Source organism: Roseibium sp. M-1 (assembly GCF_054515675.1).
In genome coordinates, this window is the sequence record NZ_CM137257.1 from 2584525 (window position 1) to 2641764 (window position 57240).

48 protein-coding genes (1 of these 48 only partly in view) are annotated in these 57240 nt (G+C 61.9%); 22 read left to right on the plus strand and 26 right to left on the minus strand.

What is annotated here, in order from left to right; translation table 11 throughout:
• The 3 genes in view from hisS to hisG are tightly spaced (at most 2 nt apart) and all read left to right on the plus strand, a layout consistent with a single transcriptional unit that may run on beyond the window.
• A protein-coding gene (hisS, locus tag ACX3M4_RS11680; RefSeq protein ID WP_459358750.1) for a histidine--tRNA ligase crosses the window boundary here: on the plus strand, positions 1-195 show its 3' end. It extends 1272 nt beyond the left edge of the window; 195 of the gene's 1467 nt are visible here — the last part of the coding sequence; its start codon lies off the left edge, out of view; it ends in the stop codon at positions 193-195.
• A 2-nt stretch (positions 196-197) separates the two neighbouring features.
• Complete coding sequence (locus ACX3M4_RS11685) at positions 198-1346, plus strand: ATP phosphoribosyltransferase regulatory subunit (RefSeq protein ID WP_459358751.1); 1149 nt, start codon at positions 198-200, stop codon at positions 1344-1346.
• A gap of 2 nt (positions 1347-1348) precedes the next feature.
• Complete coding sequence (gene hisG, locus ACX3M4_RS11690) at positions 1349-2317, plus strand: ATP phosphoribosyltransferase (RefSeq protein ID WP_459358752.1); 969 nt, start codon at positions 1349-1351, stop codon at positions 2315-2317.
• Positions 2318-2756: 439 nt separating this feature from the next.
• On the opposite strand, the gene ACX3M4_RS11695 is transcribed toward hisG, so the two are convergent.
• Positions 2757-3437, minus strand: coding sequence for a DNA-3-methyladenine glycosylase I (locus ACX3M4_RS11695; RefSeq protein ID WP_459358753.1), 681 nt, complete (start codon positions 3435-3437; stop codon positions 2757-2759).
• Between the two features lie 243 nt (positions 3438-3680).
• Entirely contained in the window at positions 3681-4385 is a 705-nt protein-coding gene (locus tag ACX3M4_RS11700; protein ID WP_459358754.1) for a protein phosphatase CheZ, read from the minus strand.
• 300 nt (positions 4386-4685) lie between these two features.
• Here ACX3M4_RS11700 and ACX3M4_RS11705 point away from each other — a divergent pair, with 300 nt between their 5' ends.
• The 3 genes from ACX3M4_RS11705 (at position 4686) to clcA (ending at position 7929) form a co-directional block, all read left to right on the plus strand.
• Positions 4686-5411, plus strand: coding sequence for a DUF2927 domain-containing protein (locus tag ACX3M4_RS11705; protein WP_459358755.1), 726 nt, complete (start codon positions 4686-4688; stop codon positions 5409-5411).
• A 256-nt stretch (positions 5412-5667) separates the two neighbouring features.
• Positions 5668-6417, plus strand: a complete 750-nt coding sequence (locus ACX3M4_RS11710) for a L,D-transpeptidase (protein ID WP_459359417.1) — start codon at positions 5668-5670, stop codon at positions 6415-6417.
• A 156-nt stretch (positions 6418-6573) separates the two neighbouring features.
• Positions 6574-7929 (plus strand): H(+)/Cl(-) exchange transporter ClcA, encoded by a 1356-nt coding sequence (gene clcA, locus ACX3M4_RS11715; RefSeq protein WP_459358756.1) that lies wholly within the window; start codon positions 6574-6576, stop codon positions 7927-7929.
• Positions 7930-8127: 198 nt separating this feature from the next.
• On the opposite strand, the gene glcF is transcribed toward clcA, so the two are convergent.
• Entirely contained in the window at positions 8128-9465 is a 1338-nt protein-coding gene (gene glcF, locus ACX3M4_RS11720) for a glycolate oxidase subunit GlcF (RefSeq protein WP_459358757.1), read from the minus strand.
• Positions 9466-9723: 258 nt separating this feature from the next.
• On the opposite strand from glcF, the gene ACX3M4_RS11725 reads away from it, so the two are divergent.
• Complete coding sequence (locus ACX3M4_RS11725; protein WP_459358758.1) at positions 9724-10353, plus strand: hypothetical protein; 630 nt, start codon at positions 9724-9726, stop codon at positions 10351-10353.
• A gap of 87 nt (positions 10354-10440) precedes the next feature.
• Here ACX3M4_RS11725 and ACX3M4_RS11730 read toward each other — a convergent pair whose 3' ends face one another.
• The 3 genes from ACX3M4_RS11730 to ACX3M4_RS11740 form a co-directional block, all read right to left on the minus strand.
• Complete coding sequence (locus ACX3M4_RS11730; RefSeq protein ID WP_459358759.1) at positions 10441-10800, minus strand: DUF4870 family protein; 360 nt, start codon at positions 10798-10800, stop codon at positions 10441-10443.
• Positions 10801-10900: 100 nt separating this feature from the next.
• Positions 10901-12091, minus strand: coding sequence for a glycolate oxidase subunit GlcE (glcE, locus tag ACX3M4_RS11735; RefSeq protein ID WP_459358760.1), 1191 nt, complete (start codon positions 12089-12091; stop codon positions 10901-10903).
• Between the two features lie 10 nt (positions 12092-12101).
• Entirely contained in the window at positions 12102-13583 is a 1482-nt protein-coding gene (locus tag ACX3M4_RS11740) for an FAD-linked oxidase C-terminal domain-containing protein (RefSeq protein WP_459359418.1), read from the minus strand.
• A 169-nt stretch (positions 13584-13752) separates the two neighbouring features.
• Here ACX3M4_RS11740 and ACX3M4_RS11745 point away from each other — a divergent pair, with 169 nt between their 5' ends.
• From ACX3M4_RS11745 to ACX3M4_RS11755, 3 genes are all read left to right on the plus strand, one after another.
• Complete coding sequence (locus tag ACX3M4_RS11745; RefSeq protein WP_459358761.1) at positions 13753-14697, plus strand: LysR family transcriptional regulator; 945 nt, start codon at positions 13753-13755, stop codon at positions 14695-14697.
• 133 nt (positions 14698-14830) lie between these two features.
• Positions 14831-15226: a c-type cytochrome gene (locus ACX3M4_RS11750; RefSeq protein ID WP_459358762.1), complete on the plus strand. Its 396-nt coding sequence runs from the start codon at positions 14831-14833 to the stop codon at positions 15224-15226.
• Positions 15227-15740: 514 nt separating this feature from the next.
• The gene (locus ACX3M4_RS11755) at positions 15741-19604 is read left to right on the plus strand and encodes a hypothetical protein (protein WP_459358763.1); all 3864 of its coding nucleotides are present in this window, start codon (positions 15741-15743) and stop codon (positions 19602-19604) included.
• Positions 19605-19907: 303 nt separating this feature from the next.
• On the opposite strand, the gene ACX3M4_RS11760 is transcribed toward ACX3M4_RS11755, so the two are convergent.
• A complete protein-coding gene (locus ACX3M4_RS11760) occupies positions 19908-21206 on the minus strand; it encodes a DUF3422 family protein (protein ID WP_459358764.1) in 1299 nt (432 codons plus the stop codon).
• 188 nt (positions 21207-21394) lie between these two features.
• Here ACX3M4_RS11760 and ACX3M4_RS11765 point away from each other — a divergent pair, with 188 nt between their 5' ends.
• Both ACX3M4_RS11765 and ACX3M4_RS11770 read left to right on the plus strand, forming a co-directional pair.
• Positions 21395-22162 (plus strand): FadR/GntR family transcriptional regulator, encoded by a 768-nt coding sequence (locus tag ACX3M4_RS11765; protein ID WP_459358765.1) that lies wholly within the window; start codon positions 21395-21397, stop codon positions 22160-22162.
• A 16-nt stretch (positions 22163-22178) separates the two neighbouring features.
• Positions 22179-23315, plus strand: a complete 1137-nt coding sequence (locus tag ACX3M4_RS11770; RefSeq protein ID WP_459358766.1) for an alpha-hydroxy acid oxidase — start codon at positions 22179-22181, stop codon at positions 23313-23315.
• Between the two features lie 216 nt (positions 23316-23531).
• Here the strand turns inward: ACX3M4_RS11770 and ACX3M4_RS11775 are convergent, their stop codons facing one another.
• Positions 23532-24230, minus strand: coding sequence for a type 1 glutamine amidotransferase (locus ACX3M4_RS11775; protein ID WP_459358767.1), 699 nt, complete (start codon positions 24228-24230; stop codon positions 23532-23534).
• Between the two features lie 166 nt (positions 24231-24396).
• On the opposite strand from ACX3M4_RS11775, the gene ACX3M4_RS11780 reads away from it, so the two are divergent.
• A complete protein-coding gene (locus ACX3M4_RS11780; RefSeq protein WP_459358768.1) occupies positions 24397-25314 on the plus strand; it encodes a DMT family transporter in 918 nt (305 codons plus the stop codon).
• A 190-nt stretch (positions 25315-25504) separates the two neighbouring features.
• Here the strand turns inward: ACX3M4_RS11780 and ACX3M4_RS11785 are convergent, their stop codons facing one another.
• Together ACX3M4_RS11785 and ACX3M4_RS11790 are read right to left on the minus strand one after the other, a co-directional pair.
• Entirely contained in the window at positions 25505-26395 is an 891-nt protein-coding gene (locus tag ACX3M4_RS11785; RefSeq protein WP_459358769.1) for a LysR substrate-binding domain-containing protein, read from the minus strand.
• A gap of 169 nt (positions 26396-26564) precedes the next feature.
• On the minus strand, positions 26565-27440 hold the full coding sequence (locus ACX3M4_RS11790) for a LysR substrate-binding domain-containing protein (RefSeq protein WP_459358770.1): 876 nt from the start codon (positions 27438-27440) through the stop codon (positions 26565-26567).
• Positions 27441-27704: 264 nt separating this feature from the next.
• Here ACX3M4_RS11790 and ACX3M4_RS11795 point away from each other — a divergent pair, with 264 nt between their 5' ends.
• Positions 27705-28019: a DUF1127 domain-containing protein gene (locus ACX3M4_RS11795; RefSeq protein WP_459358771.1), complete on the plus strand. Its 315-nt coding sequence runs from the start codon at positions 27705-27707 to the stop codon at positions 28017-28019.
• A gap of 134 nt (positions 28020-28153) precedes the next feature.
• On the opposite strand, the gene ACX3M4_RS11800 is transcribed toward ACX3M4_RS11795, so the two are convergent.
• From ACX3M4_RS11800 to ACX3M4_RS11820, 5 genes are all read right to left on the minus strand, one after another.
• Positions 28154-28993, minus strand: coding sequence for a substrate-binding periplasmic protein (locus ACX3M4_RS11800; RefSeq protein WP_459358772.1), 840 nt, complete (start codon positions 28991-28993; stop codon positions 28154-28156).
• A 130-nt stretch (positions 28994-29123) separates the two neighbouring features.
• Positions 29124-29897, minus strand: coding sequence for a DUF937 domain-containing protein (locus ACX3M4_RS11805; RefSeq protein ID WP_459358773.1), 774 nt, complete (start codon positions 29895-29897; stop codon positions 29124-29126).
• A 146-nt stretch (positions 29898-30043) separates the two neighbouring features.
• Positions 30044-31417, minus strand: a complete 1374-nt coding sequence (locus tag ACX3M4_RS11810) for a glutamate--cysteine ligase (RefSeq protein ID WP_459358774.1) — start codon at positions 31415-31417, stop codon at positions 30044-30046.
• A 148-nt stretch (positions 31418-31565) separates the two neighbouring features.
• A complete protein-coding gene (locus tag ACX3M4_RS11815) occupies positions 31566-33329 on the minus strand; it encodes an adenylate/guanylate cyclase domain-containing protein (protein ID WP_459358775.1) in 1764 nt (587 codons plus the stop codon).
• 4 nt (positions 33330-33333) lie between these two features.
• Positions 33334-34092 (minus strand): 16S rRNA (uracil(1498)-N(3))-methyltransferase, encoded by a 759-nt coding sequence (locus tag ACX3M4_RS11820; protein ID WP_459358776.1) that lies wholly within the window; start codon positions 34090-34092, stop codon positions 33334-33336.
• A gap of 219 nt (positions 34093-34311) precedes the next feature.
• On the opposite strand from ACX3M4_RS11820, the gene xseA reads away from it, so the two are divergent.
• From xseA to ACX3M4_RS11835, 3 genes are all read left to right on the plus strand, one after another.
• Positions 34312-35874, plus strand: coding sequence for an exodeoxyribonuclease VII large subunit (gene xseA / locus ACX3M4_RS11825; protein ID WP_459358777.1), 1563 nt, complete (start codon positions 34312-34314; stop codon positions 35872-35874).
• A gap of 47 nt (positions 35875-35921) precedes the next feature.
• On the plus strand, positions 35922-36314 hold the full coding sequence (locus ACX3M4_RS11830) for a GFA family protein (protein WP_459358778.1): 393 nt from the start codon (positions 35922-35924) through the stop codon (positions 36312-36314).
• 336 nt (positions 36315-36650) lie between these two features.
• On the plus strand, positions 36651-37106 hold the full coding sequence (locus ACX3M4_RS11835) for a DUF805 domain-containing protein (RefSeq protein WP_459358779.1): 456 nt from the start codon (positions 36651-36653) through the stop codon (positions 37104-37106).
• Between the two features lie 99 nt (positions 37107-37205).
• Here the strand turns inward: ACX3M4_RS11835 and ACX3M4_RS11840 are convergent, their stop codons facing one another.
• The 5 genes from ACX3M4_RS11840 to ACX3M4_RS11860 form a co-directional block, all read right to left on the minus strand.
• Entirely contained in the window at positions 37206-38576 is a 1371-nt protein-coding gene (locus ACX3M4_RS11840) for a TRAP transporter large permease (RefSeq protein ID WP_459358780.1), read from the minus strand.
• Positions 38573-39217, minus strand: a complete 645-nt coding sequence (locus tag ACX3M4_RS11845) for a TRAP transporter small permease subunit (protein WP_459358781.1) — start codon at positions 39215-39217, stop codon at positions 38573-38575. Before ACX3M4_RS11845 ends, ACX3M4_RS11840 begins: the two co-directional genes overlap by 4 nt.
• Positions 39218-39293: 76 nt before the next feature.
• Positions 39294-40310 carry a C4-dicarboxylate TRAP transporter substrate-binding protein gene (locus tag ACX3M4_RS11850; RefSeq protein WP_459358782.1) on the minus strand — a complete coding sequence of 339 codons (1017 nt, stop codon included), beginning with the start codon at positions 40308-40310 and terminating at the stop codon, positions 39294-39296.
• 534 nt (positions 40311-40844) lie between these two features.
• A complete protein-coding gene (locus ACX3M4_RS11855) occupies positions 40845-42239 on the minus strand; it encodes a sigma-54-dependent transcriptional regulator (RefSeq protein WP_459358783.1) in 1395 nt (464 codons plus the stop codon).
• Positions 42236-44023, minus strand: a complete 1788-nt coding sequence (locus tag ACX3M4_RS11860; protein ID WP_459358784.1) for a sensor histidine kinase — start codon at positions 44021-44023, stop codon at positions 42236-42238. The genes ACX3M4_RS11855 and ACX3M4_RS11860 overlap by 4 nt, the downstream gene beginning before the upstream one ends.
• 152 nt (positions 44024-44175) lie before the next feature.
• On the opposite strand from ACX3M4_RS11860, the gene ACX3M4_RS11865 reads away from it, so the two are divergent.
• Positions 44176-45009, plus strand: a complete 834-nt coding sequence (locus ACX3M4_RS11865; protein ID WP_459358785.1) for a universal stress protein — start codon at positions 44176-44178, stop codon at positions 45007-45009.
• Positions 45010-45294: 285 nt separating this feature from the next.
• Entirely contained in the window at positions 45295-48024 is a 2730-nt protein-coding gene (locus ACX3M4_RS11870) for a bifunctional acetate--CoA ligase family protein/GNAT family N-acetyltransferase (protein WP_459358786.1), read from the plus strand.
• 176 nt (positions 48025-48200) lie between these two features.
• Here the strand turns inward: ACX3M4_RS11870 and ACX3M4_RS11875 are convergent, their stop codons facing one another.
• Both ACX3M4_RS11875 and ACX3M4_RS11880 read right to left on the minus strand, forming a co-directional pair.
• Positions 48201-49865, minus strand: a complete 1665-nt coding sequence (locus ACX3M4_RS11875; RefSeq protein ID WP_459358787.1) for a thiamine pyrophosphate-binding protein — start codon at positions 49863-49865, stop codon at positions 48201-48203.
• 290 nt (positions 49866-50155) lie between these two features.
• A complete protein-coding gene (locus ACX3M4_RS11880) occupies positions 50156-50536 on the minus strand; it encodes a hypothetical protein (protein ID WP_459358788.1) in 381 nt (126 codons plus the stop codon).
• A gap of 126 nt (positions 50537-50662) precedes the next feature.
• Here ACX3M4_RS11880 and ACX3M4_RS11885 point away from each other — a divergent pair, with 126 nt between their 5' ends.
• Positions 50663-52210: a bifunctional aminoglycoside phosphotransferase/ATP-binding protein gene (locus tag ACX3M4_RS11885; RefSeq protein ID WP_459358789.1), complete on the plus strand. Its 1548-nt coding sequence runs from the start codon at positions 50663-50665 to the stop codon at positions 52208-52210.
• A 287-nt stretch (positions 52211-52497) separates the two neighbouring features.
• Here the strand turns inward: ACX3M4_RS11885 and ACX3M4_RS11890 are convergent, their stop codons facing one another.
• The 3 genes from ACX3M4_RS11890 to ACX3M4_RS11900 all read right to left on the minus strand — a co-directional run bounded on the left by ACX3M4_RS11890 (position 52498) and on the right by ACX3M4_RS11900 (position 54474).
• The gene (locus ACX3M4_RS11890; RefSeq protein ID WP_459358790.1) at positions 52498-52818 is read right to left on the minus strand and encodes an AzlD family protein; all 321 of its coding nucleotides are present in this window, start codon (positions 52816-52818) and stop codon (positions 52498-52500) included.
• Complete coding sequence (locus tag ACX3M4_RS11895; RefSeq protein ID WP_459358791.1) at positions 52811-53512, minus strand: AzlC family ABC transporter permease; 702 nt, start codon at positions 53510-53512, stop codon at positions 52811-52813. The genes ACX3M4_RS11890 and ACX3M4_RS11895 overlap by 8 nt, the downstream gene beginning before the upstream one ends.
• 134 nt (positions 53513-53646) lie before the next feature.
• Entirely contained in the window at positions 53647-54474 is an 828-nt protein-coding gene (locus tag ACX3M4_RS11900) for a sulfite exporter TauE/SafE family protein (protein WP_459358792.1), read from the minus strand.
• 188 nt (positions 54475-54662) lie between these two features.
• Between ACX3M4_RS11900 and ACX3M4_RS11905 the strand changes: the two genes are divergently transcribed.
• On the plus strand, positions 54663-55229 hold the full coding sequence (locus ACX3M4_RS11905; RefSeq protein WP_459358793.1) for a DUF3291 domain-containing protein: 567 nt from the start codon (positions 54663-54665) through the stop codon (positions 55227-55229).
• A 127-nt stretch (positions 55230-55356) separates the two neighbouring features.
• Positions 55357-56061 (plus strand): pirin family protein, encoded by a 705-nt coding sequence (locus tag ACX3M4_RS11910; RefSeq protein ID WP_459358794.1) that lies wholly within the window; start codon positions 55357-55359, stop codon positions 56059-56061.
• A gap of 88 nt (positions 56062-56149) precedes the next feature.
• Here ACX3M4_RS11910 and ACX3M4_RS11915 read toward each other — a convergent pair whose 3' ends face one another.
• Complete coding sequence (locus tag ACX3M4_RS11915) at positions 56150-57097, minus strand: IS110 family RNA-guided transposase (RefSeq protein ID WP_459358795.1); 948 nt, start codon at positions 57095-57097, stop codon at positions 56150-56152.
• Positions 57098-57240: the final 143 nt, after the last annotated feature.

Consider the following 57240-nt stretch of genomic DNA (forward strand, 5'->3'; position numbering starts at 1 on the left):
GAGCGCGCCGCCGGCGAGATCCAGGTCAAGGACCTGATTGAGGGCAAGCGCCTGTCTGAAGAAATCACCGACAACATCACCTGGCGCGAAAGCCGCCCGGCGCAGATCACCGTCAAGGAGGCGGACCTGCTGGCAACCGTAAAAGGCATCCTGGAGAGCCAGGCGGACGACCGCCGGCGTCAGAACGAGGGCTGAGAATGACTGGGGCGGGTGAGACGACCGGCTTGGATCCGGCGAAGATCGATCAGGTGATGGCCCTCTTCCGCGAAGCGGGCCATGCGCTCGTCCATCCGCCGATCCTGCAGCCGGCCGATGTCTTTCTGGATCTTACCGGCGAGGATATCCGCCGGCGGCTGTTCCTGACGAGCGGTACCGACGGACAGGACCTGTGCCTGCGGCCCGACTTCACCATTCCCGTCTGCCGCCATCATTTGGCACAGGATGGCGCTTCTCTGCCCGCGGCCTATTGTTACAACGGCCCGGTCTTCCGCCAGCGAAAGGACGGTCTCGGCGAGATCCCGCAGCTCGGCGCCGAAAGCCTCGGCCGGGCTGATACCGCCGAAGCCGATGCCGATCTTCTAGCGCTCTCCGTCAAGGCGCTGGAAAGCTTCGGCCTCACCGACAGCATCATCCGCATCGGCGACGAGACGATCTTCGCCGCCATTCTGGAAGGGCTCGACCTGCCGACGGTCTGGCGCCGCCGCCTGCGCGATCTCTTCGGCGAGACCGACCGCTTGAGCGCCACCATCACCCGCATGGCAGGTGCGGCTAGCGCTGACGACGACACGCGCGATGTCCGTCTGGGTTTCCTGTCTGCGCTGGAAGGCACCGATCCGGAGGCAGCCCACGCGGTTGTCGAGGATCTTCTGTCGATCGCCGGTATTTCCGCCGTCGGCGGGCGCACGCCAAGCGAGATCGCCGACCGCTTCCTGGAGCAGGCGGCGCTGGCAAGCGGTGCACGCGGCCACGACAAGGCCGCCGAAACCCTGACCGCCTACCTGGCATTGAAGGCGGATGGGGCCAATGCCGCCGACGCCCTGCGCGGTTTCGCGAAGGACTTCGGCCTCGGCCTCGACACGCCGCTGGCGGCCTTCGAGCAGCGCCTTGCGGCTCTCGAAGCCAGAGGCATCGCTCCCGCACGGCTTTCCTTTGCCGCCGAGTTCGGCCGTCGCCTCGACTATTATTCCGGCTTCGTCTTCGAGATCCATGCGGTCAACCCGCCAGTGCAAGGTCCGCTCGTCGGTGGCGGGCGCTACGACAAGCTTGTCACGCTTCTGGGCGCGGAAGAAGACGTTCCCGCCATCGGCTTTTCCATGTGGCTCGACCGGATCGCAGCGAGTATCTGATCATGAGCAAACTGATTATCGCCATCCCCTCCAAGGGCCGCCTGCAGGAAAACACCCACGACTTCTTCGGTCAGGCGGGCCTGAAGGTTGTGCAGCCGGGCGGCGCCCGCAACTACCGCGGCGCCATCAAGGGCCTGCCCAATGTGGAGATCGCGTTTCTCTCCGCCTCGGAGATCGCGCGGGAACTCTCGGACGGCACGGTCCATTTCGGCATCACCGGGCTCGATCTGGTGCATGAGAACATTGCCGATCCGGAGAACACCGTTCACATCGTCACGCCACTCGGCTTCGGCCCCGCAGACGTGGTCGTCGCCGTGCCCAAGGCCTGGATCGACGTGGAGACGATGGCGGATCTTTCGGATGTCGCCTCCGACTTCCGCAACCGCCATGCACGGCGTCTGCGCGTTGCGACCAAGTATGTGAACCTGACCCGCTCCTTCTTTGCCGGCCACGGCATTGCCGACTACCGGATCGTGGAAAGCGCGGGGGCCACGGAGGGTGCACCGGCGGCAGGTTCGGCGGAGCTGATCGTCGACATCACCACGACAGGCTCGACGCTGCAGGCCAACAACCTGAAGATCCTCGCCGACGGCGTCATGCTGAAGAGCCAGGCCAACCTCGTCGCCTCGCTCAGCGCCGACTGGTCGGAAACGGCGCTTGCCGCGGCGCGGGCAATCCTTGATCGGGTGGCAGCGGAAGAGGCCGCGCGCAACGTCAAGCTGGTGAAGGCTGTCGTCGACGACCGCACACAGGCGCTCCGTGCCGTCAGCAAGGTCGGCGCCCTGCAGCGCTTCACCGATGTCGACGACATGCATCATGTCAGCGTGCTCTGCCCCAAGGATGCCGTCGCCGACTGCGCCAAGATCCTGATCAGTCAGGGCGCCGAGACGGTAACGGTGGAAACGTTGGACTATGTGTTCTCGCGCGAAAACCGGCTGTTTGCACCGTTGAAGGCAAAGGTAAGCGCGTAAACTGATCGAGTTTGCAGGACGGCTGGCGTGCCTGGTTTCGAGCCGTCGTTGTCATCGGCTCGCTCGGTACACGCACCGGCCTGACGCGCTCGTCTCCGCGTCTCGTCCGGCCGGATCGAAGCTTACCGTTGCAACAACCAGGAACCCGCATATTTGCGCTGGAGAGGGTCGGATCCTCGTTAGAGCACGTCGCGAAAAAGTGGGTTCCGGTTTTTCGCAAAAAGACGTGTGTCAAAAAGGAGATAAAGTGGGTCGCGTGAATTCAAATGAACGCGACTCGCTTTAGCGCCATGTTTGCATGGTTTTGCAGCTAAAAAATGTTTCTTCCTAACGCCGGATCAAGCATAGTGCGTTCTGGTCACTCTCCCTATTGAGCCCGTTGGGGCGCTCTTAGCGACCCCGTATCCTTGGGCACGGGAGAGTGGCCGCTCTCATTTCACTACTGCGCAACCGGTCTTTTGAACGCCGTACGGGCTTCTTCCACCTTTTCCCGGCAGCAACAGCCCTCCAGGTGGTCATTGACCATGCCCATGGATTGCATGAAGGCGTAAACGGTGGTGGGGCCGACGAAACTCCAGCCGCGTTTCTTGAGGTCCTTGGAGAGCGCAGTGCTTTCCGCCGTCTTGCCGAGCGTGCGGGCAGTGGCGAAGTCGAGCCTTGCCGGACGGTTCTCGATCTTGGGCTCGAAGGACCAGAAATAGGCGGCAAGCGTGCCGAATTCCCGTTTCAGTTCCTTGGCCCGGCGGGCGTTGTTGATGGTGGATTCGATCTTGCGCCGGTGGCGGACGATGCCGGCATCCTGAAGGCAGCGCTCGACATCGACCTCGGTGAACTCGGCGACCTTGTCGAATTCGAAATTGGCAAAGGCGGCGCGAAAGGCGTTTCGCTTGCGCAGGATGGTCAGCCATGACAGGCCGGACTGGAAGCCTTCCAGGCAGATCTTTTCGAACAGGCGCCGGTCCTCGTCGACAGGCCAGCCCCATTCGGTGTCATGATAACGCTGATAATCCTCCAGCCCGCCATGCCACCAGCAACGCTCATTACCGTCGTCGCCCGTCAGAAGGCCGGTGACCGGATCGCGTTCACTCTTCTGCGTAGGTTCACCCGTCTGCTCTGCCATAACACCACCGATATTCACTCTTTGTTCTCACCTTGATAAACGCCGGCTGCAACGAGGGCAAGGTGAAATCGGGCGTTCAGGTCAATTGCCTGTCTGCCGGTCAGCCAAACTGTCATCAGGACCAATACGCACCATCGTCATCCCGGCTCGCGCTTCGCTGCACCCGGGATGAAACGAGCAGGGATCGGAAATACAAGAAAGCCCGGCCGGGGCCGGGCTTTCGAAACGGAAATGGCGATACGATCAGGCGAAGAGGGCGTCGATATCGTCCTGAGTGGCGACGTCGACGTCGCTTTCCAGTGCCGGGCCGTTGAGGAGGGCCGCGTCGCCCTCCTTCAGTTCGCGCTGTTCGACAGTGATGTCCTTGAAGCTTTCGATACCGCCCCAGATATCCATCATCTGCATGATGCGATCCTCGACGAAACGAAGGGTTCCGACCACCTTGGTGATGCGCTGGCCGGTCAGGTCCTGGAAGTTACAGGCTTCGAAAATCTGGATGACCTTGTCCTGAATGTCGCTGGCAAGCTCGGCATCTTCCTTGCCGAGGCGCGCAGACAGGGTGTTGGCGGTCTCGTCGATGAATTCGGCCGAGGCCAGGATGGTTTCGGTCGCGCCTTCCGTACCGATGACGACGGCATCGAGTTCGTTGGTGACGCGTGTCATCTCCTCGCCCTTGGAGCCGGTCGTGTGGTGCAGCGTTGCAATCTCACGCTTCGTCTGGGCGATCGCTTCATAGATCGCGTCCAGCTCCACCTTCAGCTTGGCTGCTTCGGACATTTCTTTCCGGAACTCGGACATGAACTTTTCGCTCATGGCTTCCGGATCGAGCGCATTTTGCTGACCCGCGCCGCTCTTGATCAGGGATTTGAGGCTGGCTATTTCCGCCAGGACTTCCTGGTGGCGGCGTTCTTCTGCATAAGCGGGGTTCTCATTCGCCCCGGCATTCATGCGTATCAAACTTTCCGCTCGAAAGGATCTTTTCACCGCGGCCATGCCTACTCCCGTTCCCCGCCCCTGCAGGCTTCCTTACATCGCAATAGACACCTTATAGCGATGGAAGTTTAAGGAATTGTTTTTTCAATGCTTGGCGGATCTGACAGGCCCGTTTGGTGTTTGGTAACGGTTTCTTCGCTTTCCTCTTCCCGGACCTTTGGCTATCCTCCGTTTGCCCTAACAACGAACCTGACAATCGCATGAGCAGGCCCGGATTCTCAGGCCAAAGCGGGTGCAGACGGTGCTTTGACCTTGATGACTTTCGTGCGTTTTTTCCTGATGTTGCTGCTGCTTTTCGCTGGCCTTGCCGGCACGCTCCGGGCGGCGGCGGCAAACGATTCCTTTTCCACCGAAGAGCTGCTCGAAGGCTTTGAGAAAACGGTTTTCGGACTGGAATACCGCAGCTGGAGCTGGCGCCCCTATCTGGTCAAGAAGTTCACGACGCCGGTAAGGTTCTACGTACATAATTTGTCCGCACGGGACCGGACAGGGACCGTTCACCGTTTCGTGAAGGAGATAGGCAGCCGCATTAGCGGCCTCAGCACCTCTCTCGCCGGCAATCCCTCGGACGCGAATTTCGAGGTCTATGTGGTTGACCGGGCGCAATACGAACAGGTGGTGAAGAAAGACATCTACAAAAGCGAGCGCGCCGAGGTGCCCGGCCGTTGCCTCGTCCGCGTGGTGTCCGGCCGCAGCGGCATCAAGCGCTCGGCGGCGGTTATTGTTTCCGACGAGGGCGAGTTCCTGTTCAAGCGCTGCCTGGTTGAGGAACTGCTCCAGGGTCTCGGCCCAATGAACGATGACGCCAGCCTGACCCATTCCGTCTTTAACGACCTGTCCCGCCACAGCCGTTTCACGGTCTTCGACCAGATCATCCTGAACATGCTTTACGACCCGCGCATCAAGCCGGGCATGTCGGCGGAACAGACTCGCGACGTCCTGCCACTGGTCGTTCGCGACGCGCGCCAGCGGGTGCGTTAACCAAGGAATCGGTGAAAGCACAGTCTTTTCAGGCCGCCTCAAAGGTTAAAACCTGTCGTCGCCGCAGGGCCTAGGATTTCATTAAGCCTGTTCTTCAACCAACAACTAACCATAAGAAAAGATTACCCGAATTCTCGACATGGGATTCACTTTTAGGCGAGTGGAGACGCTTATCATCCTTGCCAGTTCGTTAACCGGCAGCCCAAAGCTGCTGAGCGTGGTCGATGACAAGTTGATGAGTACTGCCATGTTCCTGATGCGTAGATTGAGTTCAACGGCGCTCGGCATAGCCGGCGCGCTGATCCTTTCAACCGGATTGTCAGCAGGGCCGGCCGCCGCCGGCCAGGTGGCACCGCCGCCGCTGGTGCTCAGCCCCAATCTGACCGAACCGTGGGTGCTGCAGTTGCAACCGCAGGTGCAGCGCCGGTCGACGGTCACCCGCTATCAGTTCCGGCAGCCGCAGCAACAGCCCCAGGTCCGGCGCACGAATTGGTGGTCACCGCGCCAGCAACCGGTGCAGCAGCCCCAACGCCAGGCGGCCGCTCCGCAGACCCGGCAGGTCGCACCGCAATTCCTGCCCACGGTCGTTTCCTATAATGGCCCGCACAAGGCCGGTACCATCGTGATCGACACCAATGAGCGCTTCCTCTATCTCGTGCAGAGCGACGGCACCGCGCGCCGCTATGGCGTTGGTGTCGGCAAGCCCGGCTTCGAATGGGCCGGCAAACACAAGATCACCCGCAAGGCGGAATGGCCGGACTGGCGCCCGCCGGCAGAGATGCGCAAGCGCCGTCCGGATCTGCCGACCTTCATGGCGGGCGGTCCGGAAAACCCGCTCGGCGCCCGCGCACTGTATCTCGGCTCGACCCTTTACCGAATCCATGGCTCCAACCAGCCCTGGACCATCGGCCATGCGGTCTCCTCCGGCTGCATCCGCATGCGCAACGAGGATGTCATGGACCTTTACGAACGGGTCAATGTCGGCACCACGGTGCATGTGATCTGACCAGGACGTGTCCTCGACAATCGACTTTCAGAACGCGCGGCCCGGCCGCGCGTTTTCGTTAGGGCAGCGCCCTTGCGGCGCCCATGATTTGTCTGCAGTCTGGATGGCACGCGGATCGAATCTCCGGTCTGCACCGGTCATAGCTTCGGTTTCCGCATGAACATTTCCCTCCTCTCGCCTTCGGCACGTTCGGACGCGGCCTATTTTTTGAAAGCGGCGCTGGTCGGCATTCTTGTCGGCGGGCTTGCCACGGCATTCCACACCGGCCTTGATACACTCTTTGCCCAATATGCAGCGCTTCGCTCTGCGCTCGGGAACGGGCCTCTGTCCTACGCGGTTTCGATGGCGATTTCCGCCTCCTGCGTCGTCGGCGCCTTCCTGCTGGTCCGGCGCGTTGCTCCGGAAGCAGCCGGCAGCGGCATCCAGGAAATCGAAGGCGCGATGGAGGACAAACGGCCGCTGCACTGGCCGGGCGTGCTCGTCGCCAAGTTCTTCGGCGGTCTTCTGGCGCTCGGATCCGGTCTGGTGCTCGGGCGCGAGGGACCGACCATCCATATGGGCGCGATGACTGCCGAGGCGCTGTCACGCTCGCACAGCCTGTCGCCTTCCGACCACAAGGGCCTGCTGGCAGCGGGTGCCGCCGCGGGGCTCGCGGCCGCCTTCAACGCGCCGCTTGCCGCAATCCTCTTCATCGTGGAGGAGACACGGCGGCAGTTCCCCTTCGGTTATCGCACCTATATGGCGGTCATCATCGCCTCGCTGCTGAGTGCTGCCATCACCGAGCAGCTCACCAATATCGGCCCGGTTCTGCTGGTCGAGGTCAGTTATGTGCCGATCTGGAGCTTCGTTCTGCTGGCGGTCCTCGGCGTGTTTCTCGGCGCGCTCGGCGTCTTCTTCAACGGCGCCCTGATCACGATGATGGATCTCTTCCTGAAGATCCCCGATGGCCTGCGCTGGCTGCCGGCGCTCGCCGTCGGCGCGGGGACCGGCGTGCTGCTCAATGCCTTTCCGGCGGCAACGGGTGGCGGCGAGGATCTGGTCCACCATCTGATCGAAAACAAACTGGGCTTTCTGGCGCTGGTGCTTTTGACCCTGCTTCGCTTCGGCGGCGTCCTCTTTTCCTATGCCTCGGGCGTTCCCGGCGGCATCTTCGCGCCGATGCTGTCGATCGCCACTTGCGCGGGCCTTGCCTTCGGCGTCGCGACAGCGGATTTCCTGCCCGTCGAAGACGACTTCCGGGCCGCCTGTGCCGTGGCAGCCATGGGCGGCTTCTTTGCCGCGTCCGTGCGCGCGCCGCTGGTCGGCGTCGTCCTGGTGATGGAACTGACCGGCGCCTATGCCCTGATCATGCCGGTGCTGATCACCTGCACCACCGCCTCGCTCACCGCGCATCACCTTGGCGGACGGCCGATCTACGAGGAACTGTTGGAACGTACGCTGCGCCTTGCCGGAGAAAAAGCCGGCAGCGAACCGGACAAGACACCGGTGCAACTCGGCACGCGGGAAAGCTGAGGCTTCGCCCTTTTTTCTCCGGATCTTCCGGACAGCAGACGGTCACATCGTTTCCACGAGAGGTTTGCCCCTCACCCGGCGCTACGCTCCGACCTCTCCCAATCGGAGACGGCCAGGGTGAGGCGACAAACCGCTCCTTTTCACAAGACTTCGGGAGCCCGGTCGCAACAAGGGCGCACCGATTTCACGGTCCAGAAATTATTCTGCCGCTTGCCGCCCCTGCAGCACTAGTGTCAGGCTTTCCGGTTGCGGGCCGCCATAGACCCAGTCGAGCAATTCCGCCGTATGCAGGATCGGGATGTCCGTACCGAGGCCGATCTGGGTCATGCAGCCGATATTGCCGGTGGCGATGACATCTGGGCTCGTCTTCTCGATATTGGCGACCTTCCGGTCGCGCAGGCGGCGCGCGATCTCCGGCTGGAGGATGTTGTAGGTGCCGGCAGACCCGCAGCACAGGTGCCCTTCCGGAACATCCTTTACGGTGAAGCCGGCGGCCTTCAGGAGATCCTTTGGCTGGCGGGTGATCTTCTGGCCGTGCTGCATGGAACAGGCGGAGTGGTAGGCGATTGTGAGGCCCGGCCGCAGCGAAGGCACGCCGAGTTCGATGCCGGTCAGGAATTCGGTGATGTCCTTTGCGAGTGCAGATACCTTCGCCGCCTTTTCCGCATAGGCCGGATCGTCCTTCAGCATGAAGCCGTAGTCCTTGATCGTCGTGCCGCAGCCTGACGCGGTGATGAGGATGGCGTCCAGACCCGCACCGTCGGCTTCCCGCAGCCAGACGTCGACATTGCGGCGGGCATTTTCGAGCGAGGCTTCCTCGCGTCCCATGTGATGGACCAGCGCCCCGCAGCAGACTTCACCCTCCGGCAGCACGATTTCATAGCCCGCGCGGCGCAGCAGACGGATCGTGGCGTCGTTGATGCCCGGGTTCAGCACCGGCTGGGCACAGCCGCTGAGAAGCGCGACCCGTCCCTTGCGCACCGGTGCTTCGGCTGTAAAGACGCCGGGCCCTTCGAGATGGCCGCGTGCAGGCGCCTTTGCGGGCGCCAGCTCCAGCATCGCCCCCATGCGGGCGAGCGGCCCCCCGAAGCGTTTGAGCACCGGCGCGAAGGGCCGGCCGAAAAACGCGCCGATCAGGGCCAGACGGAAGCGCCTGGGATAAGGCAGCACGAAGGCCAGCACGGCCCTCATCAGCCTGTCGGGAAGCGGACGCTTGTAGGTCTTTTCGATATGGATGCGGGCGTGATCGACCAGGTGCATGTAGTGCACGCCGGACGGACACGTCGTCATGCAGGCAAGGCAGGAGAGGCACCGGTCGATATGCTTGACGATCTTGTCGTCCGCGGGCCGGTCGTTTTCCAGCATGTCCTTGATGAGATAGATGCGCCCGCGCGGACTGTCGAGTTCGTCGCCCAGAAGCGTGAAGGTCGGGCAGGTGGCGGTGCAGAAGCCGCAGTGAACGCATTTGCGCAGGATCTTCTCGGATTCCGCGACATGATGATCCCTCAGCTGCTCGGCAGTGAAATTGGTCTGCATCGCTCCCCGCGTCTCCCGTTTCCCGAACCCTGCCGGTTTCTCCCCAAAGATGCGCCGGATCGTACGGGCAGGACCGGTGCCAGACAAGGCTCCTTCGGGGCACAAGGGTTTTGCTCGAAGAGACATTCTGTCCCAGCACCGGCCTGTTCCCGTCCCCCTCTTGGATGAACAACGGTTAAACGGCCTGCTCAGAACCCGTTCAAACCACGGGCCTTAAGTTCCGGGACGTGGGCGACTAACGCCAAGGGAACTGAATTGATGTTTAAGACGATTACAAAGACAGCCGTACTGACTGCCGCTCTTGCAAGCCTTGCCACCGGTGCGATGGCCAAGGACTGGATCGAAAAGGTCGATGTGACCCGCGACGGCATCGACGTCGTACCGATCGAGGTCAAGGCCAATTCCTACAATTACACGAAGATGAAAAGCGCCAATCACCGCTTCCTGCTGCGCCTTCATGCCAAGGCCACCAACGGCGAGCGGATCGTTGCCATGAAGGTCGGCTCCTTCAAGAACGTGCTCTACTTCGAAGGCGACGGCAATCTGTGGAGCCAGAGCTTCAAGGGCCGCGACGTCGGTTCGGGCTCCAAGCGCGAGGTCGCGATTTCCTACAAGCCGGTGGTTCCGACCGCCAAGCTGCGCTGGCAGGGCTGGGATCCGGTGCAAGCCTGTTCGCTGAACCTCGACAAGGTGCTGAAAGGCGGCATGAAAAAATCCGATGCCCTCGCCAAGACCTGGACGGTGAGCGCGAAGGCGTATTTCGAGCTGGATGCAGTGGCCGCCAAGAAGAACAAGGCGGAAAACAACAAGTGGTCGCTCAAAAACACCACCAACCAGCGCGATGGCTATGCCTACGACGTGACCGTGACGTGCCTGCCGGCAGGCTAAGACCTGCTTTGGCCAAGCGTAAGGGCCCGGACCGCATTGGCGGCCGGGCCTTGCCGTTTCGAAGCCTGGTCCCTTATCGGGCCGGTTTCAGAACATCCAGGTTTCCGGGTTGGGTATGGGTTCGCCCCGTCCGGCAAGCTGCATGCCCTTGATGCAGCGGATGATCATCCAGATCAGAACCGCGATCAGCACAAGGATACCGATCAGGACAAAGGTCAGCACGAGCCCGATCAGGCTGAACAGGATGCCGATCCAGAACGTCCGGATCTGATAGGTGTAATGCGTGTCGGCCCAGGCGACGCCCTTGCCGCGGTTCAGGTAAGCGAAAATGACGCCGACCAGGCTGGTGATCCCGACGAGAATACTGGCGAGATAAAGAATATAGATAAGCGTTACGTTCTTGCTGCCCGGCTCCATATAGCCGGAAACATCCGATTGCTGATTCATGACCGCACACCCCTCTGCGATTGCGCCCAGACACGCGAGCATCCCGTGTTTCGGCGACAACAGTCAAGAGGCACCGGTTTGGCGGGCGGCTGAGCCCGGACTAAACGCCGCTCACCATCCTGCCGGGATTCAAGATACCCTTGGGGTCGAACTGTTCCTTGAGCCGGCGCGACAACGCCGCAAGAGGTGCAGCTTGCGGATGGAAGACCGCACAGTCGGAGCGAACAGAAGGGTCCGCGCGCACCAGCGTCGCGTGGCCGCCGCCGACCGCTTCGACGGCTGCCCGGATCCGCGCCTGATGAATGTCGCCATCCTTGCAGGTCAGCCAGACCAGACCGCCGCTCCAGTCATAAAAGGCGTCAAGTTCTATCGCCGTTTTCAGGCGGGCGACCAATTGCGGACCGGCGGTTGGAGCAACGGATATCCGCCACATGGGCGTCTTCGTGCCGGCAAAGACCTTGACGTCCCGGACCGAGCGCCAGAGTTCGGCGGAGGTCTCCCCGTCCAGCCGCACCGGTGCCCCATGGACATCGAGCAGGGATTGCAGCGACTTGAAGCGGTAATCGACCGACGCTGCGAAACCTTCCAGACGCAGGATGGTCGCGCTTTTGCCGCCATTCACGTCTTCGGGCAAATGCGCGGCACCGGAGACTTCCGCCGATGAGCCCATGGCCTGGCAAAGTGCCTTCACGCCGTCTTCCGCGTCGAGGCCGGAAAGAAGAAAGGTTGCCGACGTTTCAGGCTTCGGATTGACCTTCAGCGATACACTGGTCGTCACCGCCAGAGTGCCATAGGCTCCGCAGAGTGCGCGCGGCAGGTCGTAGCCGGTAACGTTCTTGACCACCTTGCCGCCGGACCTGAAGATTTCCCCGCGGCCAGAGACAGCTTCCATGCCGAGAACATGGTCACGCGCAGCCCCAGCCTTGATACGGCGCGGGCCGGAGAGATTGGCCGCCAGGACCCCGCCGATGGTGCCGAGCCCGGCTTTGCCGCCAAGCAGCGGTCCGAAGTCCATGGGTTCGAAGGAAAGTTCCTGGCCGTTGTCGTCAACCAGCTTTTCAACTTCGGCAATCGGCGTTCCCGCCTTCAAAGTCAGCACAAGTTCTGCCGGCTCGTAGCTCTCGATGCCGGAAAGGCCTGAGAGATCCAGCACATGCGCCGCCTGGACAGGCCGGCCGAGCCCGCGCTTGGAGCCCTGGCCGATGATCTCCAGCGGCGCATCCTCGGCGGCGGCCCAGCCAACGGCCTGTTCCACGTCGCTTGCATTTGCGGGTTTGAATGTCGCGTCCATGCCAAGACCCTCAGAAGCGCGGAATGTCGGGAAAGGGCAGCTTGCCCTTGTGCACATGCATCTTGCCGAGTTCGGCGCAGCGATGCAGCACCGGGAAAACCTTGCCCGGATTGAGCAGGTGTTTGGCGTCGAATGCACACTTGACCCGCTGCTGCTGTTTCAGATCGGCCTCGGAGAACATGTCCGTCATCAGGTCGCGCTTTTCGATACCGACGCCATGTTCGCCCGTCAGCACACCGCCGACCTCGACGCAGAGCCGCAGGATATCGGCGCCAAAAGCTTCGGCGGCATCGAGTTCGCCCGGCTTGTTGGCATCATAGAGGATCAGCGGGTGCAGGTTGCCGTCGCCTGCGTGAAAGACATTGGCGACACCAAGGCCATGACTTTCCGACAACTCCCGCATGCGGGCGAGCACCCTGGGCAATTCGCGGCGCGGGATGGTCCCGTCCATGCACAGATAATCCGGCGAAATCCGGCCGACCGCCGGAAAGGCCGCCTTGCGGCCGGCCCAGAAGGTCATGCGTTCTTCTTCGCTTTCGGACGTGCGGATGTGGCTTGCCTGGTTGGCCCGGGCAATGTCCTCGACCCGGCCGATGAGATAGTCGACCTCGCCTTCCGGCCCGTCCAGCTCAACGATCAGCAAGGCTTCCACGTCGCGCGGATAACCTGCGTTTACGAAATCCTCGGCAGCGTGGATGGCGGGCTTGTCCATCATTTCCATTCCGCCCGGGATGATGCCGGAGGCAATGATGTCGGCAACACAGCGGCCGCCGTCCTCGCTGGTCGGAAAGCCGATCAGAAGGGCCCGGGCGGTCTCCGGCTTTTGCAGGATGCGCACGGTGACCTCCGTCACCACGCCGAGCAGGCCCTCCGAACCTGTCATCAGCGCCATCAGGTCGTAGCCTTCGCTGTCCAGATGCTTGCCGCCAAGGCGGATCACCTCCCCGGTCACCAGCACCATTTCAAGGCCAAGCACGTTGTTGGTGGTCAGGCCGTATTTGAGGCAATGCACCCCGCCTGAGTTTTCGGCGATATTGCCGCCGATGGAGCAGGCAATCTGCGAGGACGGGTCCGGGGCATAATAGAAGCCTTCGTGTTCGACCGCCCTTGTGATGCCGAGATTAGTGACGCCAGGCTGCACGACGACCGCGCGGTTGTCGAAGTCGATGTCGAGCACGCGGTTGAACTTCATCATCGAAAGCAGCACGCCGTCTTCCAGCGGCAGCGCGCCGCCGGAGAGCGACGTGCCCGCGCCGCGCGGCACCACCTTGACGTCGTTGTCATGGCAGTATTTGAGCACCCTGGAGACCTGCGCCACGGTTTCCGGCAGCACGACGATCAATGGCAGCTGCCGATAGGCGGTCAAGGCGTCGGTTTCATAGGCCCGCATCTCGCGCTCGTCATGAATGACGCCCTCGCCCGGCACGATGGCCTGCAGCGCTTTCAGGATCTCCTGGCGCCGGGCCAGAACGGTCTTGTCGGGAGCTGGCATCGCAATGGCGGTCAAGAGATGCTTCCTTCTACTATTTAATACGTTGATCCAATCGGCTAGATCCGACGTAAATTAAGATGGCACAGGACAGGTTCGGCCTGAGTCTGACAAGGTTCCCGGCCCGGAAAAACGTTCGGTAAATACTAATTGTCTTTCTGAGAGATTGAAAATGAGCAATCTGACCGACATGGAGATTTTCGCGCGGGTGGTCAGCGCCGGCAGCATGTCGGCGGCCGGGCGCGAGATGAGCCTGTCGCCCGCCGTGGTCTCCAAACGCATCCGCCGACTTGAGGAAAAGCTCGGCACGAGGCTCCTGCAGCGTACCACGCGCCAGATCGCGATGACGGAGGCGGGTCAGGGATTTTACGAACGCGTGATCGCTATCCTGGCGTCGGTGGAAGAAGCCGAAACCTTCGTCTCGCGCGGGTCGGCCAAGGCGCGCGGCAATCTGAAGGTGGCCGTTCCGACCTCTTTCGGCCGTCTTCACATTGCTCCCCATCTCGGCAATTTCCTGGCAGAGAACCCGGACCTCTCGGTCAATCTCGATCTCTCCGACGACTTTGTCGACATTGTCGGCGATGGCTACGACCTTGCGATCCGGATTGCCGAACTTTCCGATTCGAGCCTGGTCGCCCGGCGGCTGGCACCGGTCCACCGTGTGCTGTGCGCCAGTCCCGCTTACCTCGAAAAGCACGGCGAACCTGCCAGCATCGAGGATCTGGTCGCCAATCATGTCACCATTGCCGCGACCAACCAGGATCCCTGGCGACTTGCCGGGCCGGACGGCATCGAGACCGTGCGCACCCAGGCACCGATCAAGACCAATTCCAACGAAGTCGTGCGCGAATGCCTGATGGCCGGCGTCGGCGTGGCGCTGCGCTCCACCTGGGATGTCGGTCCGGAACTGCGCGAGGGCAAATTGCAGATCCTGTTGCCGCAGTACCGCGCCTCCAAGGATGTCGGGCTCTATGCGGTTTATCCGAGCCGCCAGTTCCTGCCCGCCAAGGTGCGTGTCTTCATCGACTTCCTGGCCGCACTCTACGGATCGGCGCCCTATTGGGACACGGGCCTGGAAGAATGGCTGCGCCTGCCGAGCAGCGCGAAGGCCGGTTGAAACGCGTCTACCCGACGCCAGGTCGACAGAAGTCCTGCCACGCGTGCATGCGACGGTGCGTCGCTTGCATCTGCCGCACGCATCCTGTTCTGTTGGGCAGGGGTTCATGACACCCATACCGAGGGAGAAACTTATGCAGCGATTGCTGATGATCGCCGGAACCGCCCTTCTGGCCCTGACCGTTCAGGCGAGCGCCGACGGCGACATTGCCAAGGGCGAAAAGGTATTCAAGAAATGTGCAGCCTGCCATGCGGTCGGCCCGGACGCGAAGAACAAGGTCGGCCCGGAACTGAACGGCATTGTCGGCCGCAGCTGGGGCGCGGTCGAAGACTTCAAGTATTCCGCCAACCTGGTTGAGCTGTCGGACGGCAAGGTCTGGGACGTGGAAACGCTCGACGTTTACCTGACCAAGCCGAAGGACCTGATCCCGAAGACGAAGATGGCCTTCGCCGGCCTCAAGAAGGAAAACGACCGCGCCGACGTGATCGCCTATCTGAACCAGTTCAACGAAGACGGTTCGACCAAGTAAGATCCGCCCCTGAAACCTTCAAAGAAGGCCGGGGAGACCCGGCCTTTTCTATTGCGGGGCATGGTTCGCGCGGACAGCGGCCATCCGGCCCGGCGGGGTGAATGGAGTTCCGGGCTGTTTTCAAAACATCCGGGACAAGGACAAGCAGTGGCTGCCTTGGGGCGAAGATGGTGTTGACGGGATCCTCTGCACTGCATCGGCATGCCGGTCGTTCGTGGGATTTAGGCCCGGTATCTAAAGCGGCTGTTCGTTACGAGACGTGTGAAGGGCTAAAGCGGGCGGGGAGCGGTCATTCGCTGCGGCGTCGATGAATGACCAAAAGGGCGCCGGTTGCAGACAGTTCACTTTTTGGCGAGAGCACTCGAAAAGCGGACCGTTGCTGGTGCACCGCGGGAGTCAAAAACAATTGCCGCATAACACAGACGGTCCAGCGGGCAGGATCATTGTCCTGCACCCATGGGATAACTTCGCTGCCAGTAGTGAACTTCCGCTTTGTTCATGCTATGTTCGTTGCATGCTTTTTGACGCTGATCCTGACCAGATAGCCGTGCTTGACAGCACCTCCCTTGTAAAGCTGCTAAGACGCCTGGCGCTGTGCGAAAGCCGGCAGCTTGGCATTCCCTTGCGCGGTACATCCGTTCCCTTACAGATCACGATTGCGGACGATGGCGAGGATGGTCGCGTTGAGTGGGATGGCGGCGTTTCATCGGCCGCTTATCTTCCTGCCAGATACACCGCTTTTCAGTCCAAGGCGCAAAACCTGTCTGAGAGTCAGGTCAAAGCCGAAGTACTCAAGAAGCCGAAGAAAGGCCCACCAAAGCTAAATCCCACAGTCGCCGAGGTTCTCTCCTCCGGAGGTGCATACGTTATCTTCTGCCGTGAGCGGATGGTGACGAAAAAACGCAAGAACCTGATCAAGGCGATCAAGGAGGCTATCACAGCTGCCGGAGGAAATCCGAAGGCCGCAGCGACCATTGATATCTACGACGCTAATATTATCGCCGATTGGGTCAATACGCACCCATCTGTTGCACTCTGGCTTGCCTCACTGAAGCACGGTCGCAATCTCGCAGGCTTCCAGACGCACGATAGCTGGGGGCGTGATCCGCAGTTTCTCACAGCGTGGCAGGCGAGCGACGAGCCACGCTTTGTCCCTGTGAACCGCACTGTCGCCCTTGAAGATCGCAAAGACGAGCAGCGCAGTGCGTGGACGTTCGATCAGGCTGCTGACGAGCTTCTGAAGTTTCTGAGTTATGAGAAGTCGATTGTTCGGTTGTTCGGCCCTTCGGGCTTCGGGAAGTCGCGTTTCGCCTTCGAGGTGTTGAAGACAAAGCGCGGCATTGCCGACGAAGTGGACAGCTCTTCGGTAATTTTCTGCGACGGGTCTATTTCTGGCGACGAAGCGGCGAGGCTAATGCTTGAACTCGCGGATGCCGGGCTTGCGGCGATTGTGGTCGTTGATGAGTGTCCTGACGAACTCCACAACAAACTTGCGAATATCGCACGGCGAACAGGATCAAACCTTCGCCTTCTCACAATGGATATCGAGACAAAGGTCTTGCAGGCCGCCGATACGCTGTCGCTGCGCGTGGAGAAGGCGGACGAGAAACTCATCAAGGATATCGCGGCAGCGGTCGCACCTGACCTAAGTGACCGTGACAAGAGCTTTGTCGCTGATCTCGCCGAAGGATTTCCGCGAATGGCGGTGCTCGCCGCACAGCAGGATGCTGACGGCAGGCAGACCTTCCTGTCCGTCGAACAGATACTCGAGCGCATCATCTGGAGCGGAAAGCAGCGCGTTACCGAAGCGCAAAGAGCGCTGGAGGTGGCGTGCCTATTCGAATGGCTTGGCCTTCTCGGGCGCGTAGATGATCAGGCGGCGTTCGTTGCTGCTGAGCTCGCGCACCTGGCCCTGCCAATCTTTGTAGAGCACGTCGTGTCGTTCAAATCGCGCGGCATCATCACGCAACGAGGTGATTTCATCCAGGTCGGGCCGGTGCCACTCGCCGCAAGGCTTGGCATCGCGCGTCTAGAAGTCATGACTCCCGAGCAGCTGCTCCAATTCTTCCATAACGCGCCGGACACTCTACAATTCAGCATGCTCAAGCGACTCAAGTGGCTCGACACCTCGGATGTCGTCCGGTCATTCGCGGAGCAAATGCTTCACACCGACATGATCGGAAATTTCGCCGCTCTCAATACCGACGCCGGCTCCAAGATGCTCGACCGTCTCGTGCACCTCACGCCGGATATCGCTTCTGAGACAATAGAACGCGTTTTTGGAGGGCTCTCACAGGCGGAACTTACCGCCGCCCGTGATGGCCGACGCTACCTTGTCTGGGCGCTAGAAAAGCTTGTTTTTAGGCGGCAGACCTTTGAACGATCCGCGCGCCTGCTGCTAAGACTGGCAGCTGCCGAGAACGAAAACATCAGCAATAATGCAAGCGGTCAGTTCAAACAGCTTTACCAACTCTACCTCAGCGGCACCGAAGCAGAGCCAGTCCTACGTCTCCGAGTACTGGACGAAGGACTGGCATCAGCCGATTCGAAGCAGCAGGCCATTTGCGTCGAGGCACTTGGTCACATGCTTTCCAGCGGCCACTATTCACGCGGGGGCGGTGCTGAACAAATCGGGAGCGACGACGCGCTAGAGGACTGGCGTCCAAAGATCTATGGTGAGATCTGGGATTTCTTTCGCGCGGCAATTACCCGGCTTGTGCCAATCGCTACCGGCAACGGTGAGCTTGCGGCTGTGGCGAAAAAGCACCTGTCGAGCCACATCCGCTCGCTGCTGGGACAGCTTCCTGTTTCAGAAATCAGGGACTTGATCCTGACGGTTCAGGCACAGGGAGGGTTTTGGCCCGACGCTCTGATGGCGATTTCGCACTTCCTCTATTATGATCGCGAAAAAGGCAAGCGGAGCAGGATCGCCAAGGAAGTCCGCCAGCTTTATGACGACCTTCTGCCGACCAACCCTGTTGATCTCGCCGTCTTGTATACCGACGGATGGCAGCTCGATCTGTATGATCCAGATTCACGTTACGACCCCAACCCGAAGTCGCGCGACAACTTTGATTACGCAGAAAAGCGTGCCGTTGCCCTCGCCGATGAGATCGTCAAGAACAAGGAGCTCATTACAGCGGTGCTCAATCGTATAACCTGTGGGAGTGGCAAAGGAACCTATCCGTTTGCCAAGGCCCTAATGAAGGCAGCTAAGGACCCGGAAGCGCTGTTTGCTGAGGCTATCAAAGTCGCCGAGGGCAACGATCAACCGCCAAATCGCGGTTTTTATGGCGGACTAGTCGCAGGCGCCGACGAACGCGATGCAAAAATTGCGAGAGGACTCGTAAGTCTGGCTCTTCAGTCAGCCAAGCTCAAAGGCGAAGCGATCGCGCTCATCGGTTCCGGAACGCTCAATGATGAAAACGTCGACCTCATCATGTCCTTGGTCGCGGGCGGCGACATCAAGCCTTGGCAAGTCCAGAATCTCGGTCTATGGCGTTCACCGGAGGCGCTGTTCGTCCCCGTTCTGCAGGAGCTGGAAAAGCATGGCAACGATGGCCTTTGGACCGTCGTCGACATCGTAGGGATGTTCCTGCACAGCGACCGCAACGTTCCGAGCAAAGAACTGCAGACACTGACTAAGCGAGTGTTACTAGCACCAAAGTTGTTCGAGGCCACTCGGAACAATATGGATGGCTACCAAATGGAGCAGCTGGTTCACCATCTGATCAAATTAGGCACGGTTGATAAGGCGTACGCGGCAAAGCTAGCCAAGCAGCTGATGAGCATCTGCAGGCGCGGAACAGATCGTGTTTTTTATGAACTCGATGATCCTGTTCGCAAGGCGCTCGGTTACCTGTTGGAGATTTATCCAGATGTCACCTGGGCGGCGATTGCGAAGAAGCTGACCAGCAAGACTTGGCATGACCGCTTCTATGCAGAGAACCTCCTTGAATCGCATCATCGAGATGATCACCTCGCGCGCGCGCTCGCCGTTCCCGTGCCTCCAGCCGTTTACATGGCTTGGGTTCGGGAAAAGCCGAAAGAGCGTGCGGTCAAGGCTGTAGCTTGGCTACCAATCGCAGTTCGTTCTGAAATAGATCCGCTTGTTTGGCATCCAGAGCTAAGCGCATTCGTTGATGAGTTCTGCGACATTCCAGGAGTGCTACAGGAGCTAGGTGGACGGCTCAGCCCGAACTCATACTCCGGCGGACTAGCCCACTATCTTGAGCCGATTGTGCCACTTGTGGAAACATGGACCAGCCATCCAAAGGCAAGCGTACGCGCCTGGGCCCCCGATGTTCTAAGCTGGCTGCGGAAGACCATCGTGGCTGAGCGCAAGCGAAGTGACGAAGAAGTCGTTCGCTACGGCTGAGTTTGAATTGCGAAGCACTGCTCTCGATCCGTCGGTTGCGAATGTCTGCTCCTGATGTCAGCGCATCGGGTCGTAATCGGCTGCAATGGGACGCGAAGCCGTCGTTAATTGACATGGCACCCAAAGACAGCAAAGGGCCGGACTTACCACCGGCATGCGCTAGGTGAATGTCAGCTCAGCCAATCCATATTTCAAACCCGACATTCCTCATCTGGCCCTGTTCCGGCCATTTCAACACACGCGGCGCTTGGCCATACCCTCGCACAGCAACACATCGGCGCCCCCTTGTTAGCGGTGCGCCCCTCAATGCTCGCCGTGCTTCTGGCGGATGCGTTTGACCGTCCACCAGATCACCAGTAGCACGGCCGGGACCGCAAGCCCTGTCATGATGTTGGCGGCTGGCAGAGGCAGGCCCGCCTCCTTGGCGGCCTTGGCGAGGTAACCGATCAGTCCGACGACATAATAGCTGACTGCCGCGACCGACAGGCCTTCGACGGTCTGTTGCAAGCGAAGCTGCAGCTGCGCGCGCCGGTTCATGGATTCCAGAAGCGACCTGTTCTGGTCTTCCAGTTCGACATCGACCCGGGTACGCAGAAGGGTCGTTGCGCGGGCGAGCTTGCGCGACAGCATCGCCTGACGGTCCTCGATCGCCTGGCAGGTGCGCATGGCCGGCGCAAGCCGGCGGGCAAGGAACGCCGCCATGGAGAGCTCGCCGGGTGCGGCCTCCTCCCTCAGTGTTTCCAGGCGCGCCCTGACGATCTGGTCATAGGCGCGGCTGGCGCCGAAGCGGAAGGTGCTGGCCGTGGCTCCGGCTTCCAGGGCAGCCGCCAGCGCGCTCAGCTTGTCGAGCAATTCCTGGTTCGCCCCCAGCGCCGAGGTGTTTTTCATCCGCCCGGTCAGTCCGGCAAGCTCGATCTCGAAACGGCGGATGTCCGGCTGCAGATCGGTCGCCTCGAAGAGGCCCAGCATGGCGAGCGTGCGGTAGGTCTCCACTTCCAGAAGGCGCTGGACGATCGCCCCGGACTGCAGGTCGCTCAGATTGCGGTTGCAGACCAGGAGCCGTGTCATGCCGTCGCCGTCCTGTCGGAAATCGGTGGCCACGAGGGCTGCACCGCCCTCAAGATTGGAAACGGTCAGGCTGCCTTCATCGAACTGGCTGCGCCATTCCTTGCCGTCGTCACCGCCGCGCAGTTCCAGCCGCACGGCGACCAGAAGATCGCCCGGGGCCCGGAACACCGCGCCGAAGGGATGCTTGATCGGAACCTGGCCGAAGATCGTCTTTTCATGCGCCGGACCGTCCCACGTATAGGTGGTGAATTCGGCATGCTGTTCCCAGCTGAGCGAGCCGCCACCGAAGGGTACCGTGTGGTGACGCGCGCCCGGCGCCGGGCCGTGGCCGCCCCGGGAAATGCAGAATTCGCTCAGCCACGCATGGTCCTTCGCGGCTTCCTCACCGTCGGTCAGAAAGGCATAATGGAGCACCGTCCTCGGGCTGGAAATCGGCCGGAACGGGCGGGCATGGACTTCCCCGAGTACTCTGTCCCTGAGCGGCGACGCCCGGAATGACGGAAAGGACGATCCGTTCTCTGACCCCTGATCCAAGCTGCAACCCCGACTTTGGTATGGTTCCGACCACATTCCCTTAAGGAATACGGGATTCCAACAGCCAATTTGTCACAGGCCGCAATTGCTCACCCGGCCGTCGTTTCAACGCAACAGAAATTGGACAAAAAAATTGACCAATTTTGAAAACGTCGCTATTTTGCCGCGCAAATCAGGGACGGAGAGCCATGTTTCAGCCTGTCGATCACCAGAAGACAGCCAATGCCGTGGTGGAGCAGATCGAGGATCTGATCCTGAAAGGCGTGCTGCAATCCGGTGAGAGACTGCCGGCGGAACGGGATCTCGCCGAACAGCTGAATGTGTCGCGCCCCGTGTTGCGCGACGCGCTGAAACTTCTGGAAGAACGGCAACTGATCGAGGCCCGGCGCGGGGGCGGCACTTTCGTCGCCGACCTGATCGGGCCGATCTTTTCGGAGGCAATCATTCAGCTGATTGGCAGGCATCCCTCCGCCATCTGCGACTATTTCGAATTCCGGCGCGGCATCGAAGGACAGACGGCGGCACAGGCCGCCATGCGGGCCGCGCCCTCGGACCTGGCCAGGCTGGCGGAAATCATTCGCCTGATGCGGGAGGCCCATGATGCGGAGGACCTGCAGGCGGAATGCCGGCTGGACGTAGACTTTCATCACGCGGTCGGTGAAGCGGCGCATAACGTCGTGCTGCTGCACACGCTTCGCTCCTGCTATCGGCTGCTTGAAAATGGCGTCTTCTATAACCGCGCCCGCCTCTATCACCACCCGAATGCCCGTTCGGAAGTTTTGAAGCAGCACGAAGCGATTGCAGATGCCATTCGCCACAGCGACCCGACCGGCGCCCGGCAGGCCTCGGAAGAACATATCGATTACGTTCGCGCGACCCTTGCGCAGGTTCAGGAGCTGGACCTGAGGGAGCAACTGGCGGACCTCAGACGGACCCGGAAACCGGCTCGTTCCTGAGCCCAGGAGGAATACGATGACTGTAGTGACCGATATTGCGGATATGCAGGCCCTGGCAAAGCGCCGGGTGCCGAAGATGTTCTATGACTATGCCGATACCGGCTCCTGGACCCAGAGCACCTACAAGGCCAACGAAGCGGCCCTGCAGCGCCAGAAACTGCGCCAGCGCGTTGCCTGCAACATCGACAACCGTTCGCTCAAGACGACCATGGCCGGCCAGGACGTCTCCATGCCCGTCGCACTGGCCCCGGTCGGCCTCACCGGCATGCAGCGCGCCGATGGCGAGATCCTGGCGGCGCAGGCGGCGGAGGAATTCGGCGTACCCTTCACGCTTTCCACCATGAGTGTCTGCTCCATCGAGGATGTTGCCGAAAACACCAAGAACCCGTTCTGGTTCCAGCTCTATGTCATGCGCGACCGCGGCTTTTCGGAAAACCTGATGCAGCGGGCAACTGCCGCCGGCTGTTCAGCCCTCGTCCTGACGCTGGACCTCCAGGTGCTTGGCCAGCGGCACAAGGACCTGAAGAACGGCCTTTCCACACCTCCCAAGCCGAAGCCGCATGTGCTGCTCGACCTTGCCTTCAAGCCGCGCTGGTGCTGGCACATGCTGCAGACCAAGCGCCGCCAGTTCGGCAATATCCACGGCCACGTCTCCGGCGTCGGCGACATGACTTCGCTTGCGGAATGGACCAACAGCCAGTTCGATCCGACGCTCGACTGGTCGTCGGTGGAATGGGTGAAGAAACACTGGAACCGCAAGCTGATCCTGAAAGGCATCAACGATGTCGAGGATGCGAAGATCGCAGCCGAAGTCGGCGCTGATGCCATCGTCGTCTCCAACCATGGCGGCCGTCAGCTTGACGGGGCACTTGCCTCCTTCGAAGTGCTGCAGGACATCGTCGACGCGGTCGGCGACAAGATCGAGGTGCATTTCGACAGCGGCATCCGCTCCGGCCAGGACATCTTCCGGGCGGTCGCGATGGGCGCGAAGAGCACCTATATCGGCCGCGCCTTCATCTACGGCCTCGGCGCCATGGGCAAGGAGGGTGTTACCAAGGTGCTGCAGATCCTGCACAAGGAACTCGACGTCACCATGGGCCTGTGCGGCGAAACCGACATCAACAAGGTCGGACGGCACAACCTGGTGCTTTGATGCCTTGGGCGCTGATTCGGTTCGGCCGGTTTCGTGAAGGGACCGTGCAGTTCGCGCCTGGACAGGCAATAAAGAGCCTTGCCGCTCGCACCCCTCTCCCCCTTGCGGCGGAGAGGAGTGCGAGCGACAGGGCTCGAGTCATTTCCGATTGTATTTTTGCGGTGAAAGCTTCCAGCTATTGATCAGCTTTGCCGGTGGTCTCGTCGCGTTCTTCCCTCAGAGCATCGACAGCCAGGCTCGCGAAATCTCCGCCCCCACCGCGTCGGCACTTTTGGCATGTTGCTTTGCTTCTCCCTCGAAGCGCTCTGCCCAGTCCGGCGTGTGTTTGGCGATGTCCGCGGCGAAGTTCTCCGACCAGCTTCTGACTTCTTGCAGGCCGGTCTCGAAATGGAACTGCAACGCGTAAGTGGTCTGTCCCAGGCGAAACGCCTGCACCGGAGTCATGGCACTGGAAGCCAGATGAACCGCCCCCTCCGGCAGGGTGACCGTGTCGGAATGCCAGTGGAACTGCGGCGCACCCTCGCCGAGCGCATTCACCACAGGGTCACCTTCTGCCGCTTCAGTCGGAACAACGTCGCGCCAACCGAATTCGATCGGGCGGTCGAGCAGATTGCCTCCGCCGAAGGCCCGCGCGACAAGCTGGGAACCGAGGCAGATGCCCATCACAGGTTTGCGCTTGTCATGAAATGCGCGGATCAGCGCACAGGCCTCAGGCAGATGCGGATAGTCGTCGTCCGCCAGCGCATTCTGCGCCCCGCCCAGAACCACAAGTCCGGCATAAGGGGCAATGTCCTGTGGCAACGCGTCGCCGTCCTGGGCTTTGACGAGGTTCCAGCTATGCCCCAGCGCCGCGGCTTCGCGGCCGAGAATGCCAAGATCCGTGTTCGGATAATTCTCGATGACTAGAAAATGCATTGCCCACCCTTTGAGCGTTTCACGGTTGGCTCCAGCCGGCGCTTCCGGCCTGTCCGGCACAGACCATATTCATCTACCTGCTTGATGGAAACATCAAAAACAATCATTTGCGTTGAAGTGACTTGAGTTTCACATTAGCCGCACCATCCCCAGATACGGTTGCCCCATGAGTGTCGCTTCGCCAAGCCTTCGTCCCGCCTCCGCAGGCTTCAGCCCTGCCGACTACGGCCTATACGCGGTGACCGTCCTGGCCTGGGGCTTCAGCTGGATCGCGATGAAGGGCCAGGTCGCGACAGTTGCACCGGAAGTTTCCGTGTTCTGGCGCTTCGTTCTGGCCGCCGCCATCATGATGGCCTGGGCGCGGTTTCGCGGGCACAATCTTTCCTTCCGATGGCAGGATCACCTCAGATTTGCCGGTCTCGGGGCGTTCATCTTCTCGACGAACTTCACGTTGTTCTATTACGGCGCGGCCGTGTTGCCGTCCGGGCTTCTCGCGGTCATTTTCTCCACGGCATCGATCTTCAACCTCTTCCTCGGCCTGATCCTCTTCGGCCAGCGCCCCAACCCTGTCGCGCTTGGCGCCGGCCTGCTCGGCTTCCTGGGCATTGGCCTGATGTTCTGGCCGAAGCTTTCCGGCGCGGAGTTCGACACGGAAGCCGCACTCGGCCTTGCCATGTGTGTCGGCGGCACACTGTCCTTCTGCCTCGGCAACATGCTGTCGGCCGACACTCAGCGACGCGGCATCGGCGTGACGCCCGCCACCGCCTGGGGCATGGTCTACGGCATGATTTTTCTTGGCGTGTTCTCGCTGCTGCGGGGACAGAGCTTTGCCGTCGAAATGTCCGTGAACTATCTCGGCAGCCTGATCTATCTCGCGGTCGTCGCCTCCGTGATCGCCTTTGCGTCCTACCTGACGCTGCTGGGCCGGATCGGCTCTGCCCGGGCCGGCTATGCGACCGTCCTTTTCCCCGTCGTGGCCCTGACCCTGTCGACGATCTTCGAGGGCTATCACTGGACGCCCGTCGCCGCGGCAGGTCTCATCTGCGTTCTTGGCGGCAACATCATGATGCTGCGCGCGCGTTGAAAACGTTTGCCAAGGCAACAAGTCATTCAATCGTCATCCCGGACGCAGCGAAGCGAAGATCCGGGACCGGGGAGCCGGAACATTAGCCAACGATTTCAAACAAAAAATCGTCGCTTCTGCCTCCCCGGTCCCGGCTCGCGCTTCGCTTGGCCGGGATGACAACGGTTAGTTCACCGTTGATGACCTGAGCTTACTCCGCCGCCATCTGGGCGCTGCCGTTGCCGACATTGCCGATGGCCGCGACCAGATGGTTGCAGAGCGTGTCGTGCATCGCCTCGCGGGCGTTGTCTGAGCGCAGAAGCGCAATGTCGCAGAAAGGCAGCGACGGAAAGCCGTCCTTTTCGTCCAGGATGCGCATGCCGTCACGAATGGCGCTTTCCGGAAACACCGTCACGGCGAGACCTGCCTGCACGGCGCCGACGAGAGCTGCCGCGCTGGAACTGGTGTACGACACCCGATACTGCCGGCCGGCACGGTCGAGCGCATCCATGGAAAGGCGCCGCCAGCCGCAGGTGACCGGTCCGAGCGCCAGCCGGATCACCTCCTGCGTGTGCGCGGAATGCTGGGTCGAGGTGACCCAGTAAAGCGGTTCACGGCGGATGATTTCACCGCGCAGATCGTTGGTATCGCCGGATGTGGTGATGGCGACATCGATTGCCCCCTCGCGGATCGCCTCGGTCAGCCTTGCGCTGGAGACACACTCCACCTGAACCTCGATCGACGGATTGAGCCTGTTGAAGGCCGCCAGAACCTGCGGCAGCAGCCGGTCGGCGTAGTCGTCCGGCACACCGAGCTTCACATGGCCGACTTCCTTCTGACCGTTGAAGGCGGACAGGGTCTCGTCGTTCAGGATGATCATCCGGCGGGCGAATTCGACGAGACGCAGGCCATCTTCGGTCAGCCGCGACTGGCGTCCGTCCTTGATGAAGATCGGCTGGCCGACGCGTTCCTCCAGACGGCGCATCTGCATGGACACGGCCGACTGGGTCTTGTGCACAGCCTCACCTGCCTTGGTGAAGCTGCCGAGCTCTGCGATCGCCAAAAACGTTCGAAGCTGATCAATATCCAGCGCGTGATTCATGCGGGACCCTGTAATTGAGCCACGGACCAGTGGTGTGATTTGAAACTCTAATCGATCAAGAGAAGATACATCACCATCTCTTACGTTTCAATTGGTATTTGATTGCCGGCGGCACGCACCACCACACGTAACATTCTGAAATTTCGTCAGAATTTTCTCCTGCCGGAGACTATTCGGCTGCCTGCGGTACGGACAGGTTGTCGAGCGAGGAAACGATGTGCTCCACCAGAGCGTCGGTGACGCGGGAACTGTTGTGCCAGGAACGCATGATGCCGATCTCGCAATCGGGCAGGCGCGGAAAGCCGTCCGCTTCCGTCAGGACCCGCATGCCGGAGCGCAATGCCGATTCCGGCAGAACCGAAATGGCGAGCCCGGCAAGCACCGCCGCCCCGACCGCCGTCGAATTCCAGCTTGAATAGAGCAGCCGGTGCTCGCGCATCTGGTCGGAAAGAGCGTTGACGGCAGCCCGGCGCCAATCGCAGGTAGCCCGGCCAAGCGCCAGGGGCAGCGGGGATTCGTTTTCCACCGCATGGCGGGCGGAAACCACCCAAAGCAAAGGTTCGCGCCGCACCAGGTCGACGTTCTGGCGGCCCTTCTTCTGAACGTGGGTGATGATGGCGACGTCCAGCTCCCCTTCGGCGATCATGTCGGCGAGATTGGGGGTCGGTGCGCAGACGACGCTGACTTCGGCCTTGGGGTTGGAGCGCGAGAACCTTGCCAGGATTTCCGGCAGGAAACGATCGGCGTAGTCGTCCGGCGTGCCGAGCCGCACTAGCCCTGCAAGTTCGGTGTCGTCGAAGGCGGCAATCGTCTCGTCGTTGAGCTGGACCAGCCTGCGCGCATAATGCAGGAGCCGCTCACCATGTTCCGTCAGGCGCGACTGGCGCCCCACCCGGACGAACAACGGCTTGCCGATTCTCTCTTCCAGCCGGCGCATCTGCATCGACACCGCGGACTGGGTCTTGTGCACATTGTCCGCCGCCCTGGTGAAACTGCCGCTTTCGGCAATGGCGACGAAAGTCCGGAGCTGGTCGAGATCGAGCATGGGCGTTCCACTGATAAGCAATGATTATGCTTAGCACGAAACCTATTCAGCCACGAAATGTTTTTGCCGTTCGCCTGCAGAGCCATGGGCCGCTTTGGGCTCAAGGTGATCACTTCACAAAAAGTGATTATTTCAATCAAAAACATTCGTTGGAATTATAGCAGGAAACAGTCCATCTAAAGGATGTTCCCAACAAGGACTGCCAATTCAGGCAAGGAACAGGCTGTCGGAAATGCCTCCGGCCGCCAACAGGAGACTTATGCCATGACACATTCCGCTTCCACCCCGGTCTTCGCTCTTCTCGGGCAACTGGCTGCCCGTGTCTGGCGCGTATTCAACAACCGCCGCCAGTTCGCCGAACTCAATGACTGGTCGGACGAGCAGTTGAAAGACATCGGGCTTACCCGGAGCGACGTTCGACGTGCCATGGCGCTCCCCTTCTACACAGATCCGACAACTCTGGTGAGCGGGTCCGCGGCGCAGCTCGATACGTTCACCCTGCGCGCAGCAAATGCGCCGCAGGAAGCCACGCTGATTTCGCTCGTGAAAGCGGGCAAGACCGGCCAGCTCGCCGCCTGATCCCCAGCCTATTGCCTGGGCTTTCGGCTGACTTCCCCTTTTTGCAGCCCCTGTCGGCATAGCCTTGCTGACGAAACTGACCCGCCCCCTCCGGCGGGTCTTTTTTTGCCGTTTCGCCGGCAGACCGTTCGGATTCAGGACGCAGGCTTGCCCTTTTCACGGTCCACCAATTCGTCCATGAACTCCTCGTACACATCGCCCTCCTTCAGGCGTTCGACTTCCCGGTCGAACTGCTCGATCAGCTCCTCTCCAGCCGCGTAGGCGTTGGAGACGAGCAAGGGAAAGAGCGGGCTTTCATCGTATTTCAGGTCGACAATTTCCAGCTCTTCCTCAAGACCCAGTTGCTTGCTGAAGATCTCGAGGACCGGTTTTGCGTGAATGACGATGTCCACGCGGTTCAGCTTCAGCTGCTGCAGGCAGTTGTCGATTGTCGGGGAAATGGAGAATTCAATATGTCTCTTCCGGTAGAACTCTTCGGCCCAGCCATTTCCGAGAACATCGCAGTACCGGTAGTCTTTCAGCTCGGCGAGGCTCTGGTCTTTCAGGAGACGGTCCTTGAGCGGGCTGCCCCTCCGTACAATCGGATGGAACGGAATTTCCAGCGCGGCCTCGTTGCTTTTGCGGGCATGCATGAGACGTTTCTGTGTTGCCGTGGCAACCATCCCGTCAACCCGGCCTCCAAAGAACACCTGCTGCGCACGCTCCCAGGGCAGGCCGTCATGTACCAGCTCGAATCCGTCGATGCCGGCAAAAATCCTGTCCATCAGGCGCGGCAGCATGCCGTCGACCTCGGTCCCAAGGCCGTAGGAATAGGGTGACCATTCACTTGCATAGGCGATCGTGAATTTGCGTTTTTCCTGCGCTCCGGCCACTTGAACGGTGGAAGCCACGACCAGAACCATCAGGCAAAAGGAAGCTGCTTGAGAAAACCGGCTTCTTGCGTGTTGCGTTTTCAGCGTTGCCATTTCGGTCATTCTTGCCGGACCTTCCCGTCAAGCCGACTGGGAAGTCCGGAGGGATTTTGTCGGGTCGGCACCACGCCAACCTTCAACACGACTTCATTTTCAAAGGAGAGACTAACAACGAATTGCTGTCAAAAAGTGGTCAAGCGCCTCGAAGGTCGCGCGACGCCTTTTCGAAGAAGCTGTCGAAGGCCTTGAATTGGTTCGACTGGAAGTCGCGCCCGGCAGACATCCAGCTGGTCACCATTTCCTCAAATTCCGAGGCTTCCGCTTCCGGAGCTTCCTCTTCTTCCGGCGGCAGGTCTTCCTCTTCCGGTTCAGGCTCCGGCTCCGGCTCGGCGGGTTTGGCGACAATGCTGGCCGGCTGCAGGAAAGCGCCCCAGAAGGCCTTCATCGCATCGGTATACCCCTGAAGATAGTCGGCGGGCGTTGGTGCCGGCTTCGGCCGTCCCCTGGCAAAACCACGTAAGTAAGCATCCAGCAGATTGCGCGCCTCCCCCTGCACGAACGGCCGGGCGATCTGCCCAAGCGCGAGGGTCGCCGCGACCGGCATCATTTCCTGAATGGCATCGCTCTGCAGGCCCGTCAGGCCCGATATCTGACCGGCAAGCGCCTTCTGCACCGCTTCCGGGCCGAAAAAGGGCGTCAACGCCGCATCGGACGGGGTTTGGAACAGTCCGGAATAACCGCCGAAGGGAAGCTGAACTCCGCCGCCGCCAAGCGGCGAGGACGGTCCCAGAAATTCGGTAAAGCCGGGAACCGAACTGCCGAAGTGCCGGAAACCGTTGAAAGCCGCCGGCATCAGCTGTTCCATCACCCGGCTCAGGTCCTCGTTGGACCAGCCGAAGCGGTTGCGCACATCCTCCGACAGGGAAAAGATGTCGAATGGGGGGGCTCCCGTCCCGCTGCCAGTCATCGCACTGCTCCGGTCACGCTGTTGCAAGGCCTTGAGAAAAAAGATCCTTCGCAAGCAGAGTGACCCTTTGCGGGCGTCAGGTCAATTCTAGCAGTTGCGTGAGCAGTCAGGTCCCCACAACATCATGCGGAGAAAGTGTTTCTGCCTCAGTAGGCGTAGTCGCGGTATACTTGGTTGACGTCGCCCTTCCAGGAGCCGTTGTAGCGCTGCAGCAGCACGTCGGCCGGGCACATGCCGGACGCAAGTCCCTCCTCGATCGGCGCCAGATGCACGCGTTCGTCCAGGTCACCGTCGCTGAGACGGTTGCGGCGCTTGAGGCCTTCCTGGGAGAGCTCCAGAACCTGGCGCGCGACATCCAGAACGGTGCCGTTGCGGAACGGGGTCTGCAGGGCGGTCTTCGGAACGCCCGCCCGCAGGGCCGCGCGTTCTTCCCGGGTCCAGTCCTTTACGAGCTCCCAGGCCTGGTCGAGCACGCCCTGGTCGTAGAGCAGGCCCACCCAGAGCGCCGGCAGGGCGCAGATGCGCCGCCACGGGCCGCCGTCGGCTCCGCGCATCTCGATGTATTTCTTCAGCCGCACATCCGGGAAGAGCGTCGACAGGTGGTTGTTCCAGTCGCCGATATTTGGCGTCGCGTCCGGAACCTTGCCTTCCAGCGCGCCGTTCATGAACTGGCGGAACGTGGTGCCGGTGACGTCGTAATAGGTCGAGCCGCGCTTGACGAAATACATCGGCACATCAATTGCCCATTCCACGTAACGCTCGAAGCCGAAACCGTCCTCGAAAGCGAAAGGGATGTCGCCCGAACGGTCATTGTCCGTATCGGTCCAGATCTGCGCGCGGAAGGACTTGAAGCCGTTCGGCTTGCCCTCGGTAAAGGGGGAATTGGCGAAGATTGCGGTAGCGACCGGTTGCAGCGCCAGACCGACGCGCATCTTCTGCACCATGTCGGCCTCGGACGAGAAGTCGAGATTCACCTGGATGGTGGAGGTCCGGTACATCATGTCGAGGCCGAGCGTGCCGACCTTCGGCATATAGTTGGTCATGATGTCGTAGCGCGATTTCGGCATGCGCGGCATGTCGGCGCGCGACCAGGTCGGCGTCATGCCGATACCGAGGAACCCGATGCCGAGCGGTTCGGCAACCTTGCGCACATCGGCAAGGTGCTGGTTGGCTTCGCGGCAGGTCAAGTGCAGGTTGTCGAGCGGCGCACCGGAAAGTTCGAACTGTCCGCCCGGCTCGATGGAGATGGCTCCGCCGCCCTTGTCGTCGGCCAGACCGATGATTTTGCCGGCATCTTCGATGCGCTCCCAGCGGGTCAGCTTTTCCATGCCGCTCAGGATCGCCTCGACACCCTTCTCCCCCTCATAGGGGATAGGCGACAATTCGTTCAGACAGAAGCCGAATTTTTCGTGCTCCGTGCCGATGCGGAACTGGTCTTCCGGCTTGTTGCCCGCTTCCAGCGTCGCGGCCAGATCCGCAACTGTTTCAATCGGGGTGGAATCGACCGTATCGCGGGCCATGAAAGCGTCCTAAAACTGCGCGGCCCGAAAGGCTGCCCCCCACAAACCGCAGTGATCCGGCGCGTTCCAGGGAGGAACGCTTTTGAGCTTCGGTGATTTAGGTTTCCTGAAACAAGAATGCAAGCGAGGAAACGACGCGGCGTGGATCTCACGCGATCCTGAAGACGGATAACGCTTCGGTGCGGCCACGCAGCGCCACTGGACCGAGGCTGGTGGCACTGATCCCCTCCGGCAGTTGCGCCATGGTGTCGCCACTGACCAGGGCGATCACCTTCGCCTCCGGGTCCACCTGCTTGCCGTATTCCTGCAGCCTTGCCGCGACATTCACCGCGTCACCGATGACGGTATAGTTCATCCGGGCTTCGGAGCCGATATCGCCGACGACCACCTTGCCGGTATGAACACCGATGCGCACCCGCATCGAGCCTCCCGGTGCCGCCTCGATCCGTTCTGCCAGAGCCTTGACGGCGGCAATCGCCATTGCGGCGTGGTCGGGCTGGTCGGAGGGCGCGCCCCAGAAAGCCATCACCCCGTCGCCAATGAACTTGTCGATCGTGCCCTGGCGCTCGGAAACCGCCTCGGACACCGTCTCGAAGTAGCCGTTGAGATAGGCCGCCGTTTCTTCCGCGCTCAGGTGGGACGCCATGCCGGTGAAGCCCGCCAGGTCGGTGAAGACAATGGTCATTTCCCTCAATTCGATATTGCGCGCTTCCGTCATGCCCTCTTCGATGAGGCGCGAAACCAACTGGCGCGGCACATAACGGGCAAAGGCATTGAGCGCGCCGAGGGAACCGTTGAAGGCCTGGTTGACGTCGTCCAGTTCCTTCAGCCGAGACCTCGGCAGCTTGCCGGTTGCGGCAAAGTCGAGACGGCGCAGGCCCGCGGCGGTTTCGGCCAGACGGATCAGCGGGCGCCCAAGCATGCGGCCGACCGCAAAGGAGAGAAGCGCCCCGACGACAAGCGCGACCAGCGCCGCATAGAGCACGATACGGGTCTGGTCGAGCGCGGCCCCGAACTCTTCGGCCTTGTAGAGCGTGCCGAGGATCCAGCCTTTTGCGGGACCCGAAGCGACCTCCATATAGAGCGCGGTGAACATGCCGACGTCGCCGGGAAAGACGCGGCCGGTGACCGAGCCGCCCATGTCATGGGACTGGTCGTTCGGGGCCCAAAGAAGATGCAGCGGCGTGCCCGTCAGGCTGCTCAGCAGCGGCAATGACTGTTCGGGTGTGGCAGCAAAGTCGCTCGCCGGAAGGCCACCGACGGCAATCGTCCGTTCCTTGCCGGAGAGGATGAACACCTGTTGCCGTCCCTCGAAGGTCATGCCTTCGGCCAGGCCCGCAAAGACGGGCTGCGGATAAAGGCCGGTGAGAAGCTGCCCGTTGCCGAGGTCCATTTCAGCGGTCTTCACCGCCGTGTCAAAGCCCTGGCGGGTCTCGAAATCCGACCAGGCCATTTCCGGCAGCTGATCCGGTGCATTCTCGGTGAGAACGGCCGTCCCGAGTTCCAGCCTGGCGCCCTCCGGTATCAGTTTGGCGTAAGGCGCAAGATCGCTGTCACTGAGCGGCCGGCCTTCTTCCCCGGCACGGGCCGCGATGGAGTGGAAGAGCAGCTGCTGCTCGCTGAAGAAGCCGTTGAGTGCAGCTTCATAGCCGCGCAGCACAGCAACGCCCTGTTCGTCCAGCAGCCGTCCGGCGATGCGCCGGTCGGAAGCAGCCATATAGATTATGATGATGCCGCAGATCACCACCAGCAGGACGGAGAACACAAGACCAAGCGCGACGCCTACCGGCAGGCGGAATTTCCGGTTTTGACCAGGCTCGGTGGACTTTGCCTGAGGATTGCCTCCCAATCCGGCATTTTGCGAAACCTGTCCCGGTCTTGCGCGCTCCGGCGGAAGGATCTCCTGCGGCATGGTCTTATCTCCAGTCGCCGAGCGTTGCCTGGATGACGGCAAGAGCGGCGACGGCCGCCGTGTCCGCCCTGAGGATCCGCGGTCCGAGCGGAATGGGCGTGACGAAGTCGAGGCTGCGAAGGCGTGCGCGTTCCTCATCGGAGAACCCGCCTTCCGGGCCGATCAGAATGGCCAGCGGAGGTGGTCCGGCTTCCTTCATTTGTGCCAGGGTCAGGAGCGGATTGTCCGTTCCTTCCGCTTCGTCGCAAAACAGCAGCCGGCGTCCGGGCTGGGCCTCGTTCCAGACGTCCAGCACGTCGTTCAGCGGCTGCGGCGCCAGCACCTGCGGCACCGACAGAACGCCGCATTGTTCGGACGCCTCGATGACGTTGGCTTCCATCCGCTCCACGTTGATGCGGCTGGCCTGGGTGTGCTGAGTCAGGACCGGTTTCAGGCTGCCGGCTCCCATTTCCACCGCCTTTTGCACCATGTAGTCGAGCCGGGCATGTTTGAGCGGTGCGAACATATAGATGAGGTCGTTGGCGACGGTCTGCTCGCGCACCTGTTCCATCAGCTGCAGGGTACAGTCGCGGCGGCCGTTGCTGGTAATTTTCGCCAGCCACTCGCCGTCGCTGCCGTTGAAGACCAGAACGTAATCGCCGTCCTTCATGCGCAGCACATTGATCAGGTAATTCGCCTGGCTGCGATCCGCCTCGATCCGGGCGCCATCGGCGAGAATATGTCTTAAGAACAGTCGCTGCATCTTGAACTCATATTTGGCCATGGTCGGTCACTATGCGCTCGATTGTGTGGGTTTCAAGGCGGACAGGTTCCTGCCTGCCGTCGGCCAAGCCTAGTTGATTCTTGCAATGCCTCTCACCCCCCTCGGCAATTTCCCGGCGAATAGACTGGCTCAGAGCATCTCAGCGCCTGCCGCCCGAACCGCCCCTTGACCCTCCCTGCCCGAGCGGCCACTTTCGGATAAGAACAAGGAATCACCCGCGTGAGCGAAACCCCGTCCAACGTCGCCGAATTCTCCGTTTCCGAAATCTCCTTCTCCATCAAGCGCACGATGGAGGATGCCTTCGGCTATGTGCGGGTGCGCGGTGAACTGGGGAGGATCTCGCGGCCGGGCTCCGGCCATATCTATCTGGATCTCAAGGACGACCGCTCGGTGCTGTCCGGCGTCATCTGGAAGGGTGTCGCCTCCAAGCTGAAAATCCAGCCCGAGCAGGGCCTGGAGGTGATCGCCACCGGCAAGATCACGACTTTTCCCGGTCAGTCGAAATACCAGATGGTGATCGACGCCCTGGAGCCGGCCGGCGCCGGAGCGCTGATGGCGCTTCTGGAAGAGCGGAAGAAGAAACTCGCCGCCGAGGGGCTCTTTTCGGAGGAGCGCAAGCGGCCGCTGCCGCCGCTGCCGAAGGTCATCGGGGTCGTTACCTCACCGACGGGCGCTGTCATCCGCGACATCCTGCATCGCATCGCCGACCGGTTTCCGCTGCATGTGCTTGTCTGGCCCGTGCGCGTCCAGGGCGAGACCTCCGGGGCCGAGGTCGCCAACGGCATCCGCGGCTTCAACGCACTCGATCCGAACGGCCCGATCCCGCGGCCCGACGTTCTGATTGTCGCGCGCGGTGGCGGCAGCATCGAGGATCTCTGGGGGTTCAACGAAGAGGTCGTCGTCAGGGCCGCGGCTGAAAGCCAGATCCCGCTGATCTCTGCCGTCGGCCACGAGACCGACTGGACGCTGATCGATCTGGCAGCGGACCTGCGCGCACCGACGCCAACAGGTGCCGCCGAAATCGCCGTGCCGGTGAAGGCCGAGCTGATGGCGATGGTCGACGACCGCTCGCGCCGGCTGAATTCCGGCCTTGTACGTTTCGTCACGGGCCGGCGTACGGAACTCAGGGCCGCAAGCGCGGCCCTGCCGGCGCCCCAGGACCTGCTCGCCCTGCCGCGGCAGAAGTTCGACAATCTCGCCAGCGGGCTTGAAAGGTCACTGATCGTCAGCACCCGCACCCATCGCACCCACTTCCAGAACCTTGCCGGCCGCCTGTCGCCGATCCTGCTGACACGGCTCAGCAGCAAGGCACGGCAGGATCTCGTGCAGGTGTCAGAGCGCAAGGAACGGGCGCTTCGGGTTGCCGTTGCCCAGAAACGCCAGGCCTATGAGGCCGTCGCCACGCGGCTGACACCGGCCAGGCTCGCGCAACAGACCACCCTTGGCGGCGAGCGCCTGACCGGGCTCGGTGAGCGGCTCGAGCGGGCCTATCTTGCCCGCCTTACCCAGGAGAAGTCCCGGCTCGACGGTCTGCAGAAACTGTTGAAGTCGCTCTCCTACAAGGATGTGCTGGCGCGCGGCTATGCCGTGGTGCGCGACGACAGCGGCCAGCCGGTGCGCTCAGCCGCGGCAATCGCGTCGGGAGCGGCCCTCTCCATCGAGCTTGCCGACGGCACGGTCGATGCGGTCGCCCTCAGCGACAGCGCCGCCCCCAAGCCCGCCAAGGTGAAGAAACCGTCGGCTGCCAAAACACCTCCAATGGGTCAAGGCGACCTGTTCTGAGGTTTTCCTTTCTCGTGAAGGAACCAGCGTTAAAGGGAGACCTCGAAATGGATCTTTTCACCGGCGGGTGCCTGTGCGGTGCCCTCCGCTTTGAAGCCAGCGGCCGCCCCTACCGTGTCGGCATCTGCCACTGCCTCGACTGCCGCAAGCATCACGGCGCGCTGTTCCATGCCTCGGCAGTCTTTCCGGAAGACGCAGTGACGGTTTCTGGCGAGCTGGCCAATTATGGCGGCCGCCATTTCTGCCCCCGCTGCGGCTCGAGCGTTTTCGGCCGTTCCGGCGACGAGGTTGAGGTCAATCTCGGGTCGCTGGACGCACCGGATCAATTGCAACCGACCTACGAGCTCTGGACCGTACGCCGGGAGACCTGGTTGCCGTCCTTTCCCCTTTCCAGGCACTACGAGCACGACCGGGAAAACCCGGGGCGGACCGAGGAATAAGGCGTTTCACGGCTATTTCTTACTTTTCGCCAAGACAATTCTCCTCCGTAATTTCAGCAAGATTTAACCAAATCCCTTTGGTCAATCTTAAGTTGCCTCGCGTAACGTCACTTCGTTCTGACAATTTCATTTCGGACGGGGGCACCGATACCGATGCAAAGAAAGCAATTTGGAAAACGCGGCCTTACGCCAAATGTCGGGCAGCGATGGGGTACTTCACAATCACAACAGGCACCATCCGGAGCCGGCGCCGCCTATGCCGGAGCGTCCTACGCATCCACCGGCTATGGGGCTCCTGCGCAGTTTCAGGCAGAGGAGACCTTCTCAGTCTGGAAAATGATCCGCTTCTTTCTGGTGACGTGCTTCAGTTTTTATGGACGCATCGGACGTGCGGAATACTGGATAATCGGTTTTGCCCGCTGGTTCGTCGACATTCTGTTGCTGGTTACCCTGTACAAGGCGGCCTGGCCTGCGCTTCAGGCTCTGACCGCGGGACGCGATTCCATGACGGAGATCGAAGTCCAGATTGCGTTTTTTCTGGCCATCTACGGTACACCGACAGGATATATATGCTCCGTCCTGCTGATTATCTCGACGATCAGCTATTGGTCGCTGCTTGTCCGGCGCCAGCACGACAGGGACGTTTCAGGATTCTGGCTGTTGCTGCTGTTTGTGCCGATCGTAAACATTTTCTACGGCATTTTTCTGTTTTTCGCGCTCGGCTTCTTTGCAGGCACGCCAGGTCCGAACCGTTTCGACACGGCGACAAGCCGTGCGCATGTGTTTGACTGACCAATCGTATCGAGATCCGCCGAAAGCAAACGCCGCTGGAACATCTTCCAGCGGCGTTTGCTTTGTGACTTGTCTGAAGGTGACTTGTTCGCCGCCGCCTTACGCCATCAGCTCCGGCAGGATGGTGATGATCGACGGGAAGGCGAGCAGGCCTGCGATCGTCAACACGTCCGCGACGAAGAAGGGCACGCAGCCGCGGAAGACTTCCTGCACCGGAATGTCGGGCCTGACACCGGACACCACGAAGCAGTTGAGGCCGATCGGCGGTGTGATCAGACAGAGCTCCGCCATTTTCACGACCAGGATGCCGAACCAGATCGCGCAGGCCTCGCCCGACATGCCGAAGGCGCTGTCGGCCGCTGAGACGCCCTCGCCGCCGTTCAGCGCCATCACCGCCGGATAAACCACCGGCAGCGTCAGGATCAGCATGCCGATCGCATCCATGAACATGCCGAGCACCGCGTAGGCCAGCAGGATACAGACCATCACCACCCAGGGAGAATAGTCGAGCGCGACGATGAAGTCCTTGAAGGCGTCCGGCAGGCCGGCAAAGCCGAGAAAGCGCACATAGACCAGCACGCCCCAGATCAGCGTGAAGATCATCACGGTGAGCTTTGCGGTCTCGTGCAGGGCCTGGCCGAGCTGTCGGGTCTTCATGCCTTTCGCGAAGGCGACCATCAGCACCACGAAGGCACCGAGGGAGCCGGCTTCGGTCGGTGTCGCCAGACCGAAAAAGAAGGCACAGAAGATGATCGCGACGACGGCAATGATCGGCAGGGTTCCCGGAACGCTTTCGAACCGCTCGCGCCAGGTGAAGCCCCCAACGGGAGGCGCGTCGCCGCGCCAGGCAGCAACCGCCACGATGATGCCGATATAGATCGCGGCGGAAAAGACGCCCGGCAGGAAACCGGCGATCAGCAGCTTGCCGACGGACTGTTCAACCAGGATGGCATAGATCACCAGGATGGCCGAGGGCGGGATCAGCGAGGCGAGCGTGCCACCGGCGGCAACGACCGCCGCGGACAGGCGCTTGGAATAGCCGGCTGCCAGCATTTCCGGAATGGCGACCCGGGCGAAGACGGCGGCCGTTGCGACGGACGCCCCCGAGACCGCGGCAAAGCCGGCGGTGGAGAAGACCGTGCCGACGGCCATGCCGCCCGGCAGCCAACCTAGCCAGCGCTTGGCAGCCTCGAAAAGCTGCTTGGTGAAGCCCGCGTAGAAGGCCAGGAAGCCGATCAGGATGAATGTCGGCAGCACCGACAGGGCGTAGGTTACCGACTTGGAATGCGGGATCGTTCCGGCCATCTGCAGGGCGACGAAGAAGCCCTTCGAAAAGCCCATCTTCAAGGAGAAGATCACGATCAGTCCGACGAGCCCGGTAAAGGCCGCGGCAAAGGCAACCCGGACGCCGATAACGACGAGAACCAGCAGGACGCCGGTCATCAGGATGCCTACTTCAAACGGCGTCATCGCGCGTCTCCCTCTGCAACGTCGTCCCCGAAGGCTTCCTCGATTTCATGTTTTGCGTGTTCCTCGACCCCCTCGATCAGCGGAACGGCGATCGGCTCGCGGGACGGGTCGGCGACCAGACGGGCGTAGCCGTAGATCTGCAGCAGCAGGCGAAGGAACAACAGGCCAAGCGCAACCGGCACCATCAACTTGGACGGCCAGGTCGGCAGGCGGATGTCCATGGTGCTGTCACCGATCGAAAGAGACCGGTCGAAATGGTAGAACGAGCCCCAGATCAGCAGCGCGACCGTGAAGGCGATCAGGATGACGCCGAGCATTTCGCAGATGTAAAGCGTGCGCCCGCTCAGCCTGCCGAGCACGATTTCCATGCGGATGTGCCCGCCGACGCGCTGGCAGTAGGCAACGCCCGCGAAGGCGAAGATCGCCATCGCCTGTTCGGTGATATCGATGAAGCCGGGCACCGGCATGTTGAAGGCCAGGCGTCCGATCACCTGAACAACAGCAAGCAGCATCAGCCCCAGGATGGCAGCGGCGGCGAAGAGATTGAAGGCATTCTCGATATGGCCGAGCCAGCCATCGAAGCGGATATAGGTGACCGGGCGCTCCGATGCGGAACGTCCTCCGGGATCAGAAAAGTGCATGAGACAAGCCCCGAGCGATGCCTTCCCGGCGCGTTATGCGCCGGGAAGTTTTTGGGTGAAACCGGGCTAACCGGGCTTATTCGGCAAGGGTCGTCTTGACCATGTCCAGGATATCCTGGGCCGGCAGACCGTTCGCGGACTGCTCTTCCACCCACTTGGCCTGGATCGGGCCTGCCTTTTCAGAAAAGGCCGCCAGTTCCTCGTCGGAGAACTCCACCTGGGTGATGCCGCGGCTTTCCAGCTCCGGCCACCACTTCTCGTAGACTTCGTCATAGGCTGCGATGTAGTGGGCGATCGCGGGATCGACCGAGCTGTCGAGCGCCGCCTTGAAGTCGTCCGGCAGGGCGTTGTAGGCGTCGATATTGACGACCACCGGGCACTGGACCGTTCCCGGGTTCAGGTTCTTGGTCCACCAATTGGCGACTTCCATCACCTTGAAGGAGAGATGCGCGTGGGGCGCAAAGCTGGCAGCGCGTACCGTGCCGGAATCGATGGCCTGATAGGTTTCAGAGGCGGTCACGGAGGTCGGCACCGCGCCGACGGCACTCATCAGCTCGCCGATACCGCCGAGCGCACGCACGCGCATGCCTTCGAAATCGGCGATCGTCGCCGGCACGTCGCCCTTGCCGGCAAAGTTATACTGCGGCATCGGCGAAGGCATCAGGGCCATGGCGTTCCAGCGGCCGAGGTCTTCCTTCACAGCCGGATGCTCATAGAGCTTCATCGACACCTTGGTTTCCTGGTCAAGGTCCTTCACGCCGAGGAACGGCAATTCGAGAACCGTCAGGCTCGGGTTCTTGTCCGGGTGATAGGACGCACAGATCTGGGCCATTTCGAACGCACCGAAAGAGATGCCGTCCAGGTTTTCGCGCGACTTCGACAGGGCCTCGCCGTATTGCAGCTTGATCTCGAACTTGCCGTCGGTCTTGGCGGCCACTTCCTCGGCCAGCTTTTCGACATGTTCAGTAAAGGCACGGCGCTTGCCCCAGAGCGAGACGTTCCAGGTGACGTCGGCAGCGAAGGTTTCGGTTGCAAAGACCAGAGACAGCGCAGCCGCGGATACAGCGGTTGCGGACTTCAGTGAAAAGAGCATGCAATCCTCCCAAGACATTTGCTCATTTCCTTGGCGGCTCGGCCTGCACACTCCTCGCGCATCAGGCCCGCACCAAGTCGATGAAGCCGTAGCATGACCCGTGCCAAGTTCCTCTGGCAACACTTTCTTGAGATCAGCGGAAGCTCATTCGAGATCGATTGACCTTCCAAAAGCTGATCGTTTCCAAAGAAATAGAGCAACTTATCTGCGTTCATTCGAATGCAGAATGCTCCAGGGAAATTGCGACTTGCCGGATTTCCCTCGGCGGCATGCTGCGGTGCAGCTCGGCAAGATCTTGCCGATCCTTCGGGCGCTTCGGCGGAAATCCGCCAAGATGCCAAGCCTTCTGATGTGCAATTTCTGGAAGCGTATCCCACAAGTCCAGCCTCATCCTGAGGAGGACCGTCAGGTCCGTCTCGAAGGATCGGCCACTTGTTCCGGAGTATGCCGCCTATCCTTCGAGACAGCGCTCACGCGCTTCCTCAGGATGAGGGTGGAGGGTTTAATGAGACACCGGGACAATATCGAAGCGCCCTACCCGTCCGCCGTCTCGGCACTCGCCAGATCCCGGCTGAGACCAAGCCGGGTCATCTTTTCGTTGAGGGTCCGGCGCGGCAGGTTGAGTTCCTGCATGACGTCGGTGATACGCCCGCCATGACGGCGCAGTGCGCCCTCGATCAGGTTGCGCTCATAGGCGTCCATCAGATCCTTCAGCCCTCCGCCGGAGGGCAGAGCACCCGTTTCCCGCCGGCCGGTTACCAGCGCCTCCAGGGGCTGCGGACTGACCGGGGCATTCAGCACGAAGCGCTCCGCCGCGTTGCGCAGCTCACGCACGTTGCCGGGCCAGGCATAGGTCTGCAGGAAAGCCTCGTCCCGTGCACTGGTCGCCGGAACGGCAAGCCCGTACTGGACGGCGAAGCGGTTGAGGAAGGTGTCGAAGAGAAGCAGGGCATCACGGCCGCGCTCGCGCAGCGGCGGCACGCGCAGCTCGATGGTGTTGAGGCGGAAGAGCAGATCCTCGCGCAGCCGGCCGGACCGCACAGCCTCGCGCGGGTCGACATTGGCGGCACTGACGAGGCGGATGTCGACGTCGACCGGCCTGGTCCCGCCGATCCTGTCGACCTTTTTCTCCTGAAGAACCCGCAGGAGTTTTGGCTGCAGGGCGAGCGGCATGGAGACGATTTCATCGAGAAAGAGCACGCCCCCGCTGGCCGCCTCGATCCGGCCGATCCGCTGCCGGTCCGCGCCGGTGAAGGCGCCCGCCTCGTGGCCGAAGAGCTCGGCCTCCACCATCGCCTCGGGCAGCGCGGCAGCGTTGATGGCCATGAAGGGGCCGGGCTTGCGCGGACTGAAATCGTGCAGGGCCTGGGCGATCACCTCCTTGCCGGTCCCGGTCTCGCCGGTGATGAGGACCGCCGCATCGGTGGTGGCAAAATGCAGGATCTGCTGACGCAGCGCCTGCATGGCCGGGCTGGAGCCGATCAGGCGGCTTTCCAGCCCTGCCCCGTCGGAAAGCTGCATCCTGAGGGCTCGGTTCTCCAGAACCAGCGCGCGCTTGTCGCAAGCCTTGCGCACCACCTCGGCAATATGGTCGGGATCGAAGGGTTTCTCGACGAAGTCATAGGCACCGGAGCGCATCGCTTCGACGGCCATCGGCACATCGCCGTGACCGGTGATCAGCACCACCGGCAGGTCGGCATCGATCTCGCCGATGCTGCGCAGCAATGCGACACCATCCTCACCCTCCAGCATCACGTCGGAGACGACGCAGCCGCGGAAGTCTGCGGAGAGCCTTGCCAGCGCCTGGGCAATCGTGGCGACCTCCTGGGTCTCGAACCCGGCAAGCCTGATCCATTGCCTCAGGGCTGCCCGCATGGACGGGTCGTCGTCGACGATGAGAACGGGGATCTTGTCGGAAGGCTCTGTCATTCGGCGGCTTCGTGTTCCGTTTCGCGCGGTTGTTCCGCTGCGCCGGCGCTTGAGACCAGCGCCGGCAGTTTCAGTTCGAACAAGGCTCCATTAGGCACGTTTGCGCGCACTGACAAGCCGCCACCCAGATCCTCGGCAAGACGCATGGAGATGGCCAGACCGAGCCCCATGCCGCCGGAGCTGGCCTTGGTGGAAAAGAACGGATCGAAAATCCGCTCGCGCAGATCATCCGGAATGCCGGGACCGTTGTCCGAGACCTGCACCAGCAGTTGCCCGTCCTGCCGGCCCGCCTTCAGCGAGACCATGCCCGCTTCTTCCGCCGCGGCTGCATCGGCACCGTTGCGCAGGAGATTGACCAGGATCTGCTCCACCCTGAGCGGCGCCGTTTCCGTCTCCAGCGGTTCGTCCGGAAGGTCCAGCTTCAGCAGCACACCGGTTTCCTCGAAGCGCGGGCGTACAAGTTTTTCAGCCGCGCGCACGCTGTCCCTCAGATCCACCTTCTCGATCCGGCTTTCGCCGGGACGGGCAAAGCGCTTCAGTTCCTGGGTGAGGCTCGCCATGCGCAATTGCAGGGAGTCTATCTCATCGAGGTTCTCCGCGGCCGTTGTCGCGTCGCCCTTTTCCAGGAACTTGCGGGTGCCGGCAACGAACATCCTGAGCGCCGCAAGCGGCTGGCTGAGCTCGTGCACCACGGCGGCCGACATCTCGCCGACAGCCGCAAGCCGGTTGGACCGTGCCAGGCCGCGCTGCGCTTCCAGAAGTTCCCGTTCCACCCGCCGGCGTTCCTGGATCTCTTCGACGAGACGGGTGTTCAGTTCCTTGAGATCCGCCGATTCCTGGCGCAGCAGCACGGAGGCCTTGCGCAAACGCCGGCCGCGCAGCACCAGAACGATGACCGCATAGACAAGGCAGAGCGTGATGGCCGCAGCCCAGATCGGCAGCACGCTCTTGCGCGTCTCCTGCACCGGCACCAGGAAATGCAGCGTCCAGCCGAGCAAACCGACATCGGCGGCATTGTGGCGGTAGGCCTGACCGTCGATGACGAGTTGCTGTTTTGCCTCCACATGCTGGTCGCTGACAGGGTTCAGCTCGCGGCCGGCATATTGACGTGTCGTCTCGATCATCCGCCGCACATCGTCGGGCAGGACGTCGAGCGTGCGGTAACGCCAGTCGGGCTGGCTGGAGAGGAAGATCACGCCATTGGCATCGGAGGCAAAGACCGTCTCGCCGCCCTCGGCCCAGGCCTCCTCCAGGGGTCCCATGTCCACCTTGGCAACCGCCACGCCAACGGGCTCACCCGTCACCGGCGTCGGCCGGGCCAGGAACAGGCCGGGTTCGTCCGATGTCGCCCCGATGGCAAAGAACCGGCCTTCCTCGCCCCCGATCGCCAATCTGAAATAGGGCCGGAAGCCGTAGTTGCGGCCGACAAGCGACAGTTCGTCCCGCCAATTGCTTGCAGCGAGCGTCGTGCCGTCGTCATTCATCACATAAAGGAGTTCAACGCCGGAGTTTTCCGCCATCTCCTCCAGAAAGCGGTTGGCACTTTCCACCGGCCGCCCGAGTTCGAGGGCAACCGTTGCCCGCGGGTCGCGGGCGATCATATAGGGCAGGTAGCGGTATTTCTGGTATTCGCCCAGTATCGTCTGGCGGTAGAGGCTGAGGCGTTCCGCGGCCTTGCGGTCGACGCTGTCCTCGTCCAGCTCCAGAAAGAGCTGAACCAGCACGAAGGCGGCGGCCACGAGCAGAAAGGGCGGCAGCGCCAGATAGAGCCAGCGTTTCGACATGGCCCCATAATGCGCATTTTTTCAATTGCCGCTACCCGCCCGAAAATGACACGTTGTCGATATTGATGCGCGTCAAAGTCGAGCCGCATTCATTTCTATAGATTTTTGAAACGGCTGGGTCCAAGCGACGATGCCGGCCACAGGAGGGATACATGCCTATCAAAGATATCTTGACCGTACTGGATCTTTCGGGCGACCAGCCGGCTGCAAAATATGCTCTGGAATTCGGCCGCAACCACGATGCCCATGTCACGGGTCTGGCCGTTTCCTTCGAACCCGTCGTACCGGCCTTCGCTGCCGCGCCGATGCCCGTCGACTATCTTCAGGCAGCCCATGAGCAGGCGATTGCCGCAGCCGGCGATGCCAAGAAGGAATTCGACGAGCTCGCCCGCCTTGCCGGTGTCACCAACGAAAGCCGCATGGCCGAAATCCTCACCGGTGGCCCGCTGGAAAACGTCCTGGTGCATTGCCGGCCGACAGATCTTGTCGTCATCGGCCAGGCCAATCCGGACAAGCCGGAACCCATGCGCGAACTCCTGATCGAAACCATCCTCTTCGAAAGCGGCGTTCCCGTGCTTCTAGTGCCCTATATCGGCAGCAAGTCCTACCAGCCGAAGAACGTGCTGGTCGGCTGGGACGGCAGCTCGACGGCAACACGCGCGATCCATGCCGCTCTTCCGGTTCTGGAAAAGGCGGACAAGATCACCCTTCTGGTCATCGAGAAGAAGGCCACCAAGGCACATGGCCAGCCTGGAGCGGATGTTGCCAACTACCTTGCCCGTCACAACATGGACGTGACCATCGAGGTGGTAACGAATCCGCAGGCAAGCGTTGCCGATACCGTGCTGAACTATGTGTCCGACCACAGCAACGACCTCGTCGTCATGGGCGGCTATGGGCACAGCCGCATGCGCGAGTTCCTGTTCGGCGGCGCGACCCGGGAAATCCTGGAAGCCATGACCGTGCCGGTGCTGATGGCGCACTGAAGACGCTCACAAAGCTGGCCGCACGAAGCAACTGGGCAGCACACTCCACCTCATCCTGAGGAAGCGCGTAAGCGCTGTCTCGAAGGATAGGCCGCACGTCACGGAGCAAGCCGCCCATCCTTCGAGACGGACCTGACGGTCCTCCTCAGGATGAGGAAGTTCGTGTGGGACGGTTGTGTTTTGCAATGCAAAAGACCCGTGGACCTGACACAATCCGGTTCGCGGGTCTTTTGTTGAGGTCCTTTCCAGACGCGGCATTTCCGGTTCTTTTCCAGGATCGAATTCATGACCATTCGCAATCTCGAAGGCTTTTTCGCGCCAAGGTCCATCGCCATTTTCGGACCCTGCCGCCATCCGGGCGTCTTGACTTCCAAGCTGATCGCCTGCCTGCAGGACATCGAGACCGGCCATCCCGTGACCCTGGTCGGTATCGACGAGGACGTGCCCTTTCACGGCAAGAAGGTCCAACGGCCTGAAGACCTGAGCGAGATGCCGGACCTTGCCATTTACCTTGCCAAAGCCGAAGCATTGCCGGAGGTGATCGAAAAACTCGGGGCCGGCGGCACCAAGGCGGTGCTGATCCCCTCGCCCGGCTACGAGATCTGGCCGGAGGAACTGCTGCAGGCCTGCCGCGAGGCGGCGCAAGCCACCAACCTTCGCTTGATTGGGCCAGGCTCGCTCGGCCTTGCCGTTCCCTCTTCCGGCCTCAATGCGCTGCTCAGCGCCGAGCCGCCGCAGAAGGGCGAAGTCGCGTTCTTCTCCCGTTCCGGCGCCGTTCTCAACGCGACGCTCTCCTGGGCCAGGACCCACAGCACCGGCTTTTCCGCCGTCGTTTCGCTCGGAGCCCGGATGGATGCCGATGTCGGCGACCTGATCGACTATTTTGCCCAGGACTACCGTACCCGATCCATCGTGCTGCATCTGGAAGGCATCGCGGTGCCGCGGAAGTTCCTCTCCGCCGCCCGGGCTGCCGCCCGCACCAAGCCGGTGATCGTGCTGCGCTCCGGCAAGAGCCGGGACACGGGCGGAACCGGCCGCACCCATGCCGGGCGCCTTGCCCGGACGGACCAGGTCTACGAAACGGTGTTCCGCCGCGCAGGCCTGCTCCGCGTTCACGATCTCGACGAGATGTTCGAGGCGCTGGAAACCCTCTCCCATATCCGAGTTCCCCGCTGCAACAAGCTTGCGGTCATCGCCAATGGCCGCAGCCTGGCAAGCCTGGCCGTTGATCGCCTCATCGACCTGGGCGGCGCCTTCTCGGAGCTTTCAGCAGAGACCCGGGAGACCCTTGCCGGGATCAGCCGCACCTATCCGGATCTCGACGTGACGCCTGCCGCGCATGGCTCGGTGATCCTGAAGGAAAATGTCACGCTGGAGGAGATCACCGGTGCCATCACCACCGTGCTGAAAGATCCGGACGTCGACGGAGCGGTCGTGCTGCAGGCGGCCAGTGCCTTCCAGCCGCTGCCGGCCATCGCCAAGGCCATCTGCGATGCAGCCGCCATCGACCGCCGCCGCACCGGACGGCGCAAGGCACTGGTTGCCGGTCTCATCGGCGGCGACGGCACGATGCGGGCGGAACTCTCCGAAGCCCGCATCCCGAACTATTCCAGCCCCGCGGAAGCTGCCCGCAGCCTGATGCATCTGTCCCATGACGCACAGGCGCGGGAGTTCCTGATGGCAGCGCCACCCAGCCTGCCGAGCAGTTTCTCGCCCGATGTCGCCCGCGCTCGCGATCTTGTCGAGACAGCGCTGAAGGAGGGGCGGACCTGGCTCAGCCCGCCGGAAGTGGTTGCCGTGCTCGAAGCCTATGACCTGCCGATCATGGCGACTGTGATGGCGGCGACACCTGAAGAGGCAGCCGAAAAGTCGCGTCCGCTTTTTCAAACGACGGCCCGCTGTGTTGCCAAACTGATCTCGCCGGACCTGCCGTTCAAGTCACGCATCGACGGTGTGCGCTTGGGACTGGAAAGCCCGGAGGCGGTCCGGCACGCGGCTGCGGAGCTGATCGACAAGACGCGGCGCGATTACCCGGACGCCCGGATCGCCGGCATTTCGCTGCATCCGATGCTGGAGGACCGGCACGGTCTGGAGCTTTATATGGGCCTGGCAGAAACGCCGGAATTCGGACCCGTGCTGGTGTTCGGCCATGGCGGCACCGCCATCGAGGAAAGCGAAGATGTGGCGCTGGAACTGCCGCCGCTGGACCTCAATCTGGCGCATGCCCAGATCGGCCGCACCCGGATCACCCGGCTGCTGGATGGTGGACCTGCCCGGCCTGCCCTCGACCGTGCAGCCTTGGCCGAGGCGCTGGTGAAGCTCTCCCAGATCACCATCGACATTCCGGAAATCCAGGAGCTGGACATCAACCCGCTCGTCTCCCTGCCTACCGGCCTGATCGCGCTCGACGCGCGCATGACGCTGTGCCATCCGGAAAAACGCCCGGGCCGAACCGGTGGCTCGCGGCTCGTCATCGCTCCCTATCCGCAGGAATGGGAGCGGACGCTGACGCTGAAAGGTGAGCGGGAGATCTTCGTGCGGCCCGTGCGCCCGGAAGACGAGGACCTCTTCAAGGCCTTTTTCGAACAGGTGACGCCGGAGGATCTGCGGCTGCGTTTCTTTGCGCCGGTACGCGACTTCAGCCACCGCTTCCTCTCACGCCTCACCCAGCTCGACTATGCCCGCGCGATTGCCTTTGCCGCCATCGAGCCCGCAGACGGCAGTCTGCTCGGTGTCGTGCGCCTGCATGCGGATCCCGATCACCAGACGGGCGAATATGCGGTGATGGTGCGCTCGGACCTCAAGGGCCAGGGCCTCGGCTGGGCACTGATGAAGCTGATCATCGAATATGCGCGCGCGGACGGCATCGAGGTGATCAAGGGTGAGGTGCTGAAGGAAAACACCTCGATGATCGCCATGTGCCAGGCCCTTGGCTTCACCGTCGGCACATCGCCGGACGATCCGGGCATCGCCCTGGTGACGCTGCCGGTGAAGGACGTGCCGGAGGAGGATTGAGCGCGGACCGACAAGTCTCTCTCTGTCGTCATCCCGGTCAAGCGAAGCGCGAGCCGGGACCGGAGAGCCCGGCCGCTATCCGTAACACACGAGAACCATGAGGCTCCCCGGTCCCGGATCTTCGCTTCGCTGCGTCCGGGATGACGACAGAGAGGACATCGCCCAAGTTTAGGCGCTTACCTCTTCTCCGCCGCCGCCCGGATCTGGCTGAGGCTCGCTGCCGGAGTGATCGCTTCCGGATCGAGCTTCAGATGCAGCAGGGCCGGCGTGCCGGCGGCGCGGGCACGCTCGAAGGCCGGGCCGAATTCGTCCGTCGTCGAAACCGTCTCGCCATGGGCGCCGTAACTGCGGGCGAGCGCTGCGAAATCCGGATTGACCAGCTTGGTCGCGGAGGGGCGGCCCGGATAGGTTTTTTCCTGGTGCATGCGGATGGTGCCGTACATGCCGTTGTCGATCGCCAGCACGACTATGTTGGCGCCGTCCTGGCAGGCGGTGCCGAATTCCTGCATGGTCATCTGCAGGCAACCGTCACCGGCGAAACAAACCACTTCGCGTTCCGGAAAGGCGAGCTTGGCGGCAACTGCCGCCGGAAGGCCGTAGCCCATGGAACCGGAGGTCGGGGCTGCCTGAGTGCCATAGCGGCGGAAGCGGTGGAAGCGGTGCAGCCAGGTGGCGTAGTTGCCGGCGCCGTTGGTGCAGACCGCGTCCTCGGGAAGGTTGGCTTCCAGCCAGTCCATGACACCGGACATCTGCAAGGCTCCGGGCACCTGCGGCCGGGCACCGGACCAGTCGAGATAGTCCTGATGCGCTTTCGCAGCTTCACCCGCGCCTTTCAGCTCGGTTGGCGGCTGCAGGCCTTCGGCGGCCTTGCAGAAGGCGGTCGGGCTGGCATGGATGGCGAGTGCCGGGCGGTAGACGCGGCCGAGTTCTTCCGCGTCCGGATGAACGTGGACGAGCTGCTGCGACGGTGTCGGAATATCGAGCAACGAATAGGACTGGCTCGGCATTTCGGAAAGGCGTCCGCCAACCAGCAGGATCAGGTCGGAGGCCTTGACCCGCGCCAATAGCTTCGGGTTGATGCCGATGCCGACGTCGCCGGCATAATTGGCATGAAGATTGTCGAACAGCATCTGGCGGCGGAAGGAACAGGCGACAGGCAGGTCGAAGCGTTCGGCAAAGCGCGTAAAGGCGGCAACCGCCTCCTCCGACCAGCGGCTGCCGCCGAGGATTGCGATCGGGCGCTCGGCCGCCCAGAGGCGCTTCTGCAGGTCGGCCATCTGGGTCAGGCCGGGGTGGGTTTCAACCTGCGTCCAGGCCGGCGGTTGCTGCGCGCCGGCCAGTTCCACCAGCATGTCTTCCGGCAGGGCCAGCACCACCGGGCCAGGACGCCCGGATGTTGCCACGTGGTAAGCGCGCGAGATGAATTCCGGCACCCGCTCGGCATGGTCGATTTCGGCAACCCATTTGGCGATGCCGCCGAACATCTGGCGGTAGTCGATTTCCTGGAAGGCTTCGCGCTCGCGCATGCCGCGTTCGATCTGGCCGATGAAGAGGATCATCGGCGTGGAATCCTGCGCGGCCACATGAACACCGGCCGAGGCGTTGGTTGCACCGGGTCCGCGGGTGACCATGCAGATGCCCGGCTTGCCGGTGAGCTTGCCCCAGGCATCGGCCATCATCGCCGCGCCGCCTTCCTGGCGGCAGACCGTGACCGGAATGGACGCGTCGTAGAGCGCATCGAGAACCGCGAGATAGCTTTCGCCGGGCACGCAGAAGACGCGCTCCGCCCCGTGGCGCTCCAGCGCCTCCACCAACAATTTGCCGCCGGTCTTCTGGTCCATGGTCGGTTTCCTGATCAGAGAAATTCGTTGATCATTCTATAGCGTATGAAACACCGGCCTGTCAGAGGCGAAAATCAGATTAATTGGCAATAGGGTCATTCCAAATTGGAAGGACTTGAACCGTGCGCCGAGGGTGGCGCCTATCCTTCGAGACGCCCGGCATTGCCGGGCACCTCAGGATGAGGGAGAGCGAGAACGCGACTCGAGTAAGCGCTAAAATGGAAAAGGGGCGCCGGTTTCCCGGCACCCCGTCTCCCCAGCTCCGCCCTGCCGATTGGCAGGAAGTCTTTTCAGAGCGATTGCACCGTCACCACCTGGAACGTATGCATGTCGCCGTCCTCGTCCTTGATGGAGACATATTCGCCCGGGTTGAACGCATGCGCGCCGAAGCGGTAGCCTGCCTCGTCGTCATCGTCACCGTCGATATCGTAGTGGAAGGCCCAGGAACCGCCCGGCCTGTGGACCAGGTGTCCGACTTCCTCTTCCTCGGTGCCCCAGAAGCGGCGGACGCGGCATTGGTCGCGCTTCTTTTTCCAGAGCGCGGCATCGATATGACCCGTCTCGTCCAGCGGCGCGGTGAACTCGTAGCCATGGCGCGCCGAGCCCTGCGGGTACTCCTTCGTCCTGGCCAGGTTCAGCCTGATCTTCTTCAAAGCCGGATAGTCGCTCATGGGGCCCTCCTTTACTGACAATCCGATTTATTTGTGCCACATCGCTGTCACCTCACATTGAGAAGGATCAAACCGGCATCCCGGTGCGTTAGGCATGGTGTCAGGATAACAGCAAAGGGACCGAAAATGGATCAGGCCCAATCCCAGTCCGAAGCACTCGCGTTCTTGAAGGGCCTTGCGTCCGACGATCCGGAGCGGCTGGACGTCGAGCGCATCGACACGCACGCCAATGTCGTTTTCCTTGCAGGAACAAGAGCCTACAAGGTCAAACGCGCTGTCCGCTTCCCGTTTCTGGACTATTCGACGCTTGCCTTGCGCGAGGAAGCCTGCAAGGCGGAAATCACCTGCAACCTGCCGAATGCACCGCAGATTTACCGCCGGGCCGTGCCGGTGACACGGGAGGCCGGCGGCGAGCTTGCCCTGGGTGGCGGCGGCGATCCGGTCGAGTGGGTGGTGGAGATGAACCGATTCGAGCGTCGCAACGAGCTCGACGAAATGGCGGAAAAAGGCGCGTTCCCGGAACCGCTGACCAACAGGCTCGCCGACATGATGCTGGCCGCCCATGCGGCCGCTCCCTTACGCGAGGGCGCAGGGTTCCATTCGGAACTCGCCGACTACGTGGAGCAGAACGATGCTGCCTTCCGCGAACACCCGGATCTCTTTCCCGCTGAGGACGTGCGCCATCTGACCGAAGCCTCCCGGGCCGCGCTTTCGTCCATCCACGAACTGATAATCAGGCGCGGAGAGCAGGGGCTTGTGCGGCGCTGCCATGGCGATGCGCATTTGCGCAACATCGTTCTGATTGACGAGGAACCGGTGCTCTTCGACGCCGTCGAGTTTTCCGACGCGATCGCCACGGGCGATGTGCTCTATGACCTCGCCTTCCTGCTGATGGACCTATGGGAACGCGCCCAGCCGCGCGCCGCCAACCGGGTGTTCAACCGTTATCTCAACTGGAGCCGGCTCGACACCCATCCCGAAGGCCTCGCCGCCCTGCCCTTCTACCTGATGATGCGTGCGGCGATCCGCTCCAAGATCGCGGCAAGTTCCGCGCTGAACCAGAGCGATCCGGACCGGAAGAGGCAACAGCAGGATCAGGCCATGGCCTATTTCCGCTATGCGATCGCCTTTCTGGCCCCCTCGAAACCGCAACTTGTCGCCATCGGCGGCCTGTCGGGAACGGGAAAGACCACCCTTGGCAACGATCTGGCGGCCGATATCGGCAGGGCGCCGGGCGCCCGGATCCTGCGCACGGATGTGATGCGCAAGCGCCTGCTGGGCCTCGCCGAAACCGAGACCGCGCCGCCGGAAGCCTATACGCTTCAAGCAGCGCAGCAGGTCTATCATGCCCTGGATGAAACCATCCAGAACGTGCTCGCCTCCGGACATTCCGCGATTTTCGACGCGGTCTTTGCCGCCGAAGAGGAACGCGCCAGCGCCGCAGCGATTGCGGCCCGCGTGGAAGCCGGCTTCACCGGCCTGTGGCTGACGGCACCGGCCAAGATCCTCAGAGCCCGTGTCGCGGCCCGCGAAGGCGACGCCTCGGATGCAACGCCCAAAGTTGTCGACACACAGCTCGGCTACGATCTCGGCAAGATGAGCTGGGCGGAGATTGACGCCAGCGACACTCCGGAACGCACCGAAGCCCACGCGCGCAAGGTTCTGGGGATTTAGGTCCGGTCCTTCCTGATTGGTGAAGACCGGCCAGCTGCACTGGCGTCACCCCGGGCGACCAAAGGGAGACCCGGGGCCTGCTCATTTCCAGAGCAGTCGATTGTTTTCAAGCAACTGCCCTGCTTCGGCAATTGGTTCAGCGAGTGGGCCCCGGGTCTGCGCTTCGCTTGCCCGGGGTGACACTGATATTTGCGATCAGTCCCCTGCCACACTTGGTAGCCTTGCCCTTAGTGCATGATGATTGCTTCGCTCATGAGAGCAGGAAGCTCTATCCGGTTTCCCGGCCCCTATAGCCCCGCCGCCCGGAAGGCGGCGGCGGCTGCTGCAGCGGCGAAGACGGCAATGTATTCCTTGCGGACCAGAACCTGAACGGCCGTCGCGACGACGAGGCACAGCATCACCGCCGGGCCGCCCTTCAGCACGATCGGCAGGATCGTGGAGACGATGATTGCTCCGGGCAGCGCCTCCAGGCCGCGCCGCACCCTCGGCGTGATCGGCATTCTGCCCATGACCCAATAGCCGCCGGCACGAAGCGCATAGGTGACCGCCGCCATGCCGAGAATGGCCAGAACCAGCAGCGGATCGGCAGAGAGGATCCCGTCAGTCATCGAGATAGGCCCCCGCAAATGCACCGGCAATCGCGCCGGTAAAGATGCTCCAGTAGCCGCCGAAGAGATACCAGGTCAGGGCGGCGACCCCACCTGCGACAAGCCAGCTGACGGTCTGGCGCCGGCCTTTCCAGAGCGGCACCAGAAGCGCGGCGAAGAAGGCCGGCAGAACGACGTCCAGCCCGAACACCTTCGGATCGGAGACAAGGCTTCCGGCGAAATAGCCCGGGATCACCGCCAGCGACCAGGTCGCCCAGGTGAAGAGGCCGCTGCCGAGATAGATGCCCCAGTCGCGCGTGCCCTTGTTGTATTCCGACAGTGCCAGCAACCAGTTGAGGTCGGTCAGCAGGAAGAGCGCCGGATAGGTCTGGGAAGCCGGAACCTGGCCGAGCCATGGCCGCAGGCTCGCCCCGATCAGCAGCATGCGCATGTTGACGGCGGCCGTCACCCCGATCATCGCGACGACAATCCCGAGGGTCAGCGGATCACCATAGACCTCCATGGCGACGAACTGGCTGGCGCCGGCAAAGACCAGCGAATTCATCAGGACCGTTTCCAGAAAGCTCAGGCCTTTCTGGGCGGCGACCGTGCCGAAGACCAGGCCAAGCGCGATGATGCCCGGGGAAACCGGAATGCACATCGTAGCGCCCCGCGCGCAGCCCTGAAGGCTGAGGGTCACATTCTTGTTCAACATGTCTGTCCAAGGGTTTCGAAAATAGGCGGGCGAACCGCGCGAGAAGTGTCAGTATCGGGAATTAATCCCCGAAGGACCAATGAAACCTTTTGATTTATCCATCACCGATCCTGCTACGGACAGGAAACGTCCGATCAGACCAGAACGTCGTAGATCATGCGCAGGCCGGTGAAACCTAGGAACAGGGCAAAGACCAGTCTGAGCCTGGAGGGGTCGATGGCATGGGCGATCTTTGCCCCGAGCGGCGCTGCCAAGGTGGAGGCCGGGATGATCAGGAAGAAGCCGACCAGATTGACATAGCCGAGCGAGAACGGCGGGCGGCCCGCCTCGCCCCAGCCGAACCAGATCGACATCAGCGTGCCAGGTACCGCAATGATGAGGCCGATGGCTGCAGCAGTCCCGACCGCCTTGCGGATCGGGTAGTTGAAGAGGGTCAGCGTCGGCACGCCAAGGGTTCCCCCGCCAATGCCCATCATCACCGAGATGCCGCCGATGAGGAAACCGAGCGCTTCCTTGATAGGCGTGCCCGGCAGGCTGTCGGCAAGATGCGAACCGTCCTTGCGGAACATCATGTTGGCGGAGACGGCGAGCGCCACGAAGCCGAAGACCAGCGTCAGTGCGCCGCCGGAGATGTTGCCGGCCAGCGTCGCGCCTGCGATGACACCGAGCGCTATCGCCCACCACCAGCGTTTCAGCAGGTCCATGTCGACGCTGCCGCGATTGTAATGCGCCCGTGCCGAGGCGGTCCCGGTTGCCAGGATCGTCGCGAGCGACGTGCCGACGGCCACATGCATCAGAACGGCGGGATCGATCTTCAGGGCCGTGAACATGTAATAGAGCACCGGCACGATGACGATGCCACCGCCAACGCCAAGAAGTCCCGCGATGATGCCCGCCACAAGTCCTGTGGCCAGGAGGGCGACGGCCAGAAGGCCGAGGGAGAAAAGGCTGAGGTCTTCCACGCGTCGCTCCTTGATCCCGGCGGTCGCTGCAATCAGCTGCCGCCACACGCTCCCTTGCGCTTAGACCAGCAGACGAAAATTTTCCAGCCGCTTGCGATGACAATCTGTTTTGCGTTGCCGGCGAAGCCTTGATGTCACGCGCATTTGCGGCCAGTCTGCCAGCATTGACCGTTCGGCAGGGAGGGGACATGCAGGGTCACTGGCTCGCGATATACGCGTTCGGACAATTCCGCACACGGGCGGATCATCCCGCAGTTGAGCCGTTTCATACCGCAGAGCCCGCTGTCTGGGCCGCGATGCAACGGGCGGAGGGCTTTATCGCCCGGTCGGGCTATGAGGACGAGCCCGGACCCGAGAGCTGGGGCGAACAGGTGTTTCCCAAATACTTTCGCGACAACGGCGATGGCTGGGCCCCCTCCATCATCTCGCTTTGGCAGGATCTGGAATCGGCCCTTGCCGCCGTCTACCGCGGGCCTCATGCCGAGATCCTGCGCAAGGGACCGGACTTCATGCAGGAGACGTCCGACTATCCGGCGTATGTCCTGTGGTGGGTCCCGGCGGACCACCAGCCGGACTGGCTGGAAGCCGTCGAGCGTTTCGAGCATCTCGGCGACAATGGCCCCGCGCCGCAGGCCTTCACCTTCAAGACCGCCTTCGACCCGGCCGGAAAGCCCGTCACCGCCGACGGCGGTCAGGCACGGCAGATCGCCGAGCGCAACCAGCTGCGAGCCGAACCGCCGCGGGCGGTTCAATAAGCTATTGTTCAAAAATCCATGACTAATTGTCCAATCTTGCCGGAATTGTAAAACCGCACTTCGAGGCCGATCTTAGACCCAACAGCGCACGGCATGGCCGTGCCACAGATTGGGAAAGGATTGCATCATGAACCAGTTACTCCGTCCGTCCGACGCCCGCGGCAATGCCGATTTCGGCTGGCTGAAGAGCAAGCACACGTTTTCCTTCGGCTCCTATTTCGACCCGAACCATATCGGCTTCGGAGCTCTTAGGGTGATCAATGAAGACCGGGTCGCGCCGAGCGCCGGGTTTCCGACGCACCCGCACCAGAACATGGAGATCATCTCCTACGTCGTCTCCGGCGGCCTGGAGCACAAGGATTCCCTCGGCACCGGCTCGGTCATCCGTCCGGGCGACTTGCAGCGCATGAGCGCCGGCACCGGCGTTCGCCACAGCGAGTACAATCATTCGGACACCGATCCGGTGCATTTCCTGCAGATCTGGATCGTGCCGGAAGAAGACGGGCTTGCGCCGAGCTACGAGCAGAAGGCGTTTCCGGAAAGTGAGCGGCAGAACGCCCTGCGCCTGATCGGCTCGGGTGATGGCCGCGACGGCTCGGTGGTGATCCACCGGGACGTCGATCTCTACGCCTCGCTGCTATCCGCCGACCGCAGCCTTGCCTTCGACATCCGCCCGGGCCGCAAGGTCTGGCTGCAACTCATAAAGGGCAAGGTCAGTGTGAATGGCCAGCCGCTTGCCGCAGGCGACGGTCTCGGCCTTCTGGATGCCGGAGCAATCGCGCTTGCCGCCGCTGAAGACGCAGAGTTCCTGCTTTTCGATCTGACTGCGTAGCTTACGGAGAACGGCCACACCCGGGCCGTTCTTCTTTTATCACCTCATCCTGAGGAGGGCCGACAGGTCCGTCTCGAAGCAACCATGTTTATGAGATTGATTTTTGGCTCCAGTCCTTACCGTCTCGGACCATAGCGTTGAGGATGGTGATGAGTTTACGGACGCAGGCGATGATTGCCTTTTTCTTGCTGGCGCCACCTTTGGTGAGGCGCTGGTAGAAGGTTTTGATGATCGGGTTGAAGCGGACTGCGGACAGGCTTGCCATGAAGAGAGCCCGCCGCACGCTGGCACGGCCGCCTGCAATCCTGCTTTGACCGCGCATGGTACCGCTTTGCCGGATGAAGGGGGCAACGCCGACGAGGGCGGCAATGGCACGGCGCGAGACCTGGCCCAGTTCGGGCATGAAAGCCAGGAGCGAGACAGCCGCGCCCGGCCCGATGCCGGGAACGCCCTGCAGTTGCTCGTAGCGCCGGAGCAGGTCAGCCTTTTCGCGAATGCAGCTCCGGATCATGCGGTCCAGATCAGCGATTGCGGCTTTGTTTGCTTGTTGCAGCCTGTGAAGCAACTGCAGCAGAGCGGGATCGTCATTGAGGCCGATCTGATTGGAAAGGCGGGTCCTTTCGGCCACCAGCGTCTCTCTCACGGTGGCGTATTGCGCCAGTTTGGCTTCCGCCTCGTCGGGCTGGGGAGCTGCCGGCGGATCGAACACCTGCGCGAAACGGGCCAGAACGGCCGCGTCCTGCGGATCGGTCTTGGCCAGAATGCCCGCAGCCTTGGCAAAGTCCCGGACACGGCGCGGGTTGACCACGCAAACGTGCAGCCCGCACCTCTGAAGCTCCCGGGCTGCTTTGCGCTCGTAGCCGCCGGTCGCTTCCATCACCACGCGTTCGACTGCAAAGGGCGACAACAACGCGACAAGCTCTGCCCATCCGGCAGGGTCGTTGCCAAAGCGCTCTCGCGTATCTCCCGGGAGCACATGCACATCCAGCGTCGCTTTCGATACATCAATGCCAACAAAGTAAACTGTCTCGTCCATCTGTCCCTGCCTTATCTACGCACTCTTGTGCGAGCAACCATTCGGGATAAGTTGGAAAGCGGACCGGGAGCCTTGCTTCGAACGGACTGCGAGGTGCCGAGGATGGTACGGTCTCCGGCCCGCTTGGGAGAGCCCTCAAAGGC

Bases quoted from the DNA above. Each gene is read 5' to 3' on its own strand.
- ACX3M4_RS11815 (WP_459358775.1), bottom strand. From the start codon at position 33,329: ATGCCGCAGGAGATCCTTCCGCCGGAGCGCGCAAGACCGGGACAGGTT.
- ACX3M4_RS11870 (WP_459358786.1), top strand. From the start codon at position 45,295: ATGACCATTCGCAATCTCGAAGGCTTTTTCGCGCCAAGGTCCATCGCC.
- ACX3M4_RS11915 (WP_459358795.1), bottom strand. From the start codon at position 57,097: ATGGACGAGACAGTTTACTTTGTTGGCATTGATGTATCGAAAGCGACG.
- ACX3M4_RS11785 (WP_459358769.1), bottom strand. From the start codon at position 26,395: ATGAATCACGCGCTGGATATTGATCAGCTTCGAACGTTTTTGGCGATC.
- ACX3M4_RS11850 (WP_459358782.1), bottom strand. From the start codon at position 40,310: ATGCTCTTTTCACTGAAGTCCGCAACCGCTGTATCCGCGGCTGCGCTG.
- clcA (WP_459358756.1), top strand. From the start codon at position 6,574: ATGAACATTTCCCTCCTCTCGCCTTCGGCACGTTCGGACGCGGCCTAT.
- ACX3M4_RS11745 (WP_459358761.1), top strand. From the start codon at position 13,753: ATGAGCAATCTGACCGACATGGAGATTTTCGCGCGGGTGGTCAGCGCC.
- ACX3M4_RS11855 (WP_459358783.1), bottom strand. From the start codon at position 42,239: ATGACAGAGCCTTCCGACAAGATCCCCGTTCTCATCGTCGACGACGAC.
- ACX3M4_RS11700 (WP_459358754.1), bottom strand. From the start codon at position 4,385: ATGAATGCCGGGGCGAATGAGAACCCCGCTTATGCAGAAGAACGCCGC.
- ACX3M4_RS11710 (WP_459359417.1), top strand. From the start codon at position 5,668: ATGCGTAGATTGAGTTCAACGGCGCTCGGCATAGCCGGCGCGCTGATC.
- ACX3M4_RS11800 (WP_459358772.1), bottom strand. From the start codon at position 28,993: ATGACCGAAATGGCAACGCTGAAAACGCAACACGCAAGAAGCCGGTTT.
- ACX3M4_RS11830 (WP_459358778.1), top strand. From the start codon at position 35,922: ATGGATCTTTTCACCGGCGGGTGCCTGTGCGGTGCCCTCCGCTTTGAA.
- ACX3M4_RS11770 (WP_459358766.1), top strand. From the start codon at position 22,179: ATGACTGTAGTGACCGATATTGCGGATATGCAGGCCCTGGCAAAGCGC.
- ACX3M4_RS11845 (WP_459358781.1), bottom strand. From the start codon at position 39,217: ATGCACTTTTCTGATCCCGGAGGACGTTCCGCATCGGAGCGCCCGGTC.
- ACX3M4_RS11820 (WP_459358776.1), bottom strand. From the start codon at position 34,092: ATGGCCAAATATGAGTTCAAGATGCAGCGACTGTTCTTAAGACATATT.
- ACX3M4_RS11860 (WP_459358784.1), bottom strand. From the start codon at position 44,023: ATGTCGAAACGCTGGCTCTATCTGGCGCTGCCGCCCTTTCTGCTCGTG.
- hisG (WP_459358752.1), top strand. From the start codon at position 1,349: ATGAGCAAACTGATTATCGCCATCCCCTCCAAGGGCCGCCTGCAGGAA.
- ACX3M4_RS11885 (WP_459358789.1), top strand. From the start codon at position 50,663: ATGGATCAGGCCCAATCCCAGTCCGAAGCACTCGCGTTCTTGAAGGGC.
- ACX3M4_RS11840 (WP_459358780.1), bottom strand. From the start codon at position 38,576: ATGACGCCGTTTGAAGTAGGCATCCTGATGACCGGCGTCCTGCTGGTT.
- ACX3M4_RS11895 (WP_459358791.1), bottom strand. From the start codon at position 53,512: ATGTTGAACAAGAATGTGACCCTCAGCCTTCAGGGCTGCGCGCGGGGC.
- glcE (WP_459358760.1), bottom strand. From the start codon at position 12,091: ATGGACGCGACATTCAAACCCGCAAATGCAAGCGACGTGGAACAGGCC.
- ACX3M4_RS11890 (WP_459358790.1), bottom strand. From the start codon at position 52,818: ATGACTGACGGGATCCTCTCTGCCGATCCGCTGCTGGTTCTGGCCATT.
- ACX3M4_RS11865 (WP_459358785.1), top strand. From the start codon at position 44,176: ATGCCTATCAAAGATATCTTGACCGTACTGGATCTTTCGGGCGACCAG.
- ACX3M4_RS11875 (WP_459358787.1), bottom strand. From the start codon at position 49,865: ATGGACCAGAAGACCGGCGGCAAATTGTTGGTGGAGGCGCTGGAGCGC.
- ACX3M4_RS11685 (WP_459358751.1), top strand. From the start codon at position 198: ATGACTGGGGCGGGTGAGACGACCGGCTTGGATCCGGCGAAGATCGAT.
- ACX3M4_RS11750 (WP_459358762.1), top strand. From the start codon at position 14,831: ATGCAGCGATTGCTGATGATCGCCGGAACCGCCCTTCTGGCCCTGACC.
- glcF (WP_459358757.1), bottom strand. From the start codon at position 9,465: ATGCAGACCAATTTCACTGCCGAGCAGCTGAGGGATCATCATGTCGCG.
- ACX3M4_RS11880 (WP_459358788.1), bottom strand. From the start codon at position 50,536: ATGAGCGACTATCCGGCTTTGAAGAAGATCAGGCTGAACCTGGCCAGG.
- ACX3M4_RS11725 (WP_459358758.1), top strand. From the start codon at position 9,724: ATGTTTAAGACGATTACAAAGACAGCCGTACTGACTGCCGCTCTTGCA.
- ACX3M4_RS11705 (WP_459358755.1), top strand. From the start codon at position 4,686: ATGACTTTCGTGCGTTTTTTCCTGATGTTGCTGCTGCTTTTCGCTGGC.
- ACX3M4_RS11740 (WP_459359418.1), bottom strand. From the start codon at position 13,583: ATGCCAGCTCCCGACAAGACCGTTCTGGCCCGGCGCCAGGAGATCCTG.
- ACX3M4_RS11795 (WP_459358771.1), top strand. From the start codon at position 27,705: ATGACACATTCCGCTTCCACCCCGGTCTTCGCTCTTCTCGGGCAACTG.
- ACX3M4_RS11910 (WP_459358794.1), top strand. From the start codon at position 55,357: ATGAACCAGTTACTCCGTCCGTCCGACGCCCGCGGCAATGCCGATTTC.
- ACX3M4_RS11775 (WP_459358767.1), bottom strand. From the start codon at position 24,230: ATGCATTTTCTAGTCATCGAGAATTATCCGAACACGGATCTTGGCATT.
- ACX3M4_RS11835 (WP_459358779.1), top strand. From the start codon at position 36,651: ATGATCCGCTTCTTTCTGGTGACGTGCTTCAGTTTTTATGGACGCATC.
- ACX3M4_RS11695 (WP_459358753.1), bottom strand. From the start codon at position 3,437: ATGGCAGAGCAGACGGGTGAACCTACGCAGAAGAGTGAACGCGATCCG.
- ACX3M4_RS11730 (WP_459358759.1), bottom strand. From the start codon at position 10,800: ATGAATCAGCAATCGGATGTTTCCGGCTATATGGAGCCGGGCAGCAAG.
- ACX3M4_RS11805 (WP_459358773.1), bottom strand. From the start codon at position 29,897: ATGACTGGCAGCGGGACGGGAGCCCCCCCATTCGACATCTTTTCCCTG.
- ACX3M4_RS11780 (WP_459358768.1), top strand. From the start codon at position 24,397: ATGAGTGTCGCTTCGCCAAGCCTTCGTCCCGCCTCCGCAGGCTTCAGC.
- ACX3M4_RS11765 (WP_459358765.1), top strand. From the start codon at position 21,395: ATGTTTCAGCCTGTCGATCACCAGAAGACAGCCAATGCCGTGGTGGAG.
- ACX3M4_RS11810 (WP_459358774.1), bottom strand. From the start codon at position 31,417: ATGGCCCGCGATACGGTCGATTCCACCCCGATTGAAACAGTTGCGGAT.
- ACX3M4_RS11755 (WP_459358763.1), top strand. From the start codon at position 15,741: ATGCTTTTTGACGCTGATCCTGACCAGATAGCCGTGCTTGACAGCACC.
- ACX3M4_RS11905 (WP_459358793.1), top strand. From the start codon at position 54,663: ATGCAGGGTCACTGGCTCGCGATATACGCGTTCGGACAATTCCGCACA.
- ACX3M4_RS11790 (WP_459358770.1), bottom strand. From the start codon at position 27,440: ATGCTCGATCTCGACCAGCTCCGGACTTTCGTCGCCATTGCCGAAAGC.